At 46.9% G+C, this 57671-nt stretch carries 44 protein-coding genes and 1 rRNA gene (1 of these 45 running past the window's edge); 32 read left to right on the top strand and 13 right to left on the bottom strand.

Features of this window, described 5'->3' with window-relative positions; all coding sequences use genetic code 11:
- Together ABEW32_RS14015 and ABEW32_RS14010 are read left to right on the top strand one after the other, a co-directional pair.
- On the top strand, positions 1-613 hold the 3' portion of the coding sequence (locus ABEW32_RS14015; protein ID WP_430188562.1) for a stalk domain-containing protein. It extends 605 nt beyond the left edge of the window; the window shows 613 of its 1218 coding nt (coding positions 606-1218); its start codon lies off the left edge, out of view; its stop codon occupies positions 611-613.
- An 87-nt stretch (positions 614-700) separates the two neighbouring features.
- The gene (locus tag ABEW32_RS14010; RefSeq protein WP_430188561.1) at positions 701-1378 is read left to right on the top strand and encodes a hypothetical protein; all 678 of its coding nucleotides are present in this window, start codon (positions 701-703) and stop codon (positions 1376-1378) included.
- 93 nt (positions 1379-1471) lie between these two features.
- On the opposite strand, the gene ABEW32_RS14005 is transcribed toward ABEW32_RS14010, so the two are convergent.
- From ABEW32_RS14005 to ABEW32_RS13995, 3 genes are all read right to left on the bottom strand, one after another.
- Positions 1472-2476 carry a LacI family DNA-binding transcriptional regulator gene (locus ABEW32_RS14005; protein WP_430188559.1) on the bottom strand — a complete coding sequence of 335 codons (1005 nt, stop codon included), beginning with the start codon at positions 2474-2476 and terminating at the stop codon, positions 1472-1474.
- 166 nt (positions 2477-2642) lie between these two features.
- Positions 2643-6083 carry a GH36-type glycosyl hydrolase domain-containing protein gene (locus tag ABEW32_RS14000; RefSeq protein ID WP_430188558.1) on the bottom strand — a complete coding sequence of 1147 codons (3441 nt, stop codon included), beginning with the start codon at positions 6081-6083 and terminating at the stop codon, positions 2643-2645.
- 13 nt (positions 6084-6096) lie between these two features.
- Positions 6097-8271, bottom strand: a complete 2175-nt coding sequence (locus tag ABEW32_RS13995; RefSeq protein WP_430188787.1) for a glycoside hydrolase family 3 N-terminal domain-containing protein — start codon at positions 8269-8271, stop codon at positions 6097-6099.
- Positions 8272-8874: 603 nt separating this feature from the next.
- Between ABEW32_RS13995 and ABEW32_RS13990 the strand changes: the two genes are divergently transcribed.
- The 4 genes from ABEW32_RS13990 (at position 8875) to ABEW32_RS13975 (ending at position 13817) form a co-directional block, all read left to right on the top strand.
- The gene (locus tag ABEW32_RS13990; RefSeq protein ID WP_430188557.1) at positions 8875-10128 is read left to right on the top strand and encodes a sugar ABC transporter substrate-binding protein; all 1254 of its coding nucleotides are present in this window, start codon (positions 8875-8877) and stop codon (positions 10126-10128) included.
- 36 nt (positions 10129-10164) lie between these two features.
- Positions 10165-11049, top strand: coding sequence for a carbohydrate ABC transporter permease (locus tag ABEW32_RS13985; RefSeq protein WP_016820227.1), 885 nt, complete (start codon positions 10165-10167; stop codon positions 11047-11049).
- A gap of 18 nt (positions 11050-11067) precedes the next feature.
- A complete protein-coding gene (locus tag ABEW32_RS13980) occupies positions 11068-11922 on the top strand; it encodes a carbohydrate ABC transporter permease (protein ID WP_013368987.1) in 855 nt (284 codons plus the stop codon).
- A gap of 131 nt (positions 11923-12053) precedes the next feature.
- A complete protein-coding gene (locus ABEW32_RS13975; RefSeq protein WP_430188556.1) occupies positions 12054-13817 on the top strand; it encodes a sulfatase family protein in 1764 nt (587 codons plus the stop codon).
- A 57-nt stretch (positions 13818-13874) separates the two neighbouring features.
- Here the strand turns inward: ABEW32_RS13975 and ABEW32_RS13970 are convergent, their stop codons facing one another.
- Positions 13875-14447: an RNA polymerase sigma factor gene (locus ABEW32_RS13970; RefSeq protein ID WP_430188784.1), complete on the bottom strand. Its 573-nt coding sequence runs from the start codon at positions 14445-14447 to the stop codon at positions 13875-13877.
- Positions 14448-14673: 226 nt separating this feature from the next.
- Between ABEW32_RS13970 and ABEW32_RS13965 the strand changes: the two genes are divergently transcribed.
- The 11 genes from ABEW32_RS13965 to ABEW32_RS13915 all read left to right on the top strand — a co-directional run bounded on the left by ABEW32_RS13965 (position 14674) and on the right by ABEW32_RS13915 (position 28196).
- On the top strand, positions 14674-16416 hold the full coding sequence (locus tag ABEW32_RS13965) for an ABC transporter ATP-binding protein (RefSeq protein ID WP_430188554.1): 1743 nt from the start codon (positions 14674-14676) through the stop codon (positions 16414-16416).
- Between the two features lie 105 nt (positions 16417-16521).
- Positions 16522-16707 (top strand): CLI_3235 family bacteriocin precursor, encoded by a 186-nt coding sequence (locus ABEW32_RS13960; protein WP_080561119.1) that lies wholly within the window; start codon positions 16522-16524, stop codon positions 16705-16707.
- A gap of 73 nt (positions 16708-16780) precedes the next feature.
- The gene (gene ccpM / locus ABEW32_RS13955; RefSeq protein ID WP_430188552.1) at positions 16781-18235 is read left to right on the top strand and encodes a Cys-rich peptide radical SAM maturase CcpM; all 1455 of its coding nucleotides are present in this window, start codon (positions 16781-16783) and stop codon (positions 18233-18235) included.
- 11 nt (positions 18236-18246) lie between these two features.
- Positions 18247-19371, top strand: a complete 1125-nt coding sequence (locus tag ABEW32_RS13950) for a TIGR04066 family peptide maturation system protein (RefSeq protein WP_430188550.1) — start codon at positions 18247-18249, stop codon at positions 19369-19371.
- Positions 19372-19384: 13 nt separating this feature from the next.
- Complete coding sequence (locus ABEW32_RS13945; RefSeq protein ID WP_430188548.1) at positions 19385-19660, top strand: peptide maturation system acyl carrier-related protein; 276 nt, start codon at positions 19385-19387, stop codon at positions 19658-19660.
- Between the two features lie 97 nt (positions 19661-19757).
- The gene (locus ABEW32_RS13940; RefSeq protein WP_430188547.1) at positions 19758-20540 is read left to right on the top strand and encodes a muscle M-line assembly protein unc-89 Uncoordinated protein 89; all 783 of its coding nucleotides are present in this window, start codon (positions 19758-19760) and stop codon (positions 20538-20540) included.
- A 135-nt stretch (positions 20541-20675) separates the two neighbouring features.
- Positions 20676-22265: a S8 family serine peptidase gene (locus ABEW32_RS13935; RefSeq protein WP_430188545.1), complete on the top strand. Its 1590-nt coding sequence runs from the start codon at positions 20676-20678 to the stop codon at positions 22263-22265.
- 183 nt (positions 22266-22448) lie between these two features.
- Positions 22449-23963, top strand: coding sequence for an arabinosylfuranosidase ArfA (gene arfA / locus ABEW32_RS13930; RefSeq protein ID WP_430188544.1), 1515 nt, complete (start codon positions 22449-22451; stop codon positions 23961-23963).
- A gap of 413 nt (positions 23964-24376) precedes the next feature.
- Entirely contained in the window at positions 24377-26272 is a 1896-nt protein-coding gene (locus ABEW32_RS13925) for an HSP90 family protein (RefSeq protein ID WP_430188542.1), read from the top strand.
- A 24-nt stretch (positions 26273-26296) separates the two neighbouring features.
- The gene (locus ABEW32_RS13920; RefSeq protein ID WP_430188540.1) at positions 26297-27358 is read left to right on the top strand and encodes a hypothetical protein; all 1062 of its coding nucleotides are present in this window, start codon (positions 26297-26299) and stop codon (positions 27356-27358) included.
- Between the two features lie 91 nt (positions 27359-27449).
- Positions 27450-28196 (top strand): glycerophosphodiester phosphodiesterase, encoded by a 747-nt coding sequence (locus ABEW32_RS13915; protein WP_430188538.1) that lies wholly within the window; start codon positions 27450-27452, stop codon positions 28194-28196.
- A gap of 167 nt (positions 28197-28363) precedes the next feature.
- Here the strand turns inward: ABEW32_RS13915 and ABEW32_RS13910 are convergent, their stop codons facing one another.
- The 5 genes from ABEW32_RS13910 to ABEW32_RS13890 all read right to left on the bottom strand — a co-directional run bounded on the left by ABEW32_RS13910 (position 28364) and on the right by ABEW32_RS13890 (position 34101).
- Positions 28364-29191, bottom strand: coding sequence for a class I SAM-dependent methyltransferase (locus ABEW32_RS13910; RefSeq protein ID WP_430188536.1), 828 nt, complete (start codon positions 29189-29191; stop codon positions 28364-28366).
- Positions 29192-29333: 142 nt separating this feature from the next.
- A complete protein-coding gene (gene galU, locus ABEW32_RS13905; RefSeq protein WP_040102337.1) occupies positions 29334-30215 on the bottom strand; it encodes a UTP--glucose-1-phosphate uridylyltransferase GalU in 882 nt (293 codons plus the stop codon).
- A complete protein-coding gene (locus tag ABEW32_RS13900) occupies positions 30212-30634 on the bottom strand; it encodes a GtrA family protein (RefSeq protein WP_430188533.1) in 423 nt (140 codons plus the stop codon). The genes galU and ABEW32_RS13900 overlap by 4 nt, the downstream gene beginning before the upstream one ends.
- 3 nt (positions 30635-30637) lie before the next feature.
- Positions 30638-31729 carry a glycosyltransferase family 2 protein gene (locus ABEW32_RS13895; RefSeq protein WP_430188531.1) on the bottom strand — a complete coding sequence of 364 codons (1092 nt, stop codon included), beginning with the start codon at positions 31727-31729 and terminating at the stop codon, positions 30638-30640.
- 17 nt (positions 31730-31746) lie between these two features.
- Positions 31747-34101 carry a glycosyltransferase family 39 protein gene (locus ABEW32_RS13890; RefSeq protein ID WP_430188529.1) on the bottom strand — a complete coding sequence of 785 codons (2355 nt, stop codon included), beginning with the start codon at positions 34099-34101 and terminating at the stop codon, positions 31747-31749.
- 288 nt (positions 34102-34389) lie between these two features.
- On the opposite strand from ABEW32_RS13890, the gene ABEW32_RS13885 reads away from it, so the two are divergent.
- Together ABEW32_RS13885 and ABEW32_RS13880 are read left to right on the top strand one after the other, a co-directional pair.
- Positions 34390-35076 carry a response regulator transcription factor gene (locus ABEW32_RS13885; RefSeq protein WP_017425704.1) on the top strand — a complete coding sequence of 229 codons (687 nt, stop codon included), beginning with the start codon at positions 34390-34392 and terminating at the stop codon, positions 35074-35076.
- Positions 35073-36569: a sensor histidine kinase gene (locus ABEW32_RS13880; RefSeq protein WP_430188528.1), complete on the top strand. Its 1497-nt coding sequence runs from the start codon at positions 35073-35075 to the stop codon at positions 36567-36569. Before ABEW32_RS13885 ends, ABEW32_RS13880 begins: the two co-directional genes overlap by 4 nt.
- Before the next feature lie 85 nt (positions 36570-36654).
- Here the strand turns inward: ABEW32_RS13880 and ABEW32_RS13875 are convergent, their stop codons facing one another.
- Positions 36655-40944 carry a S8 family serine peptidase gene (locus ABEW32_RS13875; protein WP_430188526.1) on the bottom strand — a complete coding sequence of 1430 codons (4290 nt, stop codon included), beginning with the start codon at positions 40942-40944 and terminating at the stop codon, positions 36655-36657.
- 362 nt (positions 40945-41306) lie between these two features.
- On the opposite strand from ABEW32_RS13875, the gene ABEW32_RS13870 reads away from it, so the two are divergent.
- Positions 41307-42242 carry a manganese-dependent inorganic pyrophosphatase gene (locus ABEW32_RS13870; RefSeq protein ID WP_430188525.1) on the top strand — a complete coding sequence of 312 codons (936 nt, stop codon included), beginning with the start codon at positions 41307-41309 and terminating at the stop codon, positions 42240-42242.
- 68 nt (positions 42243-42310) lie between these two features.
- Here ABEW32_RS13870 and ABEW32_RS13865 read toward each other — a convergent pair whose 3' ends face one another.
- The 3 genes from ABEW32_RS13865 to ABEW32_RS13855 all read right to left on the bottom strand — a co-directional run bounded on the left by ABEW32_RS13865 (position 42311) and on the right by ABEW32_RS13855 (position 44843).
- Positions 42311-43234: an alpha/beta hydrolase gene (locus tag ABEW32_RS13865; protein WP_430188523.1), complete on the bottom strand. Its 924-nt coding sequence runs from the start codon at positions 43232-43234 to the stop codon at positions 42311-42313.
- Entirely contained in the window at positions 43219-43770 is a 552-nt protein-coding gene (locus tag ABEW32_RS13860) for a MarR family winged helix-turn-helix transcriptional regulator (protein WP_430188521.1), read from the bottom strand. The genes ABEW32_RS13865 and ABEW32_RS13860 overlap by 16 nt, the downstream gene beginning before the upstream one ends.
- Positions 43771-43880: 110 nt before the next feature.
- On the bottom strand, positions 43881-44843 hold the full coding sequence (locus ABEW32_RS13855; RefSeq protein ID WP_430188519.1) for an ATP-dependent DNA ligase: 963 nt from the start codon (positions 44841-44843) through the stop codon (positions 43881-43883).
- A 194-nt stretch (positions 44844-45037) separates the two neighbouring features.
- Here ABEW32_RS13855 and ABEW32_RS13850 point away from each other — a divergent pair, with 194 nt between their 5' ends.
- From ABEW32_RS13850 to ABEW32_RS13795, 12 genes are all read left to right on the top strand, one after another.
- Positions 45038-45313, top strand: coding sequence for a GNAT family N-acetyltransferase (locus ABEW32_RS13850; RefSeq protein WP_013369011.1), 276 nt, complete (start codon positions 45038-45040; stop codon positions 45311-45313).
- Positions 45314-45605: 292 nt separating this feature from the next.
- On the top strand, positions 45606-46169 hold the full coding sequence (locus tag ABEW32_RS13845; RefSeq protein WP_430188517.1) for a DUF420 domain-containing protein: 564 nt from the start codon (positions 45606-45608) through the stop codon (positions 46167-46169).
- 184 nt (positions 46170-46353) lie between these two features.
- Positions 46354-47628, top strand: coding sequence for an ABC transporter substrate-binding protein (locus ABEW32_RS13840; RefSeq protein WP_430188516.1), 1275 nt, complete (start codon positions 46354-46356; stop codon positions 47626-47628).
- Between the two features lie 64 nt (positions 47629-47692).
- Positions 47693-48574, top strand: a complete 882-nt coding sequence (locus ABEW32_RS13835) for a carbohydrate ABC transporter permease (protein WP_430188514.1) — start codon at positions 47693-47695, stop codon at positions 48572-48574.
- On the top strand, positions 48574-49464 hold the full coding sequence (locus tag ABEW32_RS13830; RefSeq protein ID WP_430188512.1) for a carbohydrate ABC transporter permease: 891 nt from the start codon (positions 48574-48576) through the stop codon (positions 49462-49464). The genes ABEW32_RS13835 and ABEW32_RS13830 overlap by 1 nt, the downstream gene beginning before the upstream one ends.
- A 50-nt stretch (positions 49465-49514) precedes the next feature.
- Entirely contained in the window at positions 49515-51341 is a 1827-nt protein-coding gene (locus ABEW32_RS13825; RefSeq protein ID WP_430188510.1) for a protein O-GlcNAcase, read from the top strand.
- A gap of 95 nt (positions 51342-51436) precedes the next feature.
- Positions 51437-52978, top strand: coding sequence for a DUF4127 family protein (locus ABEW32_RS13820; RefSeq protein WP_430188509.1), 1542 nt, complete (start codon positions 51437-51439; stop codon positions 52976-52978).
- Positions 52979-52983: 5 nt separating this feature from the next.
- The gene (locus ABEW32_RS13815; RefSeq protein WP_430188508.1) at positions 52984-53703 is read left to right on the top strand and encodes an N-acetylmannosamine-6-phosphate 2-epimerase; all 720 of its coding nucleotides are present in this window, start codon (positions 52984-52986) and stop codon (positions 53701-53703) included.
- Positions 53681-54520: a MurR/RpiR family transcriptional regulator gene (locus ABEW32_RS13810; protein WP_430188506.1), complete on the top strand. Its 840-nt coding sequence runs from the start codon at positions 53681-53683 to the stop codon at positions 54518-54520. The genes ABEW32_RS13815 and ABEW32_RS13810 overlap by 23 nt, the downstream gene beginning before the upstream one ends.
- Positions 54521-54642: 122 nt before the next feature.
- On the top strand, positions 54643-55578 hold the full coding sequence (locus ABEW32_RS13805) for an ROK family protein (protein ID WP_430188505.1): 936 nt from the start codon (positions 54643-54645) through the stop codon (positions 55576-55578).
- 25 nt (positions 55579-55603) lie between these two features.
- A complete protein-coding gene (locus ABEW32_RS13800; RefSeq protein WP_430188504.1) occupies positions 55604-57214 on the top strand; it encodes an FAD-dependent oxidoreductase in 1611 nt (536 codons plus the stop codon).
- Positions 57215-57603: 389 nt separating this feature from the next.
- A 16S ribosomal RNA gene (locus ABEW32_RS13795) occupies positions 57604-57671 on the top strand; the annotation flags it as partial.

The following is a 57671-nucleotide window of genomic DNA, read 5'->3' as shown; positions in this document are numbered from 1 at the left end:
GAAGGGCGCCAATGTGTTTGTTGAAATCCAGCGGATTATTCAGGACGGCAATCATGTAGCAGTACATTATAAAAAGTCCGTTGCAGGCAAAACGAGCATTGGTTTTGATATTTTCCGCTTCGATAGCAGTGGTAAAATTGTGGAGCATTGGGACAACATGCAGGACTCGGCTCCAACCAATCGAAGCGGACACACCATGATTGACGGAACAACACAAGTCACGGATCTTAGCCAAACTGAGACGAACAAAACGCTGATCCGCAAGTTCGTGGATGACGTGCTGGTTGGCAAAAATCGTGCAGCATTGGAAAGCTATTATAATGGGGATCAGTATATTCAGCATAATCCTCTTTTTGGTGACGGTGTATCCAGTCTGAAGCAAGCATTATCCGCAGCGGGCGAGGGAGCTTCTATTGGATATGATCAGGTGCATATGGTTCTTGGCGAAGGCAACTTTGTGCTGGTAGTAAGTGAATTGAAATCTCCTAAGGGAACCTCAGCTGCTGCCTATGATCTATTCCGTGTGGAGAACGGCAAAATAGCTGAGCATTGGGATGTAGTTCAGGGGATTCCGGCTAAAACAGAGTGGAAAAATACGAACGGTAAATTTTAAAAATGCGCTTGTAGTGTGATCTGATTGGCACTGTCCAGACCGTCCGGTTCCTGTTAAAATGGTGCAAACATATCAGGGGATTGGACGGTGGAAGACTTGAAGCAACGTGTGGGCTGCCTGCATGCGCATTACTCGAATATAGCTTATGTGGAACGAGCTTTTGCTTCTTATGAGGTGGAGCTAGTACATTTTGTAGAACCAGGACTTATGCGCCGGATCTCGTCTGACCCGCATTTTTCTGCGGAGGAGGCCAGTCGCAAGGTAGAAGAACAGTTGAGATGGATGTCTCAAAGCGATCTAGACGTTATTTTGATAACGTGCACGAATTATATCGTTTTGGCAGAGAAGGCCCGAGAGGCAATGTCTATACCGATATTCGCACTGGATGAGCCTTTTTTTCATGAGATGTGCGATGATTTGCTGCCACGCACCTTGGTATTCACGAATCCAGCTACCGTAGAGGGGACGATGAAGCGTCTTTATCATACAGCCACTTTGTTAGGCCAGCCGGACCTTTCCTCTTTGATAGAGGTCAAGGTGGTGGCGGACGCTTTTGAGCTGATTATGCAGGGACGTAAAGATGAATATGAGGAATTGCTGGTTCGTTCATTGCATGAACTGACGAAGGCTGATCCAAGCAGAGGGCTGGCTGTAGCACAGTTATCCATGGTTGATGCTGCGTTGCAGGTGGAGCTGGAGACAGGTCGAACGATTGCCAATCCCTTACGGTCGTTGACGAACTTAATTGAGGTTTTGTTAGGTTAAATCAGTATAGCTAAAAGAACTTCCAACCCATTTTGGGACAGTGGAAGTTCTTTTTTTGGAAGCTGGTAGATGAGGGTACCTCTGTGCGGTTCACTAGAGCTCCTGCTGGTCTTGGGTGATGAGCGCTGCGCCAGCCGATTCCCTTTGAACAAGCGTAACGTACAGCCGTTCATGCTCCACCTCTTCCCCAGCAATGATCTTGAGAACCTGTTCGGCGGCTACAGCGCCCCATTTGCGCTTGGAATAGTCAATTGTTGTCAGCCGGGGCTGAATATATTGCGCCAGCTCGATATTATCAAAGCCGACAATATGAACATCCTTGCCAATGGTAAGCTCTGATTGAGCCATTCGATTGTAAAAGCCTACGGCCATTTCATCATTGAGACAAAATACAGCTACAGGCTCCGAATCAGGGCCAACCTGCTGCTGTAAAATGATCTCAGCCGCCTGTTCACCGCCCGACTTCTCGAAATTGCCGTCAATTTCGATCATCTCGGCGACCCCGCTACGCTCAATGGTCTGCTTGACCGCCTGCATCCGCTGCCATGAATCATAAGACCCCTCTGGTCCGGTCACAACATATAGCTTGCGGTGTCCCAATTCCAATAGATGCTCTATGGCGAGTGCGGCACCTGCTTTGTTATCCAGCAGTACCTGATTAATGTTAGGATGATTCAATTCCCGGTCCAATACGACAATTTTGTGCCCGCGCTCGGCGTAGTTCAGCAGCTCCTGACTATCAAACGTCTGATCCAGTACGATGGCTCCGTCAATCATGCGTTCTGGTAGCATACGATGGGATTGCTTGCCGCTGCAGACAATGAGGTCATACCCCTTGCGGTTCAAAATTTCCTTGATGCCGTACAGCAAATCTCCATAAACGTCTCCGCGAAAATCAGTCAGGAATACGCCAATAATTTTGGTCTGCCTTTTTTTGAGATTCCGTGCGGCGGCATTTGGCACATAGTTAAGCTCTTTGGCAATGGCCAAAATACGTGCGCAAGTCTCTTCTGTTACCTTATCGCTACCGTTCAAAGCATATGAAACGGTAGATATGGAAACGCCCGCCTGTTTGGCGATATCTTTAATGCTGACCACAGCGTCACCTCCTTGTGTCCGTCTTATAAATGCTATTGTATATGCATTATTAACCACATATCTATTCAAAATGTCGTAGTTCTACATGCAAGCAGCAAAGGGCGATCCCGTAAGATCGCCATCCCTTTGTTGCCTATCCCTGATTTTGCTTACGCATCATTCGATTTTATAAAATAATCTCCAGGCGGTGCACACCATCATGTTCTGCTAACGCCTGCTCGAAAGCCTGACGTTTGATACGCAAGGCACCGGAACGATAGCGATTATCATCGGCTGGCTCGCTTTCCAGAGGGGAACCGTTCAATACTGCACGGCCTTGCTCACCGCTCGTATGCTCTTGCAGCATGCGGTAGACGAAGGTGATTGGCTTTCCTGCAAAGGAAAATTTAAATTCCAATCCGTCGAGATCGTCCGGCAGCACAGGGTCCAGAATCAGGTCCTCGCCTGACTGACGGATACCAAGGACATTGGATATGAGCTGATTCATATAAATTCCCGGACCGCTGGAATAGATTCTCCAGCCACCCTTGACGGGTACGGCTCCTTCCCGCAGTTCACCAAACCGTTCCTGTGCTTCATAGCGGGTGTTAAATTTACCGTCCGAGCTGCTAAAATACGCGTTGCTTTGGCGCCATTCGGCATTCGGTACGGTCGCGCGGATGCCAACCGGATTGATGAGCTTCAGACTATGCCAAGCGTCATCCTTGCGTCCTAACTTGGCCATGGCTTCCACAAAGCGGATATGGGCATGTACATATTGCAGGCCGACCTCACGTCCAAAGTTGGCCGCTTGCTCTGCGCGCTTGAAGTGCGAACTCACACCGCCATCATATTGTGCAGGGCGGTTCATCAGACGCACACCATCCGGGCAGAGGAACTGCTCGCGGATAAGCCGCTCATGAGCCAATGCTTGCTCAGGCGTGAGCAATTGGCTAATCATGCTGCGTGTCATCGGCAGCAAGCGGTAGTGGATTCCCGTCTCGGTGTCGGACGGATGGAGCATCAGCTTCGGTTGACCAGGCTTTTCCATATATACAAAGCCTGGAATAACTTCGCTCTCCAGCATGTAGCGATTGAAGTCTTTACGGATGCCGTTCGCCATCTGATGTAAATCTTGAGCGATCTTATCGGCATCGCTTACTACATCTGCTGGAGCTTGCTCCAACGCAGCAGCAAAGTTACGAATCACTTGGTAGGTGAGTGCAACCGTCCAGCTGCTCGCCATGTATTGCTTCAGCTGCGCATTGGCTGGCTGGAGGGTATCATCCCAATCACCGTCGCCATAAGCCGATAAGTACGTGTCATGAAGGAAATTTTCCCGAATATATTCGATTTCCTTCATCGCATGTTCCATGAGGGTCGCAGTCTGCTTGGTATAATCGAAAGTATGTCGATGGGTGTAAGGTACATTTTCTCCCAGAATACTGTAATCACGGGTAGCGGTCAAATAATCGCCCAGTACCTTAAGCGGCCAAACGATAATATCGCCATGGCTTTCTTCTTGCTGCACGTGAGTATAGTTGTCAAACATAAACCATTGCGGCCAGTTCCCGGTATCTTCATACTGATGGCTGAATACAGTTAGCAAAATAGAACGAACCTCGTCGAACTTCTGCACAGCCGAGAAGTATTCTACAGGCCCCTGACATACATCGCGTGTCCCCCAGGCCGCACCGCCATATTGCTCCAGACCGTGAGGTACAGAGTAGTGGACGAGCATATTGTGGGTGTACCACCAGGCCACTGCGTTCACACGGAATAGCTCGCTGGTTTCCTGCTGGCCAAGCGTCAGATGGAAGCCATTCATAAGCTCCGCAAAATATTCCCGATAGCGCTCGCGCTCATCTTCAAAGGAGGCGTGAGGCTCCTTGTGTGCTCGGTCCTTTCCGGTCGAGCGGCCATGCAGCCAGCCCTGTACAGTGCAGGTCCATTCGCTGCTGTCGCCCAGTTCCAAAACGACCAGTGACGCATCAGGAGATGCTCCGCCCTGTAGCAGTGCTTGAGCATCACTCACCTGCTGTAACGAAGCGCCTGCTACGTGCATGCGGTACAAAAGGTCCGGATAAGCCTCGGCGCTTAGGGAGGCGGAATCAGCTCTAAAGAGCAGGTCGTCACCTTCGCGTTCCATATGAAACGGAAGCTCATATTCGTTCACATGCATACACATTTGCTGAGTAATAAGGAATGGGTAAGCTTTACCACTTGCCGAACGCATGTGAAGTCGCACTTCTGGGCTATCGGCATTCGTATGATTTGTAACAATGAATGTATCGTCAGCCGTTTTGTAATACCAGCGCACATAATTAAAGCCAATCTCAAACAGGGAAGGCATGGTGAGCAGGCGGTATTTTCCTTGGATTCCGACGTAGATACGTTGACCGGATGTCTTGGGAATGTTGAGCGCATTACGCACGTTAGTAATCATTTTGTTAAAATTCGTATTGCCAATCACGAGTTGGGAATTGAATACTCCGTACATATAGGAGGTAGTTGTGATGGTTTCTTCTTTACCTCCATTGTAATGCCCACCCATTAAAATGTGACCGTGAGGACGCTCTACACGTAGCTCTTTGGATTTGAGTACGACATGCTCATAGCTGTCCGTAAAAAAGGAAAGTAGTACATCGCCATCCCGTTCTTCTTCCTGGCGTTTAGGGAAAAGCTGATCCACTTCGGCATCGGTCAAGTCCAGCGTGCGCAGCGGCTCACCGATGGTTTGCGCTGGAGCTACACGCTCTGCCTGGAAGTCACTTGTGATACGTGCTGGTATGATACTCGCGGAGGCGTCCGCTAGAACGGGAGCTACTTCATCGCGTGCTTTGGTTACCAGGTCCTGATACTCCAGCTTCGTCACTGCAGCCGGATGGCTCGGCTGGAACAGACCGTAAAACGTAAAGCGAGCTTCCCCGGCGAGTTTTACCCGCTCAGATTGCAGCGCCGTATAGGCGAATTCATATTGATACACTTCATTGGCGAGCGAGTCGCGGCGCAGTGCTTCCGGCTCATTCGTTTCCTTGTAAGAAAGACCAAAGAACTGAAATCCGTCCGTCGAGTATCCGACAGTGCGGGTTAACGAGCCTTGTTGAATATAAGGGAATGCCTGACTTTGAGGCTGATTCTGACGGGAACAAACAGTATAGCCTCTTTCTTCATCATGATAGACAGTATGGTCAATATATTGAGACAAGTAAGCTTCATTACTACGTACAGCAGCAGTATCGGCAATACCGATATCCTGGCCGTACACAATATCTGCTTCGACGTCATCGCCCTGTAGGGTTACATCCCAGAACCATACTCCGAGGCGGCTTAGTGTGAAAGCTACTTGATAGCCTACACCGGCAGCGAAACCTTCCCATATAATCTGCTGATCCGTTTGTCGGATTACGCCGGGCGAACGAACTCCAAGCAGAGGAGTAATGCTCACACCAGAAGGACGATACAGTCTCAGATACAGATTGTTCAGGGAACCATCGACGGAATTGGTCAACAGTTGGTTGATCATCGTTGAGCCGTGAGCGATCTTATACACATCACCGCTGCTTAAGAAGGTAAAAGACAGGTCACCGGCCCGCAGCAAAATATTTTGATCTAGACTTGTATTCATCAAAGGGAACGCCTCACTTTCCTGTTTCTTTTACTAACCGAAAACGGCCTTCTGTAGTATCTCGGCTGTTAGGTCCTGTAAAGACGGCGAATTCACCGCTGTCACTGTCGAAGCTCAAATCTGCATGATGATAACGCAGCTGAGGCTCGGTCAATATAAATTCCACTTCCCGACTTTCGCCTGGGGCAAGCAGGACTTTACAGAAATCTTTCAGTTCTTTCATTGGTCGAACTGTATCACCGCTGATATCACGAATATAGAACTGGACCGTTTCCTCGACTGGACGCGTTCCTGTGTTCGTTACTTGCACTTTAACGGTCAGTTCTTGACCGGGAATAAGGGTGTCACCGGACACCTGTACGCTCCCATAGGTTACATCGGTGTAGCTCAGGCCATAACCGAACGGGAATAAAGGTTCGTTGGGTACGTCTAGGTATTGGGACACGTAGCGTTCTGTTGTGTTCGGATCTAACTGCGGACGTCCTGTATTAAAATGATTATAATACACAGGCACCTGCCCGACCGTTTGCGGGAAGGACATCGTCAGACGACCCGTAGGTTCGGCATCACCGTATAACAAATCGGCAATCGCCGCGCCGCCTTCGCCACCAGGGAACCAGGCTTCCAGTACAGCGTCTGCTTCCTCAATGACACCATGCAGATCTAATGGACGACCATTGAACAGGACGGCTACCATTGGCTTGTTCAGTGTTTTCAGGCGTTTCACCAATTCCAACTGTGCCTGCGGCAGGCGAATATTCGAACGGCTGCCTGCTTCACCGCTCATGTCTGAGCGCTCGCCAAGTGCTAGAACGATGACCTCTGCTTGACTGGCAGCATGCAGAGCTTCTGCATATTGCTCCTCTGTGATGTCGTCTATAGAGCATCCTGTCGCAACCGTGAGCAGCGAGGAGGATATTTTAGATTGGAATCCATCAACAACACGAATGGCTTCCTCTTGTGAACCGCTCCACGACCAAGAGCCCAGAATATCGCCGCTCTCTGCAAAAGGTCCAATCAACGCAATATGTTGACTGCAATTCAATGGAAGCACGGAATCATTTTTGAGTAGCACGCATGATTTAATAGCTAGTTCTTTAGCAACCGCACGGTGTGCTTCGCAGAACACAACTTCACGCTCACGCTCAGGGTCTGCGCCGCGTAGCGGATTCTCGAACAATCCCAGTTTTTGCTTAAGCTTCAATATACGCATCACTGCTTCATCAACGAGGGCTTCATCCAACTCCCCACTACGAATCAGTTCAGGCAGGTGACCATTATAGCAGGAGGTCATCATTTCAATATCTACGCCTGCCAGCAATGCTTTTTGGGCGGCCTCCCGTTCATCCTCAGCGATGCCGTGAGGAATCAGCTCTTTGATTGCGGCCCAATCCGAAATGAGTACTCCGTCAAAGCCCCATTCATCACGAAGCAGATCACGCATCAGGCGCTTATTGCCCGTTGCGGCGACGCCTTCTACGGTATTGAAGGACGTCATCACCATTTCGCAGCCTTCATCTAAAGCAGCTTTGTAGGAGGGTAGATAATACTCTCGCAGCTGCCATGCGGATACATCTACGGTATTGTAATCACGTCCGCCCTCACCGGCTCCATATGCAGCAAAGTGCTTCACGCATGCGGCTACCCGCTCGGTATCATTTGTCAGATCTTTACCCTGAAATCCGCGCACAAACGCACGGGCAAATTGACTGTTGAGATAAGGGTCTTCCCCAGTAGATTCCATCACACGACCCCAGCGCGGATCACGTACCAGATCGACCATAGGAGCGAATGTAACGTGAACACCGGATACGGCCGCTTCCCGGGCAGCGATGGTAGCGCTCTCCTCTGCAAGTTGCATATCCCATGAGCAACCCATAGCCAGCGGTATAGGGAAAATCGTTTTGAAGCCGTGTACAATATCTGCCATAATTAAAAGCGGGATACCCAGACGGTTTTTACTCAAATGAGCCTGCTGAACACGAATTGCTTCCTGGGCTCCTGCAAGGCCGAGCACGGAACCAACGTTGTGAACCGTCTGCTCTGTGATGCCGAGAGAAGCCATAGGCCCAGTAATTTGGCCCTCTGTACCCGCTTCTTCAAAAAAGCCACCCACAAGCTGAAGCAGTTGGTCAACTTTTTCTTCAAGCGTCATGTTTTGTAAATAGGAATTCAGGTGTTGTTCCATCATAATCCTCCGTAAGCTGTTTGGTTGGTAAAACAGCTCTCTTTTTCAGATTCATGAGATTTTTTGGATAAAGTTGATTCAAAAAAGTACTGAACAGGCTAATAGCTAGTATAAAAGCATAATCTTCTGTTGTATTATTAATCGAAACGTTTCTATTGTTGGACTCAGTTGGATTATATACGCTTCCAAATGGAGAGTCAAATGCAAAACGGGGGTTTTTTATAGGACAAATAGCGTAATAAAGATTGAAATAAATGAAAATGAGATGCGATTCCAAGTAAATAAAAAATAATATCCCTATTGAATACGGTTTCAATTTGTTCTATAATGACTATCGAAACGTTTCTATTGATGAGTATGGTCCTTAGGCTTTGAACATAATTGTTATAACGGTATGCTTTAACTGCTATGTTTTTACGTGTACAAGGATTTTGCAAAATTTGATTCTTATCGTTCCGAAGTACAATATATAGACGAACTAGACCATTTCGATCTATATATTAGTTATTGGAATTCGCTTATTGATTTTCTGCAAAATCCTAGCATTTGAATCCGTTATCATATTGCATGATCGGTAAACTGATCATCTCGGGAGGAATTCGTATGATGAAAAGAACATTGGGGATCATTTTGGCAAGCACCTTATTACTGGGGGGTGCGTTGGTAGGCTGTTCATCCAAGGATGATTCGTCGGGCAAAGATGCAAATGGCAAGACGACCATCACCATGTGGGGCATGGGAGCGGAAGGAAAGCTGCTGCCTGAAATTGTAAAAGATTTTGAAAAAGAAAATCCAGATATTCACGTTGATGTACAGGCGTTGCCTTGGGATAACGCTCACGACAAATTGCTCACGGCGGTTGCCTCAAAATCAGGTCCAGATGTTGTCCAGCTCGGTACATCATGGGTGCCGGAATTAGCATCTGCGGGTGCACTAACAGACATCACGCCTTACATCAGCAAATACCCTGAGCTTGAAGCGAAAAATTTCTTCAAGGGCGCTGTGAGTACGGCTCAATTTGAAGGTAAACCGGTCGCCGTACCTTGGTACACTGAAACGCGAGTTTTATTCTATCGTTCGGACCTACTGAAACAGGTTGGATACAATGAAGCACCTAAAACGTGGGAGGAACTGTCCGATGCTGCTCAAAAACTAGCGGCTCGGGGTAAAGGCAAATATGGTATCTCCTTTAGTGCAAAGGAGCAGTCCATGGGCTTTATGTTTGCTCTTCAGAACGGTTCCAAGCTGGTTGACGAGCAGGGCAATCCGCTATTCAACCAAGCACCGTTTGTAGATGCTGTGAAGTATGTAAATACCTTTTTCCAAAATGGCTCTAACGCAGTGGATATTGGAATTGATTCCGTTCAAGGTTTGCAAGGCGAGGGGATCGTTCCAATGTTTATCAGCGGTCCTTTCATGATTAAAGAAATCAAGAGCAAGGCACCAGAACTGGAAGGCAAGTGGAATATTGCGGAGCTTCCTGGCAAAGTAAACAACCTATCCGTTTTGGGTGGAGCCAACCTTTCAATTATGAAATTCAGCAAGCACCCAGAGGAGTCGGCCAAATTCCTGGCTTACATGAGCAAACCAGAAACACAACTGAAATGGATGGAGCTGTCCAGTAACTTGCCTGCGACTACTAAATCGTGGGAAGATGCCAAACTGAAGAGTGATCCGATGCTTCTGACGATTCGCAAACAGCTGGATCATTCCGCAGCATTGCCGCAACTGGCTGCATGGGAAGAGGTTTCTCAACAGTTCATCAAGAGCTTCGAGCGTATTTACCGCGGTCATGCCGATGTACAGAAGGAAATGGATGACTTTAATCAGCAGGCTGCAAGTATAATGAAAAAATAATGATCCATATCCGTCATTGTCAAAGGGAGTGAAGGCATGAAAGGAAGCTCGCAGAAGCTTGCGCCATACTTGTTTATCGGTCCCTCCATCATCCTGTTAACGCTGTTTTCGTTATTGCCGATACTACTGGCGCTCGTGATCAGCTTCACGGATATGGATCTGTCCGGACTCGTTAATTATGAAAGTATTCGCTTTATAGGATTGGAAAATTACACGAACGTGCTTTTGGACCCTTCCTTTTTGAAGTCCATTGGGAATACGTTGTTCTTTGTTATCATTGGTGTTCCGCTGGTGTTGATATTTTCGCTCAGCATCGCGATTCTGATTAATATGGGTAAATCACGTGCTTTTAAAGTATTCCGCGTCGTGTTCTATCTGCCGTCCGTAACGAATGTGGTTGCGGTCGCAGTGGTTTGGAGCTATCTGTATAATCCGACGCTTGGATTATTCAACTACGTACTTGGTCTGGTGAATTTGGGTCCCGTCCCATGGCTGACCGATCCAACAGTAGCGAAAATTTCGCTGATTGTGTTAGCGGTTTGGCGGGGCATCGGCTTAAACATGATTATTTTTATTGCGGCTATTAAAGGCATTCCAGGCTCTTATTATGAAGCGGCCCAGCTTGACGGGGCCAATACATGGCAGCAAATTCGGTATATTACGCTTCCGCAGCTTCGTTACGCTATTTTCTTCGTGTCCATTACGACGATGATTGGCTGGCTGCAATTTTTCGAGGAACCTTTTGTCATGACCAAAGGGAAACCGCTGGACGGCACGCTGACGGCATCCTTGTTCATTTACAATAACGGCTTCCAATTTAGTAAATTCGGGTATGCCGCGGCGGGATCGTTCATTCTGTTCTTCGCGATCATCGCGGTAACGCTGATTCAGTTCCGTTTGCAAAATAAAGCGGAGTCCTGATAGAGAGAGGTGATGAGCGTGAAAACAGCTGTTCAGCAAGCCCGCGCCAATACGCGCAGTGGTGAAAAAACATTTCAATGGTTCGTGGCGATTCTCCTGACTGTGGGAGGTCTGTTGATGGTGCTGCCTTTTGCGTGGATGATTTTATCCTCCTTTAAGACAGAGGGCGAGGTAACCAAAATTCCTCCAACCATCTGGCCGGAGCATTTTACACTGGATAATTTTAAAATCCTATTCGATAGCATGGCGTTTGGAACTTATCTGACGAATACGCTGATCATTGTCCTAGCTTCCTTCTTCGGATTATTCCTTAACGCCATGGCGGGCTATGGTTTTGCCAAATTCCAGTTTAAGGGCAAAGGCTTTCTGTTCTATCTGGTACTGGCAACCATGATGATTCCAGGTCAAGTGACGATGATTCCCGTCTATTTGATTCTGAACCAGATGGGATTGACCAATTCCATGCTGGGGATTGTCCTTCCTGGATTGGTGGGCGCGTTCGCGATCTTCCTCTTCCGGCAGTTCATGTCCGATATCCCGGAAGAACTGCTGGAGGCGACACGTCTTGATGGAGCAGGGGAGTTCCGCACTTTTTTACAAATCGTGCTGCCCATTTCGACGCCGATTATTGCGGTACAGGCCATCCTGACCTTTATTGGCGGATGGAATAGCTTCTTATGGCCGCTCATTATTGCGAACGATGAGAAGCTGTACACCTTGTCCGTAGGTTTGTCACTGCTCAAGGGACAGAACGAAAGTCAATTTGCCCTGCAAATGGCGGGCTCGACCTTTATGGTCGTGCCGATTATGATTATCTTCATTATTTTCCAAAAGTATATTATCGAAAATTATACAATTTCGGGTATTAAGTAATCGCATATAACGGCGGTGTTTCCTTTGTGATAAAAGGGAACCCGTCGTTTTGTTGTTTTACCAATTCGGACGACTGTTTCACGGCTTCATAACATATCTTTAGGGTAAAACTGACCTAGGATGTGTGTTTCATGAACGATAGCTTATCTTTACCCAGACCGCTTGAACGGCCTAATTTTCTTGTACTCCTTGTGGATGAAGAACGGTATCCTGTAGTTTATGAAAACCCGGAAATCCAAAAATGGAGCAGACAAAATCTGATTACACAAGGACTTTTGAGGTCTCACGGGCTGGAGTTTCACAGGCATTATATAGGAAGCGCTGCGTGTAGCCCTAGCAGAACAACCTTGTTTACTGGCCATTATCCGTCACTCCATGGGGTCACTCAGACGGATGGAGTGGCTAAGGGACCATTCGACTCCGATATGTTCTGGCTGGATAGAAATACGGTGCCTACCATGGGTGATTACTTTCGCGCAGCAGGTTACCAAACGTATTACAAAGGGAAATGGCATATATCCCATGAGGATATTATCGTCCCGGGTACACACAATGCTCTCCCTAGCTATCATCCGCTGACTGGTGTACCCGACAGAAAACAGGAGGACATATACGAGCGAGCCAACCGCTTGGATAACTTCGGATTTTCCGAATGGATTGGGCCGGAGCCGCATGGGAGAAACCCACGAAATTCCGGTTCTTCTGCTGGTTTTGGTTTAAATGGGAGAGACGAAGTATATGCTGCGGATACTGTCCAGCTTATCGAAGCCCTTGAACGACAGAAGGAATATGATACCCATGCAAAGCCTTGGTTGGTCGTAGCTTCATTTGTGAACCCGCATGATATCGTTTTATATGGTGCTATTACTGCACGGCTACCCATGTTTCGATTTGAGGTGGAGCCGATGCCGGCAGTTGCCCCTCCCCCAACGATCAACGAATGGTTGGGCGCCAAGCCACGCTGTCAGGCAAGCTATCGGGATATTTATCCTAGAGCGCTACAGCCCATTGTGGATCAATCCTTTTACCGTAAGCTATACTACCAGTTGCAAAAAAATGCAGATCGTCAAATGCTAAAGGTATTTGAAGCGCTGACCCGTTCATCCTTTTATGATAATACCATTGTTATTTTTACATCCGATCACGGGGATTTGCTAGGTGCTCACGGTAATCTCCATCAAAAGTTTTATTGTGCCTACGAAGAGATTGTACATGTACCATTGGTCATCCATAACAGGCATCTGTTCCCTCAGTATAAAAGTGAATATACGCTGTCAAACCATGTGGACCTTCTGCCTACGATGCTTGGACTGGCGAATGTAGACATCACAGCAGTCCAGGGGCGCTTGCAAAACAGCTTTACGGAAGCTCGTGCTTTGGTGGGGAATGATCTGGCTCCTGTTATCCGGGGACAAAACCAAGGCCAAATAGCTGATCAACCGGTTTATTTTATGACCGACGACGATATTACCCGGGGACAGCGACAGATAAATATACTAGGAAGAGCATATCCATCTGTTATTCAGCCCAATCATGTCGAGACAGTCATAGCGACTCTGCACACAAATGGTGCCAAGGAGTTGTGGAAGTTTAGCCGCTATTTTGACAATACTCAATTTTGGAGCCAGCCGGGAGTGAAGGATGTGACTATGCAGCCTGTGGGCAATTCTGTATGTGATCAATACGCTTACTGGGCTACACAGGTCAAAACACAACCGGATCGTGACGAATATGAATTGTATAACCTAACCAACGACCCTATGGAAACATGCAATCTTGTCCACCCCGCTTTTGCAACACAGCAGACCAGGAGCGCTCATCAACAGATGATATACTTACTGGAGGAACAACGTAAGCACAAACGTTTATATCCTGCTCAATCAGGTGTTTGGTGAACATAATTAGAGCTTCTCTTTGCAAGAGGGGCTCGCTTTTGCTTTACATGGATATGTTTATATATGAAGACAATATTGGTGGGATAATGTACGAATTTTCCGTTTTAGTCTGTAAATCCGGGTCGTTGTCGCCGTAACTGAAATATTATATTTGTCAGCGAGGAAGGAAACAGGCAGTTGTTGACAAAAGTAATCCTGATAGAGCGTATATTCAATGTTGGAAAGCTGCGTCAGTATGCTAACAATCACCGTATCCACATCTTCCAGCTTCTGATTCTCCCACTCCTCCTCTACCGAATTCGAAAAACCACATATTTTCTCACATTCAAGCGTAGTTTCATGCTTTCTTTGCGTATAGTAGCACCTAAATGATTTATAAATGAGATTCCTAGCTGTAAGGTACAGCCATCCCTTAACATTGGGGTGATGCTTGAGCTTGACCAATTGCTGTCTTGCCGCTACAAAAGTATCTTGTGTACATTCTTCTGCCATAAATTTAAAACAAGATTGATTCTTGATTAAATGCATACAGAACCGATATACCTCACTCAGATACAGTTCACAAATTTTTTTGTAAAAGCATCTGGAACTACCTCTGCATTGATCCTCTTTGCAACAGTCAGTAACCATCGTGGTCGGCATTTGTTCAAGCCCCCTTTGGACGGATAAAAAAATAAATGACTTTTACATGTTCCAATCGTATACATTAATACCAATTTTCAAGAATGACAAAAATCATATTTAATCTCGCAAATGTGGAATTACTAGAACAGTTAAGAGATATTTTAAGGTGATTTTGATTCCGATACGGAATTAGTTAATAGGGGGAGGGCGCATCAGCTGAAGGGGGGAAAGGATGAAGGATTCTGTAGTATACAAACGCTTGGCAGCAACCTTTAAACCTCATTTGAAGACAGTCGTGATCATTGTGACATGTCTCATCGTATCAGCGGGCTTGAATATATTGTTGCCTTTGACAAGCAAGACCATTGTAGATCAAGGTCTCTTGAAAGGGGATATGTGGGCTGTAGTCCTGTACACTTCTGCTGCGTTCTTCATCGTTTGCTTGGACAAGCTGCTGAATGTGTGTAAAGAATTCTTTCGGGCAGGCTTAAGCGCACAGGTTACCTTTTCCTTATTTGAAAAGGCGTATCTGCATCTGACAAGAGTCCGAATGAGCTATTTTAGCCGTACGAATGAAGCAGAACTGTTGAACCAGATTAGTACAGATGTAGGCAATGTTTCAAGGATCACAGATAGTGGAGTGTTTTTTACTATTATGCAGGCGTTCAGTATGATTGGTGGTTTATGTGGTCTGCTGCTTATTAGCTGGAAAATGACTGTAATTGTGCTGTGCTTTTTGCCTATCAAATATGTTGTAGTGAAGTATTTTGTGAAGCGCAGAAAAAGACTGGTGGGGGATTTGATTGAAGGCAGCAGTGATTTTGCCCGGTGGTTTGGGGAATCTGTCGGAGGTATGAAGGAGCAGCGGATGTTTGGTCTTATCCCCGGTAAGCATCAGCAGTTCTCATCCAAACAGCGGCGAATTGTAGATTCAGAACGAAAACTGTCTCTTCTGGATGCATGGAATATCGCTTCAGAATCGATTTTAATTCAACTTCTGATGATGCTTGTGTATGTTGTTGGAGCTGATCTTATTTTTCGTTTACAGCTCACTGTAGGTGGTATTTTTGCCTTTGTTTCTTACAGTGCTTATGTTACCACTCCCATTTTCGCTATTTTAAACATTGGCTACATGCTGGCCGAAGTTGTTCCTTCTGCCGTGCGATACTACCAGTTTTTGGATTGGGCAAAGGAAGAGACATCTAATTCAGTCCCTGCTACGTCTATTCTCCCTGAGCCGTCTCCTGAGGATCACATTTCGTTTCATCATGTTTCTTTTGCATATACCAAGGATGAGCCAATCCTATCCGACGTGAACTTTAGGATTGCCCGGGGGGAAAAGGTAGCTATCATAGGAGCAAACGGGGCAGGAAAGTCTACGCTCCTGGATTTGATGATGAGGTTCAGCCAGCCTGATCAGGGGATGATCACTTATGACGGCATGGACATTCAAAGCTATGAAATAGAGGAGTATCGAAGTCAGATAGCCTTGGTCAGCCAGCATGTATATTTATTTGATACTACTCTTTTTGAAAATATCCGCTTAGGCACAGAAGTCAGTAATGAAGCAATAGAGAAAATTATTGCGGAGGTTGGTCTGGAAGAATGGGTTCACAGCCTGGCCGATGACTTCCCAATAGGCTCGAATGGCTCCAAGCTGTCGGGAGGGCAAAGACAGAAAATAGCCATGGCCCGGGCATTGGTCAGAGAAGCGCCATTGTATATTCTCGATGAGGCGACTTCCCATTTGGATGTGGCAGGCAGGCTAAGTGTTCAACAATTGTTGAAGACCCGATTGAGTGACAAGACCGTAATGATCGTTACCCATCACAGCGAGATATTAGCGCATGTCGATAAGGTTATTTTGTTGGAAAGTGGCAAACCACTCCAAATCGGAACACATTCACATTTTATGACCTGTCATGCGGAATACAGAGGATGGATATCAGAGAAAGAAGAGGTCCCCATAAAATGATGAAAAAAACAAACGCTTTTATCGTGTGATTTAATACCATGTAAGGAATTAGTATGGGTGAACACCCGTTTTAATCATATTAAAAAATGAGAGGAGTAGTTTTACATGCGCAAGCTTGTGAAAAGAAGTACGAATGTAGGCGACACGATTGAGGCATTTGGCTGTGGTTGTTCCTGTTATTGTCCTTGCTCCTGTTATTGTGCTGGCAGTTTGACTCGAAGCTCCAATACATCGCGAGAAAGTGACGGTTCTTATCGCAGAGATAATGGAACGGGAATTGGTAATTATTAAGTTTGTATTTGTATGGAGGAGCCTGGACATTGCAGGCTCTTCTGTCCACATCAAAACAGAGTAGGTGTGAATCATGAACATGTGCCAACCTTTTATATACACGTTTCAGACGAGACTCCACCATTATGTATATGATGTAAATACCAATTTAATCTTACGAATTAAAGAGGAGGCTTATCATTTTCTGAATTCGCATTCCAGTTTCGACCTGGATCAGATGGATGCTACACCGGAGTTGCAGCAGTATATCCGTGACTTGTTGGATAACGGATTTTTATCTTCGCAGCGTCCACAGATTATGATGCATCCGAAGACGAAGCACTTGGAGCATATGCTTCAGCATCAGTTGAAGACCCTAACTTTGCAGGTCACTCAAAATTGCAATCTTAGATGCTCTTATTGCGTGTATTCAGGAGGATATGAGAATCGGGGTCATACCAGTCTGATGATGGATTTTGAGACAGCGCGCAAGTGTATTGACTTTGTCATTGATCGGTCAGTGGACAGTGACCGCTTGGACTTTGGTTTTTATGGGGGAGAACCGCTTATTAATTTCCCTTTGATCAAGCAATGTGTTGAATATATTAAGGAGCAGGTAGCATACAGAGATGTGGGTTTTCACTTAACGACCAATGGTACGCTGCTTAATGAAGAGATTTTGGACTTTTTGGATGAGCATCATTTTGTGCTGACGATCAGTCTGGACGGAGATCGGGAGAACCATGACAGGAACAGACGGTTTGCTGTTAACGGACGGGGCTCGTTCGATACGATCATTGCCAATGTAGACACAATTAAAATGAATTATCCTGCTCTCTTTGAATGGATTAATTTTAATGTGGTGCTGGATACTCGCAATGATTTTGGTTGCATTAACGACTTTTATACGAACTATGAAACGTTCGAAAGTCTGTACAGTGTGAGATCATCCTACATTAATGATGCTTATGTGAAGGATGAAATTTTGTACAGGAATGAATTTATTGAGCAGAGGGGCTATGAGGTTTTTAAAATGATGCTCTCCAAGTTTGGAAGAGTAGATGAAAGCCATGTCTCCAAACTGATTAAAGACTATTATATTCAGATTTATTTCCGAATGTTTCATTATAGAAAGCCTTCGGCGGGGATGCCTATAGAAGCACATCATGGCGGACCCTGTGTGCCCGGTGTTCAACGCCTGTTTGCTGATGTGCATGGAAATTTATTTCCATGCGAACGGGTGAGTGAGCAGTCGGAGGTCGTGCAGATTGGAAAGGTGGACACTGGCTTTGAAATAGATAAAATCAGCCAAATTTTAAATGTAGGGACGGTTACGGAGGATGCATGTAAAGACTGTTGGAACTTCCGTTTTTGTACGCTATGTGTGGCTGTAGCAGATGATCTGCACACCTTGTCTAAAGAAAAGAAGCTGAGTCACTGCTCTGTAGTTAAAAATGATATCAGGCATACCTTACTTGATTTTTGCATGATGAATGAGCTGGGATATGATTTCTCTGAGGATACGATCCTTGACTTTGAAAAAGCATGAGGGGTGTCTCCATGACGAATAAATTAATCATTTTTCCGTTTGATTATGAAACGATAGCTCTGGTTAGAAACTTGAACTTATTAGGAAGTTATGGGGAAGTTGTACTTATTTCTTTTCAAGGGTCGGGTATGATCGGGAAAGATGCCTGTGTGGTGGACAAGGGACAAGTAACAGACCTTATCGTGAAGCCGGTGTCTTGCTTGGAACAGGAATTAGAGAGCTGTGATGACATTTTACTGGTACAATCCAACTTCAAGCTGGATGTAGCTGAGGTGTATCTCCCAGTGATCAAGAAGGCTGGACAACTTGGCAAAAAAGTCATGTGTAATTTCACTTTGCCAGACTCATGTATGGAACTCATTCAGCCCAGTGAGGAGCATGGCTACAAGCTAATTTTAAAAAATACATTTGATGTGCGCACGGAACATATTTCACCACCGGACCCGTCTTCCGCCATACATGATTTTTTTACACCGGTTTTGTTTGTAATAGGTCTGAACGAGCGAACCCATAAGCTTCATTTGCAGCTTAACATCCGGCAGAAGCTTGAAGCGCAAGGATATCAGGTATCGCAAGTGACATCTAACGGATGCGGAGAGCTGATAGGTGCGCATTCTTTCCCGCAGTTTATGTTTGAGGGCGGGATGACCGAGACGCAGAAGATTATTATGTTTAATCGATATTTGAAAAAAATAGAGCAGAGTGAAAAGCCGGATTTGATACTCGTAGGTATCCCAGGCGGGATTGTCCCTTTTAATAACACGTTCACGAATTATTTTGGAGTAACCTCATTTTTGGCATCCCGTGCAGTTAGACCCGATGGGCTGATCTGTTGTCTTCATTATGATGAATATAATCTAAAATACCTGGAGCATGTCAAACAATACATGGAAAATCGCTTTTCCTCTTCATTGCTGGGATACGCCTTGAGTAACAATGTATTCGATAGCTATTCTTCTTCCACGGTGAATTTGCAATATGCTTCTGTTGATCCTCGTTTTGTGGAAGAGAAAAAACAAGAGCTTTCCAGTTATCCCGTGCCTATACTCAATCTGTCTAGCGATGAGGATATGGGCAAGCTGACGGAGGACATTTTACACTATTTTTCAGTCGATCATCATGTAGCTCAGTTCTAATGGAGGGAAGAATATGAACTTTACTCAGGATGTAACAGAAACACGAGCTAAGCTGGAAAATATATTTGGGGAACTTTTTAACATCAAAGCGAGCGAGATCAATCAAGAGGCTACTTTATTAGGACCAGAAATGAGGTTATTTCCCCGAGATCTGGTATATCTATTATTTGAGGTGGAAAAAAGATTCGCCATTCAAATTCCGGAGGAGCGTATATTGGAAGGGGGGTTGCTTACATATAACAGCTTGTATGAGACGATAAAGGATTGCTTGACAGTGGAAAAGGAATGAAGGATTTGTGAAAATGATGATAAAACATACAAAAACATACAAAAAAATCCGATATACCTCTAGAATCACTTATTAGAAGAGAATTGGAGGTTTTAGGATGAATGTATCTTTTACATCATCTCACCAATCGCCGTTCCGCACCGCAGATAACAACCGACTTGAACTACGGCATCCACTTTCCGCGCAGGCTGAAAGAAAGAGTATAGGCAAGCCGCAAAACAAGATTATTCAACAATTGACAGAGCAAAAGCAAAATTTAATGGAGAGGCGTTCGGACTATGTAAGTAATGCCCTCAAGCGTGGTCTCGGTCCAGAAGCTGTAAAGGCTGAAATGGAGGAGATCGATAAGCAGATTCAGCAAATTGATGAGAACATTCAAAAACAGTCGCTGGAAGAACAAAAAAAGGCTTTAGGCATGGATGAGGACAGTAAAAAAGAGGCTCAGGAAGGTAAAAAGGAACAATATATACCGAAGACTGCAGAGGAACAGAGGCAAAATCTGATCACCTATACCATGCATGGTATAGTATCTGCAAACAATGAGTTGAAGAATGCCAAAATAGCTAAAATGGCACAAATCACATTGGGAAGCGAGGCTAAGGGCTGGGAAAGCACTAACCCTGCAAAATCAGCGGCTTTGCGTGAGAAGGCAGAAGGGCTTGACGGAAAAATTATGGGAATCGCTGCGAGTATCAATGAACGCATCAGTGAAGCCGCGAATAATGCACCGGCGATGACCGAACGGGATGAGCCAAAGGATGAGAAGGAGATAAGTCCAGAGGCTGGCAGAGTGTGGACTGAACAAGAAATCAATGCCTACCAGGATTCAGCTAAAAAAGAGGAGAAGGCTGCGGGTACGAACGTAAATATTGCAGTCTGATCCAGCTATTTTGCGTATAGTACACGAACTAGGAGGGTGCTTATAGACGAACGCTAACGTTCGTAGAGGCACCCTCCTCTTACTTAATGAAATGGAACAGAGCAGTGAGGATCCGAAGGGGGAGGGGGAGAAACAATGAATGCCAAGATCCATGTAGCCTTCATTGACGATGGGGTGAATGCTGACTTCCTGAACTCTCATTTATTATACGACGTCGAAATAGCACATGGGGGCGCAGAAGATGGGCGTAGCTTAAATCACGGTACGCTGTGTGCTGCTATTGTACAAACGTATTTCCCGGATGCGATGATTAGCAGTGTGAAAATAATGAACGATAGAAAAGGAAATGCGGTGCAGCTTTGTGCCGCACTGGATTGGTGTGTAAAGCAAGGGGTACAGGTAGCGAATATGAGCCTGGGAAGCATAAATTATCGGGATCGAGAAATGCTGCGAGAAGCTGTAAATGATGCAGCTAGAGCAGGACTGATTATGGTGTGTGCTGCACAAAACGGGGGGCTTCTTACTTATCCGGCTTCTTTTGCTAATGTGATTGGAGTACGCTGTGACCGAAGCGGCATACTTATGGCAGGGCAATATACATATGACGCTGAAAAAGCTTATTCAAGTGGTATTGAATTTACCGCTTTTGCCAGACATGAACTGGTAGATTCAACGGGAGGGATTGTGCGCTGCTCCAATAGCAATAGCTACGCCACTCCATTCGTTACGGCCCAGGTGTGTAAAGCTTTGCAGCAGTCCAAGCATGTTCCTTCTATAGAGAAGCTAAAATATATTTTGTATGAGAATAGCTACCGTCCGATACAGGATACGGATTTACCTGTAATCCAATACAAACATCCAGATTGGATACGACGTGCCCATGTGTTTAAGGGGGAGGACGTAGTTGGCTCGGCAGCACCTTATTATTTTCAGACCCCATATGAAGCCCAAATTCCTCGCACAAAAGTAGCTGCATTCATCGAACAAGCGATCCTTCGGGAGCAGGAGCAGCAGCCGGATTCAGCCTTTAGGACGGGAAAATGGAGTGGGGATCTGACAGATACGATTGTCTTGCTGGGCACAATGGAACCAGAAGAGTTGCAGGAAGTGGAGCAATTGGCTGTGCGTTATCAAAAACATGTCGTTTATATCTCTACAAGTCAACGCCACACTCCTGACCCGCCTTTTTTATCTGACCATTTGCGCTGGTGGCAGCAAGAGGATTATTTATTTATAAAGCAGGAGGAGACGATTGCGATAGAAGCTTCTCACATTCCGCTTATTTACATGTATTATAGCAAGGAGATTGACATCCTATATTTTTTGCATGTGCTGAGAGATTTCTTTACCCGAGATGGATATCAAAGCTGGATCGTGGTAGACCAGCCTACCGCTATGCTGCATGATCTGGAGTATTTGCCTCTTAAAGCTGCAATCCATGGATTACAGGAATTAATAATCGCTGCCGGGGCAAGGGCTTATAGTGCGTATACGGATATTGCCATTTTCTGCGTAGAGGCTCAGCATATTTCAAATTGGAGCAGAGAGCAAGGTGTATCAGGGGTTGATATTGAGCTTTCTGTGATATCTGTAGTAGAGGCTGACAGCATTCAAATCTCTATACAGACAGAGCAGCGATATTCGCAAGAATGGGTTTTTCCGGATTTAAACGAGGGAGATATAGGCCGTTTTTATACAAGTTTAGAGCAGCTACTGGTAAACTGATATATAAAATACGTAACCAAATGCTTATCTTTTAATATCATTTAATTAATATATATATTAAGTATTTAATAATAATATTGACTATGCTAATTATGGTGTGATATATTGAAATCGTTAATAAAATGGCTTGTTAGCTTTAGGTACAACAAATTTTACTTTTGCATTTCAGAGAGGATGGTTTAGGTGGCAGCAGCTGTAAAAGCAAAGATGATTGTAGACAAATCTTTTCGTATTGCTGAAGTCGATAAACGCATTTATGGTTCTTTTGTAGAGCACCTCGGGCGTGCTGTATATGGTGGTATTTATGAGCCTACTCATTCAACTAGTGATGAAAGCGGTTTCCGCAATGATGTTAAAGAGCTGGTCAAAGAACTTGATGTTCCTATTATACGCTATCCGGGCGGTAATTTTGTATCCGGTTACAATTGGGAAGACGGCGTCGGCCCTGTCGCATCCAGACCTAGACAGTTGGAGCTGGCGTGGAGAACAGTGGAGCCCAATGAAGTAGGGACGAATGAATTTTTTAAATGGGCTAAGGATGTTGGCTCTGAAGTCATGATGGCGGTGAATCTGGGAACGCGTGGTATTGATGCGGCGCGTAATCTGGTGGAATATTGCAATCATCCAGGAGGCTCCTATTGGAGTGATCTACGCCGTAGTCACGGTATAGAGCAGCCACATAAGATTAAAACCTGGTGTCTCGGCAATGAGATGGACGGTCCGTGGCAGATTGGTCACAAGACAGCAGAGGAATATGGTCGTCTGGCTGTAGAATCTGCAAAAGCTATGAGGCTGATTGACCCGGACATTGAACTTGTATCCTGTGGGAGCTCCAGCTCCACGATGCCGACGTTCCCGGAATGGGAGGCAACCACACTGAATCATACGTATGAGGTAGCTGACTATATTTCCTTGCACCAATACTACGGCAATCATGACAATGATACGGCTAATTATCTGGCACGTTCCATGGACATGGATCATTTTATTCGTACAGTCATTTCGACTTGTGATTATATCAAAGCGAAGAAACGCAGCAAGAAAAAAATGATGCTTAGCTTTGACGAATGGAATGTGTGGTACCACTCCAACGATGCGGACAAAAAAATCGATCCATGGTCTGTGGCACCACCACAGCTTGAGGATATTTACAACTTTGAGGATGCATTGTTGGTGGGTAGCATGTTGATTACGTTCCTGCGTCACGCAGACCGTGTAAAAATGGCTTGTATGGCTCAACTGGTCAACGTTATTGCACCAATCATGACCGAAAATAACGGAAAAGCGTGGAAGCAAACGATCTTCTATCCGTATCTCCATGCTTCCCGTTATGGTCGCGGGATATCACTGATGCCTGTAGTAGACTCCGAGAAATACGACTCTAAGGACTTTACAGACATTCCTTATCTGGATAGCGCTGTGGTTTATGATGAAGAGGGAGACGCGCTGACTGTCTTTGCAGTGAATCGTCACTTGTCTGAATCGCTGGAGCTGACGGTAGATGTACGCAGTTTCGAGGGCTACCGCATTGTCGAGCATACCGTGCTGGAGCATGATGATCTCAAAGCGACCAACAGTCCGGCTGGTGAAAAGGTTACGCCTCATAATGGCGGTAACGCCAAGCTTGAAGACGGCATTGTAAAAGCTCATTTGGGTAAAGCTTCGTGGAACGTGATCCGTCTCGCTAAATCTCATTAATTTTCTTTCTAAAAGAAACGGACTGAGTTATATCTAATAAGCCCGCATTCTCTCTTGTAAGGCTACTACAAGAGCAGGAATGCGGGCTTTTTGTATAAAATGAGCCATTTGTCCCTCCATGGATATAGTGCTCGAAGGGAAGGGATAAATTTAATAAATATTATGTTTATTCCTAAATTTAACTAGCTAAAGATGATCCTTATTCACTAAATGCTCATGCCTCGTACATTTTTATGAAGTTAATTAGACCCAGTGCCGACATTCCTGGGTGAAAAAAGACCCTGTTATACCGTTGTCAATGGATTGATATCTGAAATGAGGGTGTGTAAACCGATTTAAATCCACGTTATACTTTAAAAGGTAGCTATGCTTTAAAAAGCTGGCTGTAGCATTTCGTGAAAGGAATGATCTCTATGAGTCAAACAGACGAATATCGTTTTCAAGTAAATTTGGGCGGCATGATTGATATTTTGGCCAATCATTTATATAGCAGTCCACGAGTGTTTATACGTGAAATACTACAGAATGCAACAGATGCGATCACGGCTCGCAAGGAGCTACGGAAGACTACCGCTGAAAGTGGATCATTAAAAGAAGACCATACCCTTAAAGATACAGCTTCTGAGAGTAATGACTATGAAGGCAAAGTCATCGTAGAACTATCTGGTTCTGGGGATCAGCAGGTATTGATGATTCAGGATAATGGGATTGGATTGTCGGAAGAAGACATTCATCGGTTTCTGTCGATCATCGGGCAGTCCTCCAAGAAGGGAGCCGATTTGCTGACCTCGGAGACTTCATTTATCGGGCGTTTTGGGATAGGTTTGCTGTCTTGTTTTATGGTGAGCGATGAGATTGTAGTACTGACCCGTTCGGTGAAGGAAGGCGTCTCTATGGAATGGAGAGGGAAGCCGGATGGGACGTATACGATTCGTCGATTAGAGACTGAGTTGTCTACAGGAACGCAAATTTATTTGCGCTGCAAGCCAGGGAGCGAGTTTTATTATGAGCCAGCACAGGTGAAGGATTCCTTATTTTATTATGGAGCTTTGCTGCCTTATCCTGTCCTGCTGTCTGTAGACGGGGAGACCAAGCAGGTCAATCTTCCATCGACAAGTTGGATGCAGGACCCGGAGCAATTACGGAGTCGCCGCGGTGAGGTGCTGGATTTAGGCTATCGTCTGATGGGTGAGCGCTTCAGTGATTTTATACCGCTGCGGACGGCATCGGGCAGAACTGGCGGGATTGCATTCATTTTGCCTCGTACTGTTAATTTGAACAGCAAGCGGCTGCATCGGGTGTATCTGAAGCATATGCTCGTGTCTGACAAAGCGGAAAATGTATTGCCAGAGTGGGCATTCTTCATTAAAAGCCTGATTTGGACAGATGAATTACAGCCAACGGCATCGCGTGAATATTTTTATGAAAATGAGCAGCTTGATGCGGTTCGTTCTGAATTGGGAACCTGCATTCGCGAAGAACTGCTCCGCATGGCGGAATATGAGCCAGACCGCTTGCAGCACTGGATTCGTTTGCATGAGCTGTCCATGAAGGCGCTCGCGGTCGAGGATGATGAATTTCTGCGGATTATGCATCGCTGGTTTTCCTTCGAAAGTACATTTGGGCGGCGTGAGCTGAGTGAACTGATCCGAGAGGCGGGCGGACGCCCACTCCATTACACAGCGACCGTGGATGAGTATCGTCAGATTACGCATGTGGCGGCAGCACAATCGATGCTGGTGGTCAACGGCGGATATATCTATGATGCAGAAATTTTGGATAAGCTGCACTGGATTGACGCTACCCTGCAAACAGAGCGGCTTAGCCCTGAAGATGTATCTCTTTCATTTACTGAACTGACGCAGGAAGAGCATACCAAATATTACGCTGTGCTGCGTGTGATGGATGCTGCATTGCAGCCGATGCGTTGCCGTGCTGAGTTGAAGCGTTTTGAGCCTGCGAGCTTGCCTGTGCTATATACCATTTCACAGGATGCACTAACCTTGCGCTCCATGGAAAACACAGTTGAAGAGACCACTTCGCTTTTTTCCAATGTGCTTGACAGTCTAAAAGCGGGAGTCCAGCAGAACGCGGGCTATTCGACCTTGTATTTTAATTTGAGCAACCCGGTAGTGGCACGAATTTTTGAAGCTGCCGACACACAAATGATTACGGCTGCAACAGAAATGATGTATGTGAATGCGCTTATGATGGGTCACTATCCGATGAACCGCAGCGAGCTGGGGCTGATGAACCGGAGTGTACTGCATTTTATCAATTGGGGATTAGGGAACGGACAGAATACGTAATTACGTAATTAAAGGAGGATTCAAATGGAAGACGCGATATATGAATTGATGGAACAGGCGCAGGATATGCCCGGAGGGGCGGCAAAGCTGGCGATTCTGGAAGAGGCTGTCCGCTTGGCGGATACTTCAGGCTTGAAGGAGCTTGCTTATGAAATTCGGGGAGAGATTGTAGACTGCGCTATTTTTAACGGATATCCATTGAAATCACTGATTGCTTTTTCATGGCAGTTGGGCCAATTTGACCAAAATCCAGAGGAATACGACCCTGTTGAGCTGTTGTGGAATTACAAATGGATACTCGGGAAGGTGTGCAGCTTTTCCAATATATCGAAGACTCAAATCGAAGATTTGGTGGAGGATATGCGTAGACGTTATGCCGAATACGGGTATAATGAGCGTCCATATTACTATTATAAGTTCCGCATCGCGATGGACATGGGGGAACTGGATGAAGCACGGCGGTATCTGGATATGTTCCGCGTGATTGAGCCAGACAGTATGAGTGATTGTGAAGCCTGTGAGCAGAGCCAGATGGTGCGGTTCTACTACTTGACCGGAGAAGACGAGCAGGCGCTTGCCGTGGCAAAACCGATTTTATCGGGACGGATGAGATGTGCAGAAGTACCGCATGTGACGCTCTCGCAGGTGCTATTGCCGCTGTATCGTCAAGGCGAGGTTGCTCAGGCGAAGGAACAGTATCGCAAAGGCTATCGCCTGGTTCGTGATGACCGTGACTTCCTGAAAACGATCGCAGAGCATATTGAGTATTTGACGGTTGCAAATCCGATGGAAGGCATCGGAGTGGTGGAGCGTCATTTGCATATTGCACTGGACTATGAGAGCGGATTAGAGCAAATGTATTTTTACGCAGCGATGGTGGGACTGCTGCAAAAGCTGGATACTTCGAGCAAACTTCGTTTGATTCGGATGCCTGCATCTTTTGAATGGGGCAAACAGGAACGTACATTAGAAGAAATCGCCGCATATTTTAAACCTCTGGCAGAATCAGCAGCAGCCGAATTTGATCGACGGAATGGAAATACATTTTATTCGGATTGGATCGGAAAGATTGTTCAACCCGCGTAGAAGAACAGGCAGCTGTGACGAATATTTTTATACACCCCAAACAATGAACGAGTACAATATTCTTGTTTGAAATGACAGGAGGGATGATATCGTGACTATGACCCAGAAGGTGATTAATTTTGCACATCGCGGAGCTTCGGGGGTATGTCCTGAAAATACGATGGCGGCTTTCCGCCATGCGTTAGAACTGGGAGCAACGGGTATTGAAACGGATGTGCAGCGTACCCAAGATGGGCATTTGGTGCTGATTCACGATGAGTCGCTGGAGCGCACGACAGGCTGTCCACTAGATGTAAGAGATATCACTCTGGAAGAATTAAACAAACTGGATGCAGGCAGTTGGTTTGATGAGAAATTCCGAGGTGAGCGGGTACCGATGCTGGATGAGTTACTGGAGCTGGCCCAGTCCTCGGATACCATTATTAATCTGGAATTGAAAAATAGCGTTCATCTCTATCCAGGGATGGAGGAAGAGGTTATTGCCGCTGTGAAGCGTTTCGGATTGGAAGAGCGGGTGATCTTATCCAGCTTCAATCACGAATCGCTCGCGCTCTGTGCGCAGATTGCCCCTGAGATCAAGACGGGAGCGCTGTATATTGAAATTATGGTTCGCCCATCGGAATATGCAACCCAGTTCGGGGTTACAGCACTTCATGCCTATAAGCAAGTGGTTACACCAGAAGCTGTGTCTGAGGCCTTGGCATTAGGTGTCGTCTACCACCCATGGACGGTGAATGAGCCGGAAGAAATGGAGCGTCTGCTGGAGGCTGGAGTGAACGGCATCATCACAGACTACCCCGATCGATTGGCGCACATTCTAGCTGTCCACTCTGCTTAAGAGGAAGGCGCAGCAAAACTACACTATTACTAGAGATTGTACGGAAATAGTAGTAGAAATGTATTGAAAGAAAAAAGACTCTCCTACGTACTCGCTTTCACGAGACAAGGAGAGTCTTTTTTTGCTTGAGCCGAAGAGAATATGATCACGACAACTTGGGTTCTGTTTTACTTGATGCCAAGTCTCATACGATAACTGAACAGGATATCCAGTGTTCTGCCTTCAAAATGATTCTCTACCAGCTTCACGAAGCGAGCTATATCGTCATCAAGTGTTCGATTGCCAAGTTTGAAAAGACTCTGAATCCCCCCTTGGCTAAGAGCAAGCCCAGTATAACGGTCTGCGTCACATTGCTCACGATTGTGGAAGACAATCTCCCGAGTATAGCGAAATTGTCCGCTGCGGTGCAGATTAGCTAGATGCTGATCCTTGCTCCATTTATGAGCCTGTTGCTCTACAGGAGCTTCCTGTTCCAAAATGGCATCCGCTTTGGTGATAAGCTCTGTATAAGCTTGCTCTATCTGCCATTGCAGCACTGGAGGCCAGTCACAGTCAAAGGCCGCGAACACACCGCCTTGAGCCAAGACCCTGCCTGCTTCCTGGAGCGTGCTCTCGGGGTCCATCCAGTGAAAGGATTGAGAGCAGGTAATGACGTCTACAGTGCCGTCCTCAAAGGGCAGGTTGTTGGAGAACCCGCTTTTGAAGGAAATGGTTCCTGCCGTTGTCGTTCCTGCTCTCTCCAGCTTTTGCTGCGCTTTCCCTATCATGTCCGGGTTAGGCTCGATGCCCACGATTCGCCGAGCGGTGTCTTTCCATATGAAAGTAGAGAGCCCGGTACCGCAGCCAATATCGGCAACTAGCTCTACGCTTCGATCCAGATAGCGGCTGATGATTTCCACGATGAGCTCCGGTGCTTCTGGACGATGCTGATCGTAATTGTCAGCAAAACCATTAAAACGATCCACGTTGCTTTGCAGATTTCCCTCAGGTATCATAGGTTCTTTTCCTCCTTAGTTTCAGCCAGGCGGCTTTACACAATCCGATGCTCTGTACTCTTACATTGTACAAGTTTAGGTGCTTAACCAGCTACTTTCGTGATTTCACAACATGATCGGATTCCAGTAGGAGGAAATGTATCTACTTTATCATTGAAGCAAGCGCCCACTCACGCATCATGGAGTCAAGCATTGGACGCAAATCTTCGCGCTGCATGCCCATGTGAAGCACAGCCTCCAGATAGCCAGCTTTATCGCCAATATCATAGCGTGTGCCCTCCAGTTCCAATGCGAGCAGCTGGTTTTGCAATGCTACTTGATGCAGAGCATCTGTCAATTGGTATTCACCACCCGCTCCAGTCGACATGTTCTCTAATATGGAGAAAATAGAAGGCTCCAATACATAGCGACCAATGACGGCCTGCCGAGAAGGGGCATCTGCCGGGGAGGGCTTTTCAACAAGCCCGCCGACTTCATGAATAAGACCATTCTGGTGGGTGGAATCAATAATGCCGTATTTACTGACATCCTGTTCTTCTACCGTGCGCACGCCGACCACTTGCTTGCCAGTGGCTTCGTATACATCCATCATTTGGCGAATCGCCGGAGTGGAGGAGTTCATAATATCATCGCCCAATAACACGGCGAAGGGCTCATCGCCAATGAACTGACGAGCGCAGCGCACCGCATGTCCCAAGCCGAGCGGCTCTTTTTGACGGATATAGTGGATGACTGCTTTGCCTCCGATGCTTTGAACCTCACGCAAGAGATCATATTTCCCCTTGCTCTCCAGTACTTGCTCCAGCTCTACAGATTTGTCAAAATGGTCTTCGATGGCTTTTTTATTACGCCCCGTAACGATAATAATGCTCTCAATTCCGGATTTAATGGCTTCTTCAACGATATATTGAATCGCTGGTTTATCTACGATGGGAAGCATCTCTTTTGGTAAAGCTTTCGTAGCTGGCAAGAAACGGGTTCCTAAACCGGCGGCAGGGATAACGGCTTTTGTAATTTTTCTCATAGGGATTCACTTTCCTTTCGGGATGGGGAACCGAACACCCAGTATCGGCTCCCGATATAGTTGATGATCATTCCAGCCGCAGTGGCGATCAGCTTGCCTATAGCAAGCGGCAGCTCGGTTTCAGTTTGAAGCACTTGCAGCAATAAAGAGGTTATCCCCAATACGATGAGGTTGATGACGATAAATTTGAGTAATTGACTTTTACCTGTGTTGTTTTCTCGTTGTTTGCCGAATGTCCATTTGCTGTTCAAAATATAACTGTTGGCTGTGCCGCAGCTGTACGAAATGATCTGCGCCACCACGACCGGTACTCCGGCCCAAGCCAGCAGCATAAAGATGATATAATCTACGCCCGTATTCACCAGACCTACGATGCCAAATCGCATTATAGGGAGCAGCTGGGCTATGCGACTTTTCATGGGTTAGGCTCCATGGCCGGATTTGGGTCCAGTGTATACCGCGCTGTTGCCGCGTACTGTACGTGCACCCGAAATCAGGCTGTCACGGGCTCCTTGCATGTACAGGGAGTCGCGTTGTTCAGGAACCTTCATAGCATGCGTCGGACCGTTATCGTATTGTCCACCCAGACGCTCACGGACAATGTAGAGTGGACGCGCTTTGGTTTCGTCATAAATCCGTCCAATATATTCACCCATAATACCGAGGATAATCAGAATCACCCCATCGAAGATCAGGCTGATGCTAATCATGGATGACCAGCCTTTCATCACATAGGAATCGGTGAAAAAGTTAAGAAACAATACATACATCAGATACAGGAAGCCGGACATGGACAAAAGTGCGCCTATATAACCCGCCAGCTTGAGCGGCTTAATCGAAAAGGATGTGATCCCGTCGAGACTGAGCTTGATCATGCGTTTTAGCGGATACTTGGTTTCGCCTGCGAGCCGCTCATCGCGCTCATATTCAACAGCGGTTTGTTTAAAGCCGATCCAACTGACCAGACCGCGTACGAATCGGTTATTTTCCGGCAGCCGTTTCAATTCATCTATGACCTTGCGATCCATCAAACGGAAGTCCCCGGTGTCGACCGGGATATTAATATCCGTTGATGCTTTAAGTACACGATAGAAGAGGCTGGCAGACCATTTCTTGAAGCGAGTTTCGCCATTGCGTTTGAGTCGCTTGGCGTAGACGACTTCATAGCCTTCCTTCCACTTGTTAGCCATCTCAACAATCAGTTCCGGCGGGTCCTGGAGGTCGGCGTCAATGACGACGACCGCCTCTCCCACTGCATAATCCATCCCGGCGGTAATTGCGAGCTGATGACCAAAGTTGCGAGAGAAATCAATCAATACAATCGTGTCATCTCTGAGACTGAATTCCTTGATGAGTTGGACGCTGCGGTCCGAACTTCCATCATTGACGAAGATCAGCTCATAGGGCTCACCCATTGAGCCCATGACTTGTTTCAGCCTCCGATAGGTTTCCGTAATAACGGCTTCCTCGTTGTACATTGGAATAACTATGGAATAACGGATGGGTTCACTCATTCGTAGTTCCTCCTCATTTATAATGTGATTTCGTATAAAGTACCGCTTCCGCCACGCTCGTCTCCGCCAGGTCCCCCTTGGCCATCCTGAGCGCTTGCACTGCTGTTTGTGGTATCGTTTCCGCTGTTGGTTGCTTTCGCTGCTGTACTTGTTTCCCCTGTTGTTGTTTTCCATTCATCTGTAGGGATTACTTTGCCGTGTTCCTTGATCCATGCAGTGACTTCGGAGTTGCCGCCATCCGGTCCACCGCCGCCACCAGAAATCATAAAGTATTTCACTTGCCCACTTTCAACTAGCGCCTTGATTTTATCGACGGTATAGACCGGATCAGAAGACACAAAACCGTTCATAATAATTACCTTTTGTCCGGCTTCGATCAGGTAAGGAGCGGCTGTTGAATAATTACTTGCTGCGAAAAGATAGGTTTCACCTGTGTTGTTTTTTTGCAAGTAGCTCAACGTTTTTTGATCTAAACTTTGACTGCCATTCGGGCCTCCCATTCCTCTGGAGCGGGTAGAAGATCTCTGTTCCGTGTCAGTACTTGTTTGTGTGTTTGAAGTATTTCCGTCAGAGCTGGAATTATCTGCATCATTGTTCTGGTTATTCGCTTGTATTCCTTCAGCTTGTTGTCCATTGAAGCCTGAACCTCTGTTGCCATCATTGCGGCTTGGCATCCCGCCACCGCCGCCGCCAAATTGAGTCGGTCCAGCTTGTGGAATCATGCTGTTGCCACCGTAAACGATTGGTGTCAATGCCCAGTACACAGGGCCGATAAACATAGCAAGTACACTTGCAATAATGGCATATCTTGCGAACTTCTTGGATTTCATTCGTGCTACTACCAGAAGTGCTGTGCCGACGATCCCTACGATCAATACCGCAATGGACCAGCCGCTACCGATGGTGTCGTTGTAATTTTGCAGAATGAACCAGCTAAATACCGATGTTGCCAATACTGCCACGGGTAATAGCCAGGAGAGCCAGTTGGAACGCTCACGATACTGTTGCCACAATTCTACGAATCCTGCTCCGAAGAGCGCTGCAATCGGTGGTGCGAGCATAATCAGGTAATAATGATGGAAGAAACCTGCTACGCTGAAAAATGCAGCTGCGGGAATCAACCAGACGAGCCAGAAGATAACCTCTTTATGTTTCTGTGTGATATTACGGCGTCGAATACCGGCAAGCAAGCCGATGGAAGCAATGATTGCGAACGGAAGCAGCCAGCTGGCTTGGCCTGATAGGGCAGATTGGAACAATCGCAAAGGTCCCTTTTCACCGGTACCGAACATGCCGCCACCGGAATTTCCGCCCGGGCCACCACCAGGAAAGCCCTGACCGCCTTGTCCATCTCCGCCAGGAGCGCCTTGTCCGTTCCCACCGAATCCGCCCGGTGGCATTTGACCACTTGCACCAGATCCGCCTGCTGTCATGTTGTTGGCACCAGAATCATCTGTAGTGGTAGTGCTGTCGGATGATGGAGTCGTCTGGATCTGATCCGTGTTCGTATTGTTGCTGTTCGTTGCAGCGTTATTGTTTTGCTCTGAACGTTGACCGCCACGATTTCCACCTGTTCCCTGATCTCCTGTCAGGCGGGACAGGCCGTTATAACCGAAGGCCAAATTCAGTACAGAGTTGGTGCCGCTACTCCCCATATAAGGACGTTCATCTGCTGGAGTGGAGTCCACTATGACTGCCCAAGAGAGCGATACAATCAGGAGAACTACTGCCGAGCCTGCCAACGTAATTGCTTTTCGTTTCCAGTTATACTTGGAAGCCAGCAGATAGAAGAGGCCCAACGCCGGAACGATCATATAGGCTTGCAGCATTTTTTCGTTAAAGGCGATGCCGACGACTGCAAAAGCAGCCAGGATCAGCCCGGTTTTGCTATTTTTAAGGCCTCTAAACAACAGCCAGGTTGCGAGCAATAATGTGAAGACCAGCATAGCGTCAATGTTATTCGTGCGGCTAACCGCTACGGCTATCGGTGTCGTTGCCATGGCAAAGGCAGCCAGGCGTGCGGCCAGTGTACCAAAGCTCGGTTTGACGAGTAAGTAGATGAGCAAGACCGATCCGACCTGAGCCAGCGCCTGTGGCAGGATTACGCTCCATCCGTGAAGCCCGAATATATAGGCGCTCAACGTCTGAATCCAGAACACCACTGGCGGTTTGTCTACCGTTACCGATCCTGCAGAATCAAGTGAGGCGAAAAAGAAATTATGAAAGCTCTGCAGCATGCTTGCTACTGCCGTCGTGTAGTAGGTGTTTACGTATTTGTCTTGCCAGATGTTGTATCCGTTCAAAAATGCGGATATCAGCATAATGATGATCAGGGGGATGTCCGCCCTGGTCTTGAACCATTTCTTAATCATGTTCATTCCACTCCCTGTGAAAATTCTTTATTTTTATTCCGTTGTTCTAGCCGCTATCTTCAGGACTGCGGAATGACCAGTCGCTTCCGATCTTGGCCCGGTGAACTACCGGCTTGCTATTATCATGCCATACGTACCTTAATGAGTTCTGAGCGCTCCCTGAACGTTAGCTGAAAGCTGAGGTGAGGTGCTTTTTTTACGGCAGGATTCAGGTATATTAGATACAGGTGAAAATGAACCGACTTTTAATGTGATAAAAATGGGTCAATATGAAGGGGAAGATTAATGATGAATCCAATACACGGAGTTAAGATTATGCTGGCGGACGATGAGCCTCATATTTTGCAATTTTTAGAGCTTGGACTGATTAATGAAGGATATGAAGTTAGAACCGCCGAGAACGGGAGTGCAGCGCTCGATCTGGCTAGAGAGTTTCGTCCGCATGTAGCAGTGCTGGATGTAATGATGCCTGAAATGAACGGTTTTGAGGTATGCCAAAGTCTCAAGGAGACAGAGGATAACATCGCAGTTATTATGCTGACCGCCAAGGATGATGTGGACGATCGAGTAAAGGGACTAAAGCTCGGTGCGGATGATTATATCGTAAAGCCCTTCAGCTTCAATGAGCTGCTGGCTCGTATTGAAGCGCGTTTGCGAAATCAGTTCCCCGACCTGCTGGGGGAAGTGGTTCATGGACCCTTTCAAGTGGATGACCGACGGAAGGAAATTCGCTATCAGAGTCAGGTGCTGGAGCTGTCGCCTACTGAATACGAATTATTGAAGTTTCTAGTGTTAAATCACGGAATTGTGCTGAGTAAAAGTCGTATTCTGGACCGAGTGTGGGGGTACGATTTTGGGGGCGAGGATAATATTGTAGAAGTGTATATTCGCTCCTTGCGTGAAAAACTCAAAGATAAGGAGCATCGGGTCATTCGGACGCTGCGTGGTGTTGGGTACCGAGTGGATCTGTTATGAAGACGGGAGGGAAAAGTCGGAGAAAATATGCGCTTCGTTCTCTCCGGTCCCAGCTTTTAGCCAGAACATTACTCATTTTGGCTTTACTGCTCGTATTGATCGGTTTTCTCCAATACTTTCTGATGAAGGATTTTTTGTACCGCAGTAGGGCAGAAGCTATGGATACACAGCTCAATTCAATCCCTGCCGACTTATTGATTAAGGATTCGCAGGAAAAGAGCGGGACCGGGGTAACCGTTCCTCAAGATGAGTCCAATCGGAGGAGTAATCGACCGGGACCGTTTCTGTTTTGGCCGGATATGTCGCTTGCTTCTATAGGTATAGACGGCACCTTTCAGAGCTTGTCCAATGAAAATGGACTTAAACCGCCGCGCCTCACCATTCAGCAGTATCAAGCAATGCAGCAGAGCAAGCGCATGCGTCACGGCTATCAATTAATTACGGATGCTCAGGGAAAAGAGCAACTGGTTGTGTTTCGCCCGCTCGGCCCACCTGATCGTTCGTCAGGGCTACTGCAAATGGGCGTATCCACGGATTCTATGCAAGAGCAGTTGATTAATCAACTCCGCACCTTTATTTTATTGTCTTTGATTGCACTTGCGATTGGTCTGGCGCTTATGCTTCCTGTGCTTCGCCGCACATTGGTGCCCCTTTCCAGAATGGTTGAGGCAGTCAAACGTATTGATGCGGGGAATCTGGACGAGCGCTTTGACGCAGAGCAGGGTCAGTATGAGGTGGATCGCCTGGCGGTTTCATTCAATGGCATGCTGGAGCGGCTAGAGCATTCTTTTGCTGCTGAACGGGAATTGCAGATGCAAATGCGACGGTTTATCGCGGATGCTTCCCATGAACTGCGTACTCCGCTCACATCCATTCACGGGTTCTTGGAAGTGCTGCTTCGTGGAGCAGCATCTAATCCAAAGCAGCTCCAATCAGCACTAGAGAGTATGTATGGTGAATCCAAGCGCATGAATAAGCTTGTCTCTGATTTACTATTGCTGGCTAAGTTGGACCGAACACCAGAGTTGAAGCTGGAAGATATATCGCTAGATGCATTGCTGCTGGAAATGAAGCCACAGCTCCTTATGCTGGCAGGCACACGTAAGGTGGTTTTTGATATGACGGCAGGCGTACGGGTATTGGCAGAGGGCGATAAAATCAAGCAAGTCATGCTTAACTTGTTCCACAACGCTGTTCAACATACTGATATGGAAAGAGGCATAATCCATGTCAACTTATCAGCTGGAAATAAACTGGCAGATGTTCAGATTCGTGATAATGGAGCCGGCATGGGGAAGGAACAGCTGGAGCGGATATTTGAGCGATTTTATCGTGGAGATGAATCGCGTACACGCAGCTCAGGCGGAGCGGGCCTTGGTCTGGCTATTACACAGTCGATTGTGGAGGCACATGGAGGGAGCATTGCGGCTGAAAGCACACTGGGAACAGGCAGTATATTTAAAGTAACGTTGCCTTTAGCAGGAACAGTATAGTATCGCAGATTATGGTCTAACCCAAGAATAGCCCCCCGAACCGCTAGTTTTGGTGATACAACGGCTCGGGGGGCTTTTTTAATTGTTAGTTAATCAGCGCAGCTTTTTGTAAAAGCACATGCAGCACCTTGGCAGATGCCTCACGTGTTGTAGGTGCATTTGGCTGGAAGTAGGAAGCGCCTTTAATCGTCGCTCCGTTAATAATCCCTGCTGCACTTACCTTTTCAATACTGTCCTTGGCGTAGCCTGCAAAGGATGAAGAATCATGGTACGGTGTGTGCGCAGGACCATCGGCTGTTGTTTTGATTTGAAGCAGGTCTACTGCTTTACCCAGCACAACAGCAATTTCCTGACGACTGATATTTGCGTGCGGATCAAACTTGTCGTTGTTGCGGCCTGTAATCAACCCAGCCTCATAAGCGGCTGCCACATCGCCGGAATACCAGCTACCTGCCGGAATATCACTGAAGGGTGCAGTAGTACCCGGTGTCAGGCCAAGTGCCCGGGTGACCAAGGCTGCAAATTCTGCACGCGTCACGTTTTGCTTCGGTGAGAATGTCGTGTCGGTTGTGCCGTTAATTAGCAACTTATTCGCTAGCGATCGAATTTCGGATTGGGCATACGACGATGAAATATCTTCAAAGCTAACAGGACGTGTCGCCGCTGCATACGTGGAGAAGCCCGGACGACTTACCTTAACGATGGTAGATCCATCAGCTTGCTTGGTGAAGACGGATGGAACGGGATAGACATTTCCATTCGCCGTATAGAGTGCACCGGCTGTATTAGGATCAATTTGACCAGGTACGGTAAAGGATCGGCTAATGAACTGTCCTGGGGCCACCTTGAGCGGTTGACTCTTGCCACCAGTGATAACGTTGGCCTCAAACCCTACCGGGGTGCCGAGCACATTTGAGCCTTTAAGCTTGCTTGTGAATGTGCTGCTCGGCTCTGCCTGACTGCTGATGACCACTTCAATGCCTGCACCTTCAGGTGCATTTTTTAGAGCAGATACTGGCAATGCCAGGGAAGCACCTGTATTGCTCACAATCAGGCTGCTTCCTGCTGCGGCTTTGCCCAGCGTTGCCAGCTGCGACGAAGTGAGTGATGCTTTAGTCGTTTGGCCTGGTTGGCTAGTAGCCGACAATACGATAGCTGCCGGGCTGGAGCCCGCTGCTGTCACGGCAGCCTGCAGGTCTGCATTAGCTACTGTCAGTGACTGTACATTATTGTTCAACACAACGGCTGTAGGCACAGCTTTTACAGCTTGTCCTTGCTTCACTACGCTTTGCAGTGAAGGTGCAGATGTAGCGACAGGGGTGGATGCGTTCGTTGCAGCAGAAGGTGTGGTATTGCTTCGGCCGCCACCGCCACCACCGCCGCCGCTACTACCAGTGGATACGGCGCTATTATCTACACGGATCGATTTAGTAGCAGTGAACAGTTTAGGACCATCGGTATTGCGTTCGACTTCTCCTTTTTCATTCAGTTCTGGAGAGCTGACTTCCAGCTTGTACACGCCATCCTTCAAGTGCTGAATAACAGGCTGACCGTTAACATCCAGAACAGGCTTGCCGTTGTCATCAAATTCAACATAACTTCCGTTAATCCCCTTAAAGGAATATGCGCCTTGTTTGAGGCGAGCATTAGCTCCTTGTTCCTTGGTAGTGGCAATCCCATCAATCAGACCGATTAGTTTATCATCTAATCCGTATACATAGAGCGCGATCTGATTGGTTTTATCTGTGGTCAGACGGAAAGTCAAATCTGTTGTGCGCTCCGCACCTGTACGACTTGGATAAATAATCGGGTTCGTGAAACTTAGATCCTGCAAGCCGAAGCCTGTCGTGGGGTTTTCTTTGCCGACATGCACAACGAACGGAAGATGAAGTGTCGGCTGTCCAGCGCTTTTTAAAATAACTTCTCCTTCATATACACCTGTAGCTGCATTTGCGCTCGGTTGTACAGACAGGAAGAACGGTTGTGACTTGCCAGGTTCTGCCGAGATGGCTCCATTCGCACCGATACCCTGCAACTGAACGGCAATGTTGCTCACATCAGGGGTAGCAATAGGCTTCGTCGGATCAGAGGTGACATTATCATGTAAAACATAGCTAGCTTCATACTGTACAGTGTTAGCAGACAAGTTTTTGAGTTGAAGCTGAATTTGCTTCGCATCACTACCCGGTCTTAACACCCCGAAGCTGGCGGAAGGATTGTAATTCACAACCTCTTGACGATTAAAGTTCTTGTCAAGAATCGTAATCTTTTCAACGGTTTCCAGCAGGGCTGGAGTCTGAATCGCATTCGCGATGTTTACAAGACCTGCACCTTGGGAATACACATCATATTGGATTTTATCCTCATCAAAGAGTGTAACCGAAGTATTTGCCAAAGCAGCGCGGATATCAAACGGTGTCCAGTTTGGATGCTGCTGCTTCAGCAACACAGCAAGTCCAGCCACATGCGGAGATGCCATACTCGTTCCGTTGCTGCGCTTGTAAGCTTGCTCATAGGATGCATCCGGATAGAACTTGGCGAAGGCAGGGTACGTCGACAAAATGCCAACACCCGGTGCGCTTACGTCTGGCTTGATGCTTAGCAGTTCATCTCCATTGGGTCCACGGGAGCTAAAATCGGCCATGGTATTACCTGAATGATCTGTTCGAATATAGTCTGCACCAAAGGAAACGGAGAATTTTTCTCCAGCGTTGTCTACGATCTGTTTAGCCAGCGCGCGACCTTCCTTACCTTTCATGTCAAAGGTCGGAATAAAGTCAAAGCTGTCACCCAAATTGGAATTTACGTAGTCATCGCGACCTGAAATGCTTTCCCCCAAATCAGCTTTGGTGATGTCACCAGGTTTCGTATTTCCATTGAAAACAATGACGGCTTTTGCGCCGTTTTCTTTCGCATTTGCGATTTTATCCACGAATGCCAAGTTGCCCCGTGAAACGAGGACAATTTTGCCGGCTACGTCTTTTCCTTCAAAATCATCAGGTTGTCCCAGATTAGCATATACAAGCTCATAAGGGGCAGTTCCCATAACGGAGGCAAAGTCCTCTCTGCCTGTCTCCCAGCCCATCAAATTAAAGTCGTAATGTGCATAGGTATCAGTAGTTACGGTTTTCTTTAATTCACCGTTGTCCTCCCAATAGGAGTCGCGTGTCACTGAGGCTGTGCCTGAGAAGCTCTTGCTCGGTGAAGTGGCTGCACCAACGGAAATCGCTAGTTGGGATGTTGCGGGAGAACCCATGGAATAAAAATAGGGTCCTTGTTGTGCAGCGTTACCGTTCGCGATGACCGCGACTACTCCAGAAAGTACCGCATTATTGATGGCGATGGCATCCGGGGAGTTGGGATCTTTTTCAGAATCTGAGCCCAGCGACAGGTTGATGACATTCATGCCATCCTTGACAGCACGTTCAATACCGTCAATGACCTGAGCCGAGGAACCAGAGGAGCGACCGGTCTTGGTATTGCGTCCAAGCACCTTATACACGTATAAGTCCGATTTATAGGCAATGCCTTTTTGCACAATATCCGAGGATTTATTTGCAGCTTTCCCGGCAATTGTACCGGAGACGTGGGTTCCGTGTGTCGTTCCGCTAAAACCTGTGCCATATGGATCATTTTCTTTTTCAAGGAACGGTTCCTCGTAAGGATCATTGTCCTGTTCAAAAGAGTCATATCCGCCTTTGTAGGCTTCTTTCAAATCCGGATGCTCATAATCGATACCGGTATCAATAACCCCGACCTTAATTCCCTCGCCATTCAATCCTTTGGCCCAGGCTTCAGGCACACCAATTTGATCCAATGGAGCATTGTCATAAGTCGCTTCATTGGCTGTAAGTGTTGGCGGGTCCTGTACGGGGATGGAATAATACGTTTTGTTTTCGTGAATAGATTTTACGCCAGGTAGCTTAGCCAATTCTGGAATTTTATTGGCAGGCACCGTAACCTCCAGTCCGTTAAGCACCGTGTTGTACTGGTAATTCACTTGGAGAGAAATACCGTGCTCAGCGGCTTGGTCTACGAACGTTGTTTGCTCGGTGGCGATCGCAGATTCGGCTTTTTGCTCGGATTGAGCGGTGAAAGCTTTGGCACTTGAACGGGCCGCATATTTGTCCACAGCCAGGGGCTCACCATCAAGCTGTACGATGACTCTAACCTGACGGGAGGAGTCTGTACTCAGCTCAGGTGAGATGAAGGCTGGAGCGGCCTCCATAGTTAATGCCTCCTGAGCTTTTAAAAATGAGTCAATTGGCAGATCTGCAGTAGCAGCAGAACTGAAAGACGGTAGAGATAAGCTTACCGTCAAGGCAAGAGCGAGTGATACGACAGGTATTTTTTGCAAAATGATCGGCTTTTTCAAAGATTCCCCTCTTTTCAATCAAAATATGATATCTCTACATACTAGGATTTGAAGCCACTGCCGTTGTTCTCACGCCTCCCTTAATATCTAAAATAATAGAATTGACCACTGGTGACTAACTTGCCAGTTTTGAGGCATATCTTACCATATTGGTGGGATATATTACTATATGTTTTTTATATTTTTAGAAAAATTAAGGTTAACTTCACATATATATTCCATGGAAATGTTATGAATTTACTAGATTATTTTTGAAATCAATCGAAGGGGAATGGGAGAATGCTAGATTTAATGATATAATCTGCATTGGAATTGTTGAGGTTTCACAATCACGTAAAATGCTTAAAGCGAAGGAGTCGATTATGTTGGCAAAAACATTGATTTTTGGGCATAAAAATCCGGATACGGATACCATTTGCTCAGCTATTGCTTATGCAGACTTGAAAACCAAACTGGGTGCGGACGTAGAGCCAGTTCGTCTGGGCGAGGTTAACGGGGAAACGCAGTATGCGCTCGATTATTTCAAAGTGAACGCGCCGCGTCTGGTTGAGCAGGTTGCTACTGAAACAGACAGCGTCATTCTGGTCGATCATAATGAACGCCAGCAAAGCGCAACGGACATTGACAAGGTACGCGTAACTGAAGTCATCGATCACCACCGGATCGCTAACTTTGAAACAAGCCAGCCGCTGTACTTCCGCGCTGAGCCAGTAGGTTGCACAGCCACCATTTTGAACAAGCTCTACAAGGAAAATGGTGTAGCCATTCCCAAAGAAATCGCAGGTCTGATGTTGTCCGCGATTATTTCTGATTCCCTGTTGTTCAAGTCCCCGACTTGCACAGATCAGGATGTAGCCGCTGCCCGCGAACTGGCTGAAATTGCTGGTGTGGATGCAGATCGTTACGGTTTTGACTTGCTTAAAGCGGGTGCTGATTTGAGTGGTCACACGATTGAGCAGTTAGTAAGCTTGGACGCCAAAGAATTCCAGATGAATGGACGCAAAGTGGAAATCGCACAAGTGAACGCAGTAGACGTAAACGACGTATTGTCCCGTCAAGCTGATCTGGAAGCTGCTTTGTCCCAAACCATTGCAGCCAAAAATCTTGATCTGTTCTTGTTCGTCGTAACAGACATTGTGAACAGTGATTCCATTGGTATTGCGCTGGGAAGCCAGGCTCAGGCAGTTGAAAAAGCCTACAATGTACAGTTGGATGACAACAAGGCTGTTCTGAAAGGCGTCGTATCGCGCAAATCGCAAATTGTACCTGTATTGACTGAAGCTTTTAACAGTTTGTAATGATAAAAAATAAGCCTCCTGAACCCGACTGCATGAAGGCAGTGGAAGCAGGAGGCTTATTTTTATTTTTATTTCTTCAGCTCTGCCAGAGTGTCCTCGTTACGAAATTCAAATGCCAATTTCAACTGGTCGCTCATCAGGTGCCAGGCACTTTCAGCTACAGCGAGATCCCCGCTATGAGTAAAAGCATGTGCGGCGCCCATGTATTTCTTATACGTTACGGGCACATCCGCTTCAATCAGCCGCTTGGCGTACAACTCGGCTTCATCAGCCAAGGAGTCTAGCTCGGCTGTTATAATCAGAGCAGGAGGGAGATCGTGTAGTGATTCTGCGTAAATAGGAGAAACCAACGGATTTCGCGCCTCATCTGGCGAGCGCAAATAGCTCTCATTAAAGATCTTTGCTATGCGAGGCGGAATCGCCTTCTCAAATTGGGGCTTCAGCTTGGGATCTGTAGCAATATCCAGTGGCGGGTAATCCAGCACCTGATACACAATCGGGAACTCCTTGCGATCCCGGGCCATAAGACACAGCGCTGCTGCAAGATTACCGCCTGCGCTATGTCCGCCAACCGCAATGCGCTGAGGATCGATGTTCAGCACGTCAGAATGCTTGTACACCCAGTGGGTCACATCATAGCTTTCCTGTAGCGGAATAGGGAATTTATGCTCAGGGGCCAAACGATAATCCACATTAACGACGATGCAATTTGCACGTTCAGCAATGACCGGGCACCAGGGGTCATCCATTTCAGCACTGCCCATAATGAAGCCGCTACCATGAAAATTAACGAATACAGGGAGTGGATCAGCAGAGCGGAGGGATGGCTCATATATGATCACCCTGGAATCACCTACAGAGGTAGGGATCATCCTTTCTGTCCGATGTACTTTGGGAGAATGCGAAGGCTTGAAATCGGATGCCGTTATCATTCGGCCTGCCGATCTGCGGGCAAGTTTGACGAACAGATTTTGTCTCAATCTTCGCACCATTTGTCTTTCTCCTCTCTGAGGGAGCTGGGGGTGGTTAGACGCGCACTTTTAACATCTTCAAACGCATCTCGTACGCGTGACAAATAGGTCTGAAACTGGCAGAGTTCTGATTCAGTAAAATCTGACATCAGACGTGAGGCCAGTCCTATGAAAAAGGGGTCCATCTGCTGGATTTTACTTCTTCCTTTATCGTTCAGGGAAACAAATACTCCCCGCTTGTCATTGGGATCGTCATATTTATTAATAAATCCTTCTTGTTCAAGAGAAATCACCATAGAACTGATTGCAGCTCGACTGACACCCATCTTTTCAGCCAAAGCAGAAGGAGACGACATTTCATCTCTTTGCGCTGAAAGTACACAGAGTGCAATATATTGCCCGTAGGAGAGACCAAATTCACGCGAACGTTTTTCCATATTTTTTCTTATTTCGTATGTTATAGAAAATAAATCTACCAAAACACCAATCGGCTTATTGCCACCTGGAAATAGATTATAGGCCAGTTGACGAATTTCGGAGTCCAAAAAAAAGAACATGCGATCCACCTCGATGTAGTTAATTAGTTAACTGTAATTTAATTAACCACTGGTTGCAATGATTTATACAAACTTTGTTCTGCATTTTTTGAAAAAATATCGGTAAAACGTCACTTCCAGGGTCCGATGCACTGTTCAATGCCTTGTTCCACAAGAGCTTGGATGGAGGGTTGACGCAAGGTGCGTCCTTCTTGCCACCGCCACTCACTATATTGAATTTTGGCGGTAAACATGGGCTTTACCCAAAACGCGTCTTGATGACGATCCGGTTTATTGATAAACGGTCGCTCTGATAGAGTATGAGGCAGCAGACGCTCGGTAAGCTGGCGCCAATCTCCACGAGTCAGCTTACCTGTACCCACGTGCCCGATATAGCGTAGCCGTCCTTGTTTATCATACTGGCCCAGCAATACAGCATTGATCACCCCGCCGTTCAGGGTATAGCCACCGATAACGGCAATGATATCACCATAATTTTTGACCTTGACCCATCGTCTGTCCTGTCCGGCCAATGTGTAAGAACTGTCCAGTTTTTTGCACACAATACCTTCCATACCTTGGCTGCATATGACCTGAAAAAGAGCTTGTCCATCAGGATGAGCAGGAGTCAGTTGAATCCGTTCATTCGGTATGATGATCTGATTCAGCAGTTCAAGCCTTTCCTGTAATGGCTTGCGATGAACCCATTCCCCATTCAGGTATACAATATCGAACAACATGTAAGTAGCGGGCACGGCCTCATAGGCTGCCTGAATCCGATCCGTCCGACGAATCAGATCCCGGCGCATAATTTCATGGAACGACGGTTTTCCGTCGGCACCAAGTGCGATCATTTCCCCGTCCAGAATGACTGAATCTGCTCTGCAGTAGGAGGAAAAGTGAGCAAGTTCCGGGTAGAGCAGTGTACGTTCATGCTGCTTGCGATTGAACAGACGCGTGCTGCCCTGATCGTGATACGTTAAAATTCTTGTACCGTCCCATTTTATTTCGTAACGCCAAAGGCCTGCCTCTACAGGGACCTTTTCGCTCAGTTCCGGTTCAAACGGGATGACAGGCTTCATTTCCGTATCCAACCTAGCACCTCCCTTTACCTTAAATGGAATAAATATAGTGTCAACGAAAGCTCCATTTTTATGTATGTCATGTTTCGCTTTTCCCTAAATAGGGGAATGATAAGGATATCCAGCGTGGGCATCAAGTGATTGCAGTGATTCGCTCGCATGGTGTTGTTACGGGATTTTCTTCAGTCAGAAAGGGGATTGGTCTCATGAGACAAATTCGTGAAGAGGACCATGCAGTAGTCATGGTGGATGATGGACAGGTAGTTGCAGAAGTAGGTTATAAATCCGTAGATGACCACTCTTTGGTGATTGATCATACATTTGTATCCGAGCAGTTGCGAGGCCAAAAAATTGGTAAGGAGCTTATCGACAAAGTTGTTGCTATGGCCAGGGAACAGCATAAGAAAGTAATTCCTGCTTGCTCGTATGCGCTGGCTCTGTTCAAGCGCCATCAGGAATACAGTGACGTCTGGCAACAATGAGTATGGCCACTCAGGCAATGTTATTGCATGGCCAAGACAACACCGGAGTGGGGAACGATCCCTTCCCGGTGTTTTTTGTGTGTATAAAGCTTGTAAGATGGATGCATTCTACCGTTGATACTAGCAGGTAAGAGCGGTTTCCGAATTGATGAAGCATATTTTCTGAAGAATGGCTGTGAAATTGTTCATACTGTTGTCACTTCACAGGCTATCTATGAGTTCTATATAATATATTATGGTTATGACCACAAAAATAACGAAAACCTGAATTTAAACGAAGGAGACGCTCATAATGAATAAAGCGAGTGAGGACAAGCAGTACGTTCCAACGAGCAACCGTAATTTTACAGCCTTGATTATCACTGTTTCCATTATTGCCAATGTGATTATTTTGCTGCTGTTCTTTTCGCCGATCGGATACCAAGGGAGTGTGAGTTTTGATATCACCATTTTCCCTAGGTTGAATGCGATTTTTAACAGCTTCACGTTTATTTTCCTGGTGGCTGCATTGGTTGCGATTTTCAAGAAAAACATTAAGGTGCATAAAACCTTTATTCTGCTGGCCTTCGCCAGTACTGTTTTATTTTTGTTTTCCTATCTGACCTTCCATTACATTTCGCCGGAAACTGCAAAATATGGCGGTGTGGGTATCCTTCGCCCGATTTACTTTACGCTGTTGATTTCACATAGTATACTGGCTGCGATTATCGTACCGCTGGCGCTGTTCACAGTAGTATGGGGATGGACGATGCAGGTAGCAAAACACCGTAAAATTGCGCGCTGGACGATGCCTATTTGGCTATATGTGAGCTTGACCGGGGTTCTGGTGTACGTTTTTATGGCTCCATATTATTAATAATTGCAGATCCTCTGCGGGTTGATTTGAAAAGCATGGCGTCTCTGTTGAAGAGGCGTCTTTTTTGTATCCAATAAAAGAAAAATTATTCCTTTTAAATTTATTTTATTGAAAAAATGTTCCTTCCATAACGGTATTTCTGTTATAATTTACCTTAATCAACTAAGAACAAGGGGGTCACCATGTGACAAAGAAAGCGAAAGGCAGGTTACGGTTGCTTGTATCTATGCTGGCGCTGGTTGTACTGCTGAGCGGCTGCGGTGGAGGAGGCTCAAAGTCGGAAAAGGTAGACGGAGGGAAAGTAACACTGCAATTTTGGACCATTGCGCTACAACCTACATTTACCCCGTATTTTAATCGGGTTATTGCCGATTATGAGCAGAAGAACCCTAATGTCAAAATTGATTGGAAGGATTACCCGTATGACGCAGTGACCAATAAGTTGTTGACGAGTATCGCCAGCAACAGCAGCCCGGATGTCGTGAATCTCAATACGGAATTTGCTAGCCAAATGGGCTCTAAGGGTGCTGTTGTTGATATGAATGAACACTTGTCGCCTGAGGAAAAGGCTGCTTATTTCGAGGGTATATATAACTCCACTGTAATTAACGGTAAAGCTTATGCGCTACCTTGGTACACTGGCACGGAAGTGCTTTACATGAATACAAAGCTGGTTAAAGCTGCAGGATTAGACCCTGCTCATCCGCCCAAAACGCGGGAGGAATTGTCAGAATGGGGCCGTCAGATTAATAGAAAAATCGGTAAGGCCGGCTATGCTCAGCAGCTTGTATCCAAGCTGTTTGCGGTTGACGGTATTCCTATTCTAAATAAAGAAAAGACAGCAGCAGCATTCAACACACCAGACACAGTCACCATGATTGATAATCTAAAAAAACAGATGGAAGATGGAGTCGTGCTTAAGGAAGATGCTGACTTCTCGCAGCAAGTGAAATATTATGCTGGCGAGCAGGTTGCCTTTGAGCTGGCGGGCCCGACATTCATTAATTTTATCAAAACGGCAGCGCCGGATGTATATAAGAATACGATCGCTGTCCCCGTCCCAACCGGCAAAGCTGACGTGCGGCTCTCCAACTCTATGGATCTGGTCGTACCTACCAAGTCTGCACATATAGACGAGGCTGTAAAATTTGCTGTTTTCTTAACAAATGCGGAGAGTCAAACGGCTTTTTCTAAAGAGGCCAATACTCTGCCTTCCACAAAAGAATCCATTAAAGACCCGTATTTTACTCAGTCTGACCAATCATTGGAGGCACAAGCCAAGGTAGTATCTGCACAAAGCTTGGATAAGGCGACGGATTATATGGTCGGTGTACCTAATGCCAAGGATGTGAACAGCGCGATCGCGCGAGCCTTGCAAAATGTTTTATTGAACGGAAGTAATACGAAGGAGACGCTTACTGCCCTGGAGCAGGAAGTGAACGACATTTTAAAGCAATAGGTATGACAGGGGAGTAATGCGAATACTCCCCTGTTCATTTATCAAAATCAGGTGGTGATGCAGCATGATCAAATGGTTGAGGTCGGAGTCCTTTACGGCCTGGGCCTTTATGACGCCGGGACTGTTATTGCTTGCCGTCTTTGTATTTTGGCCTATTATTTACAGCATTCCGCTGGCATTGACAGACTACTCTGTCATATCAGATACCCACTTTGTTGGCTTGGATAATTTTGAAGCGGCATTTAAGGACCGTAACTTTCTTATTTCGATTTGGAATTCATTGTTATACGTGCTCATTGTCCCCTTTCTCCAATTTTTCTCTATCCTGATGGCTGTGCTGGTGAACAGCCGTATCCCTGGAATTAAAATATTTCGTACGACCTACTACATCCCAGTTGTGACCTCGATGGTAGCTGTGGCCTTAATTTGGAGTTGGTTGTTGGGCAATAACAGCGTAGTGAACTATTTGCTTATACAGGTCGGTTTGATTAGCAAAGACATACACTGGCTATCGGACAGTAATTTGGCCTTATATGTATTGATGTTCATCACGATGTGGAAGGGACTCGGGTATTATATGATGCTCTATCTGGCAGGATTACAAAACATTCCTCAAGATCTGTACGAAGCCGCTAGGGTAGACGGGGCAAGTCGATGGCGTCTGATTATTCATATTACGCTTCCGCTGCTGAAGCCATACGTTCTGTTTTGTACCCTCATATCGCTCATGTCAGCTATTCGCGTATTTGATGAGGTATATGTGTTAACCAAAGGTGGACCGGGAACAGCCACATTGACATCCAGCTTGTATATTTTTCAAAAGGGAATGGAGCAGTTTAATTTTGGGTACGCGTCGGCACTGGGCTTAATTGTCGGTGCAATGATTGCGGTACTTAGTATGATTGTATTCCGATTCAATAGGAAAGGCGGTGTCAATCCCTATTGATGAATCTACAGAATGATAAAATGCTGCGTTCGTCTCTTCCTAAAAAAGAAAGCAGTCGTATCATGCGTAGGCTTGGTCGAGTGCTCAGAATGACGGTAATGTATGTCCTGCTAGTGCTACTCGCCATCTTCTTAATGGGACCATTCCTATGGCTGCTCAGTGTATCCCTCATGCCAGGCCGTAATATTTTTTCAACGCCGCCTGCGATTTTTCCAACCTTCATTGATTTCAACAACTATGTTCAGGTATGGCATTTCATGGATTTTCCAAAATATATGCTGAATACAGTCATCATTACGGTGTTGGGCGTTGTGCTCAATGTGGTACTGGCCAGTTTGACGGGATATCCCTTGGCTGTGTTTCGCTTTAAGGGTAAAAATGTGGTGTTTACGCTGCTGATTGCTACAATGATTATTCCTTCTTACACGGCATTTATTGTGCATTATCTGACCATTCAAGGGCTTCATCTAGGCAATACATATATGGGTGTGGTGTTGCCTGGCGCAGTCTCTGTGTTCAACATTTTCCTCATGCGGCAGACGTTTATTCATATTCCCGCCGATGTGCGCGATTCGGGTAAAATGGACGGCGCTTCGGAGTTTCGGATTTGGTGGCAACTGGTGCTTCCGCTAGTCAAGCCGGCGCTTGCTGTGATTTCTCTGTTGGAGGCCATGTCATTCTGGAACAGTTTCCTTTGGCCTATCGTTATTCTGAACGATACGGAGCTTTACCCGCTGGCAGCTGCGCTTACGTATCTCAATGGTCAGTTTGCCTATAACTTTGGCTGGATTGCTGCAGGCACAATGATTTCAGTATTGCCGATCATTATATTGTTCCTGTTCACTCAGCGTTATTATATGGAAGGCTTGGCGGGAGCCGTAAAAGGCTAAGTCAGAGGTCACGGCTACGGAGAGCGCGTAAATGGAAGGAGACGATTGCGATGGAACTGTCCAGAGGAATGAAGTCTAATTCAGGTGGAGGGCTAACAGCACAGGAGGTTCAATATTATTTTCGTGATGTGTATGACAGTGGGGACAAATTGGTTATCGCTGAACCGAACCTGATCTGTGAACTGTCCTCTCGCTTTGCGATGAATCAGGAGTATGAAGGTGTGCTGGACCCCGAGGGACCGATCCGACTCATTGCACCTCCGGGGCCCGGTGTTCCGACTGAAACAAGGGGAAGCGTGAAGTTGATGCTCGAATATGACGGAACGCTTACTGCCGATGGATATCGTTTGGACATTCAGAAGGAAGGCAGGATTGAAATCCATGCATCCAATAAAAGAGGGCTCAAATACGGCATGGATGCCCTGCATCTTCTGCTTCAAGTAGAACAGGAACGATGTACGCTGCCGGTGATGTCTATTCGGGATGAGCCCTCCTTTCCGGTCAGGGGAATCATTGAAGGCTTCTACGGGAAACCGTGGAGTTTCGCGGATCGGCTGGATGCCGTCCGTTTTATGGCTGTGCATCGGATGAACACGTTCATGTATGCTCCCAAGGATGATCCATATCATCGTGAGCTATGGAGGGAACCGTACCCTGAGGAGATGTTTGCCCAAATCCGCGAATTAAAGGAAGCCTGTGAACGGCACGAGATTGATTTTCATTATTGTATCAGCCCAGGGAATGACCTGAACTTTGGCAGCGATGAAGATTTTCTCAAATTGACGGAGAAGCTGGCAGCCATTATAGCAATAGGCGTGCGTCATTTTTCTGTATTAATGGATGATATTGATTACGTACTTAAAGGGGAAAATCAGCTTTTGCTGGCCCGTTCGGGTCATGCCCATGTCTTCTTGACGAACAAGGTTCATACTTGGCTGGCTGAACGGCTGCCTGAATTTACACTGACGGTCTGTCCTTCAGAATATTGGTCCTATTGGGATACCGAATACAAAAGGGATTTCCGTGAGCGACTGCATCCAGAGATTAAGGTGTTCTGGACAGGGTACTTTGTATTTGCTCCACAGATTGGTCGCCAGCATGCTGCCGATAATCATGCATTTTATGGGCATGAGCTGTGGCTGTGGGATAACATCCCGGTGAATGATTGTGACCATGATCGGTTATTCCTTGATCCACTGCGCGGACGGTATTCCGGTCTTCCAGCTTGCGGACATACCGGCATGGTAGCCAACCCGATGAACCAGTGGGAGTGCTCCAAGGTGACGCTCATTACGATGTCCCACTACATGTGGAACAGTGAGCGGTATATGCCGGAGCTATCGTGGGAATGGGCTGTACGGGAGTTAGCAGGGGAGCACACAGATGAACTGATGTTTTTCTGCCGCCAAAACAAGAACAGCCGACTGGGCGGCAACACGTATGAGGACGTAGACCGTGCATTGCAAAAGCGTGATATCCCTGCGCTGGATATCTACTTTGAGCGGCTGCTTCACGTGGTGAGCGCCCTACAGAATATATCTGCCGATGATCCGGCGGCAGGCTTCGTGGCACAGGCGGCGCCTTGGCTGGAACGTGCCAAGTTGGACGTGAGCCTGTGGCAGGTGCTACGCCAAGCTGCCCTCGACAGCGAGCGCCAGAACGATGTGCGGTCGCAAGGAAGCCACATGCAGAGCGAAGCAGCTGGCGGGCAAGAGTCGCCTCGTCTGACGGACGAGGTCGTGGACGAACTACGACGCGGTATCACGGCTTGCCTGGAAGCGGAGGCTCGACTGGGGAGCGATCCGGCGATCCGTGCCGCCGCGCAGTGGGGCTATGTCGATCAGGATGAACAAGGCAAATATCGACTGATCTTGTGAGAATTGATGATGGTTAAGGAACAAGACAGCATAGCTGCCTTGAAAATTACCATTTGACGTTAGAATAACGGTAATTTCCAGGAGAGGTGGAGCGTATGGTGAAGCCAAATACCCGATTACTTTTTGTGCCGCTGGATGAGCGGCCCTGCAATTATCAATTCCCTTACTTACTGGCACAGGGCACAGACCTTGAAATGGAGCGCCCTCCATTGGAATGGATGGGACAAAAGAAAACCCCTGGTGATACGACCCGACTATGGGCGTGGCTTGAAGAACGTGCGGCGACTGCTGATGGAGCCATTATTGCGATGGATACGCTGCTGTACGGGGGGATCGTACCCTCTCGGCTACACGGAATGTCGAGTGAGCAGGTCACGGACAGGGCCAATCGTCTTCGTCTGTTGAAGCAGCTATACCCGCAATTAACTCTGTATGCATTTCAATTGATTATGCGTTGTCCGCAATACTCTTTGGCTGATGAGGAACCAGACTACTATGCTGATTGGGGCCGTGAGATATTTAGAAAAGGCTTCATTGAGCATCGTCAGGAGCTAGCGATCGCTACCGCAGAAGAATTGCTGGAATTAGCAGACATCGACAAGCGTTTGCCTACAGAGATTTTGGACGATTATCTAGGGCGCCGCCGTGTGAATTTGGAGGCCAATCAAGTAACACTAGAGCTGGTAGCAGAAGGCGTTATTGATTTTATGATCATCCCACAGGATGATTCGGCTCCCTACGGCTATACCGCCAAGGATCAACAGCGACTAAGAAGTCGTATTTCCGAGCTTGGGCTGGATTTGAAAGTATACATGTATCCGGGGGCAGACGAAGTGGGTTGTACGTTGCTAGCTCGTTGGGTGAATCGGACGAATCATGTAGTTCCATTGGTATATCCTCGATTGTCTGCTTTGCAGGGGGCGTTCGTAGTCCCGCTTTTTGAGGATCGTTATTTTTACGAAACGTTAAAGTATCAGATTATAGCGGCAGGTGGGCTGATTGCTTCCTCAGCAGCGGAGGCTGATTTGATTTTGCTGGCTAACACGCCTGGCGACACGATGGCAGAAGCTTCATCCCAGCAGCATGCGATGGCCGGATATGATGTACACCGGAATCTGATAGAGCTGGTTGAATACGGTGCTCATATGCAGCATGATGCAAATAAAAATATTGCAATTGCTGATGTAGCCTACGCCAACGGTGCCGATCTCAAGCTGCTTAGACTATTGAAGCAAAAAGGACTGCTTTTTAAGCTGGCAGGCTATGCAGGCTGGAATACCAGTTCTAATACGCTCGGTACTGTCATTGCCCAGTCCATGCTTTATGTCCGCTATGGTCCTACGAAGGAGCACCTGAACTTTCTGGGGTTGCGCTACGCTGAGGATGCCTGTTATTGCGCTGTGGTACGTACAGCAATGAATAATGGAGTTGTGGAACAGATGGGTTTTAACAAATTTATGCTCGATGGACCTAGAGGGTCTGTAGCTGCGGTCATTCGCGGACGGCTGGAACAAGCGCTCGATGAATATGTGAATGGACCAGAGGACCGCGTGGAAATTACAGATTGCTACATGCCGTGGAACCGTACCTTTGAAGTTGGTTTGACCGTACGGCATTATGCCGAGAAAAGGGAGTGATTCCAATGGAGATGGAAGATATATTATCCAAGGTTCGGCATGGACTGATCGTTTCCTGTCAGGCGCTACCTGGCGAACCGTTGCATGGAGCAGATTTTATGGTCAAAATGGCGCTTGCTGCGCAACAGGGTGGAGCTGTAGTGATTCGTGCTAATGGCGCATCGGACGTACGTGCAATTAAACAGGCAATTTCCCTGCCAGTCATTGGTTTGATTAAGCGGGATTACGATGATTCAGATATTTACATTACGCCTACCCTTCGAGAAGTGGAGGAACTGGTGGAGGCGGGCGCGGATATCATTGCACTGGATGCCACATTACGACCGCGCCCAGCGGGGTGCAAGCTGAAGCGGCTCATAGATTACGCGCATGAGCACGGAGTCACCTCCATGGCGGATATATCGACACTGGAGGAGGCACTTCATGCAGCTTCCCTTGGTGTAGGTTGCGTATCCACGACGTTATCCGGATATACACCATACTCTGCTCAGCTGGAGGGTCCGGATCTGGAATTGGTTCGAAGAGCATCAGAGCTGGTTCCTGTTCCTGTAATTGCAGAGGGCAGAATCCATGATCCGACACAAGTAGAGGAAGCATTTAGGGCGGGTGCACATGCAGTGGTTGTAGGCTCGGCGATTACTAGGCCCCAATTGATTACGCAGCGGTTTGCCGATGCCGCAAGGAAGGCAGTGAAATGCATCTATGGAGATGAACGACCGAATTAACACGTATTATCCTTCATTAACGAAATCGGAGCAAAAAGTCGCTTTGTGCGTACTGGAGTGCCCTGCAGACATTATATATTTCTCCGTGACAGAGCTGGCTGACTTTGCAGGTACTGGCGAAACGACTGTCATGCGTTTTTGCCGGAAAATTGGTTTTAAAGGGTATCAGGATTTTCGACTGTCGCTGGCACAAAACCAGACTTATCGCAAAACCGATATGAGCGAGGAGAACATCGACCCAGATCACGAGCATGATATTACCCGTACGGTGTATCACAATATGCTTGATATTTTGCACTCCAGTATGGGACTCTTGGACCGTTCGGAGCTTAGTCGTGCGATATCATGTCTCGATCAAGCAGGCTATGTTCAATTTTTCGGTGTAGGGGCATCGGGAATTTCCGCACAGGATGCTAAAAACCGCTTTTTGCGGATTGGACGGCGCGCCGAAGCTGTGGCAGACGGACATATTCAGTCGATGATGGCGGTGTCCATGAGTCCTGGCGATGTCGCTATTGGCATCAGTGTGTCAGGAAGTACGCTCGATACGAACGACATGCTGCACAAGGCCAAGCAGAACGGTGCAACAGTTATCGCGATTACGAATTATGCAAAATCACCTATTACCTCCATTGCAGATATCGTTTTGCTGACCGCAGGGAAGGAAGCTCCAATAGAAGGCGGTTCAATTGGAGCTAAAATCTCGCAGCTATTCGTGATTGATCTCATCTGCGAAGGGCTTGCTCGCAAGCACACAAGCCGCACTAAACAGATGAAGGAAAAAACAGCGAGGGCGGTTATTGAACGAAGTTATTGAGATTCTGCAATTGCAGATTGGGATATGGCAGTTCGGGCAGTTCAACATGCTTTTCTATCTAATAGAAGGTTTGTGCTAAGAGACCGTGAGCTTTTATGTGGAGGAACAAGGAGGACATGGTGATGGCGGTCGCGTTGAACAAAGTCATTGGGATCGATATTGGAGGGACCTCCGTAAAGGCCGCCGTAGTGGCACAAGATGGATCGATTCTTGATGAAATTCGAGTGGATACAGATGCCTCCCGTGGGCGTGAATGGGTGCTGTCACGTGTGTCTGAGTCTATATCCAGACTGATGCGCTCTTTTGGAGATATCGGTGTGAGCATTCCTATAGGCATAGACGCTATAGGTATTGCTACTGCTGGCAGAGTGAATGTGGAGAGTGGTGAAGTTGTATATGCCACAGATAACCTGCCTGGCTGGCAGGGGACATCCTTGGTGACCTGGGCTAGAGAAAAGCTGTCTTTACGTGCGGTTGCTGATAATGATGCGAACGCTGCATTACTTGGAGAAGCGTGGCAGGGAGCGGGGAAGGGCAAGCAGCGCTTGGCCATGCTCACCTTGGGAACAGGGGTCGGAGGCGCGTATATGGAAAATGGCCTCTTGTGTAGAGGAGCTCATTGGAGCGGTGGAGATTGGGGCCACAGCATCCTATTTCCTGGAGGGAACCCTTGCAATTGCGGGAAAAAAGGATGCGCCGAGCAATATGTATCGGGCAGCGCTCTGTTACGCCGAGGCAGTGAACACACCGGCAAATTATATCGTTCGGGAAACGAGATTGTCACAGAGGCCGCTCACGGCAACATGGAGACAATTCAGGTGCTGGATGATTATACAGCAGATTTAGCCGTACTGCTGGCTAATATTTCGGTGACGCTTGATCCTGAGTTGATCATTGTTGGGGGAGGAGTGGCGGACGCGGGAGTGGTATGGTGGCCCTTGCTGGAGAAGCATCTGGACCAACTGGGAGTTCAAACAGAAGTAAGTCGGGCGATGCTGGGCAATCGGGCTGGATTCATCGGCGCTGCCAGGCTTGCTTTTGAAATGACGGAATCTTAGTACAAAAATGAAAGGGGAACGAACCATGACGCAAAAACGGCTCGAAGCTGATATTGTTGTGATTGGCGGAGGTCTGGGTGGGACATCGGCAGCCCTCGCAGCGGCGAAAGCTGGTATGAGAGTCATCATGACTGAGGAGACGGATTGGTTGGGAGGGCAATTAACCTCACAGGCTGTTCCCCCAGATGAGCATCGCTGGATCGAACAGTTTGGTTGCACAGCAACATATCGTCAGTTCCGCAATCGTGTACGCGAATACTACCGTCAGAACTATCCGTTAACCGAAGAAGCCTACAATGATCCGATTCTCAATCCTGGGAACGGCTGGGTCAGTCGTCTGGCCCATGAACCACGGGTAGCTCTACAGGTGCTTGAGGATATGCTTGCTCCTTATTTAAATACTGGACGCGTTCGTGTATATTATCACACCGTGCCTATTGCTGCTCAGACAGATGGAGATTCTATTACTTCTGTTACCGTCCGCACCTCGCATCATTCTGATCATAAGAGTGGCCTTAGAGTGCTACATGGTACGTTTTATCTGGATGCCACAGAGTGTGGTGATCTCCTTCCTATAGCGGGTGTGGAGCATACGAGTGGAGCGGAGTCACGGGCTGAGACAGGGGAGCCTCATGCACTGGAGTGTGCTAATCCTCTTGATATGCAATCCATCACGCATGTAGCTGCTGTAGACTACATCCCCCAGGAAAGCTTCATTATAGAGCGACCGCAACAATATGATTTCTGGAGAAATTATATCCCTTCCTTTTCCCGTTTCCCGATTTTGAGCTGGTTTGCTACAGATGCAGATGATACCAGTAAACTAAAACAGTTCACATTATTCCCTAACGATCAGGGGATTGTATCCTTATGGGATTATCGTCGTATCGTGGATCCCTCTATATGGAGCGAACCGCTAAACGATGGCGAGGTTACTCTTTTAAACTGGGCACAAAATGATTATTACCTAGGGCCGTTGATCGGCGTCACCGCTCAGGAGCAGGCAAAACATCGAGAAGGAGCGCGTGAGTTGACTCGTTCATTAATATATTGGCTTCAAACCGAAGCCCCCCGATTAGATGGAGGTTTTGGTTATCCGGGAATTCGACCACGGGGTGATTTTCTTGGGACTTCTGACGGTCTGGCTAAAACAGCTTATATTCGCGAGTCTCGCCGGATTGAGGCCAGGTATACGATCTCGGAGTTTGATGTAAGTCGTGAGCTTCGGGGTAAGGAGGGACCCAAACGGTATGCAGACAGTGTAGGTGTGGGCAGCTATCATTTAGATCTTCATCCGACTACGGTATCACAGCGAACCTTTTACATCCCTAACTATCCTTATGAAATTCCATTGGGCTCACTTATTCCTGTGAGAGTACGTAATTTGCTTCCTGCTTGCAAAAATATAGGGATGACTCAAATAGCCAATGGTTGTTATCGGCTGCATCCTACAGAATGGAATATAGGAGAGGCGTCGGGAAGCTTGGCGGCTTACTGTGTCACCAACGGAGTATATCCTATTGAGGTGAGTCGGTCAGAAGAACATCTTGGACGTTTTCAAAATATTCTTCTTTGCCAAGGTGTGGAGCTGCACTGGCCAGCAGAGGTGTTCGAACCAGAAGGAGTCACCAGCTAGTGAGGGGGCGGCTAGCCCCTTGACTGATTTAACGGGGCAGAAAATGAGTGGATTCATTCATAAAATAAAAAAAAGAAGAAAGTGCTTGCTAAGTTGCTTGGATATGTGATATATTATTTGAGCTGACAACAAAACAGCCGTTTCAAAAGAAGATAAACAGGGTGAAATGATCTTCGAAATAAAAGAAAAAATAACCCTTGCATTTTCGAAACGAACATGATATGATATTATAGCTGCTGAAAAACGCAGCGAAAAAGAATTTGATCTTTGAAAACTGAACAACGAGTGAGTAAATGATTTTGTTCGCAAAATCAAATTAAGAGATATTTTATCTCGTCAGTTTCAAAATGAGCTAATCGCTCTTTCTATAAACCAGCTTCGGTTGGTCTTTAATGGAGAGTTTGATCCTGGCTCAGGACGAACGCTGGCGGCGTGCCTAATACATGCAAGTCGAGCG

It is taken from the genome of Paenibacillus jamilae (assembly GCF_050482105.1).
Classification (GTDB): domain Bacteria; phylum Bacillota; class Bacilli; order Paenibacillales; family Paenibacillaceae; genus Paenibacillus; species Paenibacillus jamilae_B.
The sequence above is the reverse complement of the archived record's forward strand: the minus strand, read 5'-3'. Positions and strand labels throughout refer to the sequence as shown.

What these genes read in the sequence shown, in the direction of transcription:
- galU (WP_040102337.1), bottom strand. Translation starts at nt 30,215, where the DNA reads ATGAGAAAAATTACAAAAGCCGTTATCCCTGCCGCCGGTTTAGGAACC.
- ABEW32_RS13945 (WP_430188548.1), top strand. Translation starts at nt 19,385, where the DNA reads ATGAACTTTACTCAGGATGTAACAGAAACACGAGCTAAGCTGGAAAAT.
- ABEW32_RS13890 (WP_430188529.1), bottom strand. Translation starts at nt 34,101, where the DNA reads ATGATTAAGAAATGGTTCAAGACCAGGGCGGACATCCCCCTGATCATC.
- ABEW32_RS13935 (WP_430188545.1), top strand. Translation starts at nt 20,676, where the DNA reads ATGAATGCCAAGATCCATGTAGCCTTCATTGACGATGGGGTGAATGCT.
- ABEW32_RS13825 (WP_430188510.1), top strand. Translation starts at nt 49,515, where the DNA reads ATGGAACTGTCCAGAGGAATGAAGTCTAATTCAGGTGGAGGGCTAACA.
- ABEW32_RS13900 (WP_430188533.1), bottom strand. Translation starts at nt 30,634, where the DNA reads ATGAAAAGTCGCATAGCCCAGCTGCTCCCTATAATGCGATTTGGCATC.
- ABEW32_RS13910 (WP_430188536.1), bottom strand. Translation starts at nt 29,191, where the DNA reads ATGATACCTGAGGGAAATCTGCAAAGCAACGTGGATCGTTTTAATGGT.
- ABEW32_RS13975 (WP_430188556.1), top strand. Translation starts at nt 12,054, where the DNA reads ATGAACGATAGCTTATCTTTACCCAGACCGCTTGAACGGCCTAATTTT.
- ABEW32_RS13885 (WP_017425704.1), top strand. Translation starts at nt 34,390, where the DNA reads ATGAATCCAATACACGGAGTTAAGATTATGCTGGCGGACGATGAGCCT.
- ABEW32_RS13845 (WP_430188517.1), top strand. Translation starts at nt 45,606, where the DNA reads ATGAATAAAGCGAGTGAGGACAAGCAGTACGTTCCAACGAGCAACCGT.
- ABEW32_RS13820 (WP_430188509.1), top strand. Translation starts at nt 51,437, where the DNA reads ATGGTGAAGCCAAATACCCGATTACTTTTTGTGCCGCTGGATGAGCGG.
- ABEW32_RS13920 (WP_430188540.1), top strand. Translation starts at nt 26,297, where the DNA reads ATGGAAGACGCGATATATGAATTGATGGAACAGGCGCAGGATATGCCC.
- ABEW32_RS13925 (WP_430188542.1), top strand. Translation starts at nt 24,377, where the DNA reads ATGAGTCAAACAGACGAATATCGTTTTCAAGTAAATTTGGGCGGCATG.
- ABEW32_RS13940 (WP_430188547.1), top strand. Translation starts at nt 19,758, where the DNA reads ATGAATGTATCTTTTACATCATCTCACCAATCGCCGTTCCGCACCGCA.
- ABEW32_RS13960 (WP_080561119.1), top strand. Translation starts at nt 16,522, where the DNA reads ATGCGCAAGCTTGTGAAAAGAAGTACGAATGTAGGCGACACGATTGAG.
- ABEW32_RS13895 (WP_430188531.1), bottom strand. Translation starts at nt 31,729, where the DNA reads ATGAGTGAACCCATCCGTTATTCCATAGTTATTCCAATGTACAACGAG.
- ABEW32_RS13815 (WP_430188508.1), top strand. Translation starts at nt 52,984, where the DNA reads ATGGAGATGGAAGATATATTATCCAAGGTTCGGCATGGACTGATCGTT.
- ABEW32_RS13950 (WP_430188550.1), top strand. Translation starts at nt 18,247, where the DNA reads ATGACGAATAAATTAATCATTTTTCCGTTTGATTATGAAACGATAGCT.
- ABEW32_RS13860 (WP_430188521.1), bottom strand. Translation starts at nt 43,770, where the DNA reads ATGTTCTTTTTTTTGGACTCCGAAATTCGTCAACTGGCCTATAATCTA.
- ABEW32_RS13990 (WP_430188557.1), top strand. Translation starts at nt 8,875, where the DNA reads ATGATGAAAAGAACATTGGGGATCATTTTGGCAAGCACCTTATTACTG.
- ABEW32_RS13995 (WP_430188787.1), bottom strand. Translation starts at nt 8,271, where the DNA reads ATGGAACAACACCTGAATTCCTATTTACAAAACATGACGCTTGAAGAA.
- ABEW32_RS13985 (WP_016820227.1), top strand. Translation starts at nt 10,165, where the DNA reads ATGAAAGGAAGCTCGCAGAAGCTTGCGCCATACTTGTTTATCGGTCCC.
- ABEW32_RS13850 (WP_013369011.1), top strand. Translation starts at nt 45,038, where the DNA reads ATGAGACAAATTCGTGAAGAGGACCATGCAGTAGTCATGGTGGATGAT.
- ABEW32_RS13880 (WP_430188528.1), top strand. Translation starts at nt 35,073, where the DNA reads ATGAAGACGGGAGGGAAAAGTCGGAGAAAATATGCGCTTCGTTCTCTC.
- ABEW32_RS13805 (WP_430188505.1), top strand. Translation starts at nt 54,643, where the DNA reads ATGGCGGTCGCGTTGAACAAAGTCATTGGGATCGATATTGGAGGGACC.
- ABEW32_RS13835 (WP_430188514.1), top strand. Translation starts at nt 47,693, where the DNA reads ATGATCAAATGGTTGAGGTCGGAGTCCTTTACGGCCTGGGCCTTTATG.
- ccpM (WP_430188552.1), top strand. Translation starts at nt 16,781, where the DNA reads ATGAACATGTGCCAACCTTTTATATACACGTTTCAGACGAGACTCCAC.
- ABEW32_RS13870 (WP_430188525.1), top strand. Translation starts at nt 41,307, where the DNA reads ATGTTGGCAAAAACATTGATTTTTGGGCATAAAAATCCGGATACGGAT.
- ABEW32_RS13830 (WP_430188512.1), top strand. Translation starts at nt 48,574, where the DNA reads ATGAATCTACAGAATGATAAAATGCTGCGTTCGTCTCTTCCTAAAAAA.
- ABEW32_RS13965 (WP_430188554.1), top strand. Translation starts at nt 14,674, where the DNA reads ATGAAGGATTCTGTAGTATACAAACGCTTGGCAGCAACCTTTAAACCT.
- ABEW32_RS13810 (WP_430188506.1), top strand. Translation starts at nt 53,681, where the DNA reads ATGGAGATGAACGACCGAATTAACACGTATTATCCTTCATTAACGAAA.
- ABEW32_RS14000 (WP_430188558.1), bottom strand. Translation starts at nt 6,083, where the DNA reads ATGAATACAAGTCTAGATCAAAATATTTTGCTGCGGGCCGGTGACCTG.
- ABEW32_RS13970 (WP_430188784.1), bottom strand. Translation starts at nt 14,447, where the DNA reads ATGGTTACTGACTGTTGCAAAGAGGATCAATGCAGAGGTAGTTCCAGA.
- ABEW32_RS13800 (WP_430188504.1), top strand. Translation starts at nt 55,604, where the DNA reads ATGACGCAAAAACGGCTCGAAGCTGATATTGTTGTGATTGGCGGAGGT.
- ABEW32_RS13865 (WP_430188523.1), bottom strand. Translation starts at nt 43,234, where the DNA reads ATGGTGCGAAGATTGAGACAAAATCTGTTCGTCAAACTTGCCCGCAGA.